The organism is Streptomyces sp. NPDC001393 (assembly GCF_053597455.1).
In genome coordinates this window covers 1-55,836 of sequence record NZ_JBSFIH010000006.1, presented here as the reverse complement: position 1 = coordinate 55,836, position 55,836 = coordinate 1, and the positions used below count along the sequence as shown (strand labels likewise).

Below are 55,836 nucleotides of genomic sequence, written 5' to 3'. Positions count from 1 at the left end.
CTGGAAGTCGGCCAGATGGATGTGCATGGGGTGGACGATGGGCGCGAGGTTGAGGAAGCTCCACTGCTCGTAGCCGCCCTCGGCGATGGTGAAGCCGAGGCCGTCGTTGAACGTCCGGGAGGTGCGCCGGTAGGTCTTCGTGGTGCCGTCGGGCCCGGTGACCTGCACGATGCCGTCGGCCGGGAGCGTGAGGCCGCTCGGATCCTCGACCTCGGTCAGCTCCCAGATCTCCGGGTGGCCGCCGGCCCCCTTGGTGGCGGGCGGGGTGAGCAGGATCAGGCGGTGGCCGTGCGGGAGGTCGTGGGTCAGTCGGCGGAAGGACCCGGAGAGCACCTCGGGCAGCTCGAAGGTGTCCTCCGCACACGTCTCGCGGACCCGGAACTCCAGGACGTGCGGGTAGCGCACGTTGCCGACCGGGTCCGGCACGCCCGCCGGCTGATCGGGGCCCTTGTTCACCAGCCGCAGGGTGCGGCCCGCCAGCGCACGGAAGTCGACGAGCAGGTCGAAGCGCTCGGCCGGCGCGGCGGTCAGCGTGGGCAGGTCACCGTCGAAGTCGATCGGCACCGGGCGCGGCAGCAGCCCGCCGTCGCTGCCGATCTGGTGCACGACGCCCGGCACCGGGTTGCCGTCCTCGTCGATCAGCACGAGCTCGAAGATGCGCGCGTTCGAGGCGTTGACCAGTCGGAAGCGGTACCAGGCCGCATCCACCTCGGCGTACGGCCAGATACGGCCGTTGACCGTGGTGTACGCGCCGGTGAACGGGATGGAGACCGGCTTTCCGGTCTCCGGGTTGCTCTGCTGGACGATCACCGTCTTGTGCAGCAGCCGGCCGTTGAGGCGGCCGTCCTCGTCGGTGTCGAGGTTCCGGTCGGCGAGGAGCAGCGGTATCTCCCGCTCCCCGGACGGCAGACGCAGGGCGTCCTCCTCCTCGTCCCGGACGAGGTAGGTGCCGTACAGGCCCGTCATCACGTTCCACCGCGTGATGTTCATCGCGTGGTCGTGGTACCACCACTGCACCGCCTGGTGGTCGTTGGGGTACTCCGACAGCTGGGCGTCGCCGTACCCGACGGCGTTGTCCGCCCAGCCGTCGTTGCCGCCGCCGGTCTGGGCGCCGTGGAGATGCGTCACCGTCCAGGCGGGCAGCGCGGCGACGTCCTTGTCGGGCTCGACGCCCTCGCGGCCGGGATCGGTGCTGGGCGGCGGCGTGCCGGGTGCGCGGGCGGGCACCTCGACCGAGGTGACCGGGTACTCGCTGTCCTTCGGTATGCGGTTGGTCCAGGCGATGCGGACGCGCTGTCCGCGCCGCACCTCGATGGTCGGGCCCGGCACCTGCCCGTCGTACCCCCACATCAGGGTCGGTGGCAGCTGCGGGTGCAGGCGCACCCAGGCCGGGCGGATGGCGATCTCGGTCTCGCGCAGGACGTCCGCGGAGGCCGGGCGCAGGACGGGCGGGACGGGCAACGGCTCGACGTACGGCGTCAGTTCGGCGGTGACCGGCGTTTCGTCCGGCTCCTTCTCCGCCTGCTGCCCGGCCGCGCCGGTGGTCCGCTCGATGAGGTCGGTCAAGCTGAACACCCCCGTGTGTTCTGGTCTCGTTCCCTCACCCTGCAAGACTCCCGGCGGCTCACCGAAGTTCCCTGAATGTCCGCTTCCGCGCACGAAGGGCCGAAAAGCAGCGGGTGTCGGGGCGGGCGGAGCCGGGCGGGGCCGGGCGGGGCCGGACGGCGTTGTCAGTGGCGGCTGTTACGTTCTGTGACATGACCGATCACGCCCTGCAGCTGCTGCGGCAGCACCGGCACCTTGCCGAACTGGCAGCTTTTCCCTTCGAGTTCGACCTGGACCGGGCCGACCACGGCCACGTCGAACCGGTCCGCCTGGGCTCGGGCGGCCCGCTGGAGGTGATAGCGGGCGACGACTCCGGCGGCACGTACTTCCTGTGCGCGGACGGCTCGATGCTGTACGCCGACTCGGAGGGCGGGGCCGGGATCATCGGGGCGAGCGCGGACGAGGCGCTGGAGATCATGATCGGCCTGCCCGGCTGGCGGGACTACGTCGACCTGTCTCCGGCGGACGGCGAGGAGGCGATCCTCGCGTACGTGACCGAGACGGAGGACGAGATCCGCGAGTGCTACGGCTTCGACGCCGAGCGCGTCGAACTGCGCGCCGCGCTCGGTCTGCCGGAGCGTTCCCCGGTGGAGCTGATCGGCATGCTGCACGCGGCCCTGCTGCGCACCGAACCGGACCATGTGCTGCTCAACGCCGAGGAGGGGATGGCCTATCGGCTGCTGGACAGCCATCCCCGCCCGCCGCTGTGGGAGCGGGTGCTGGCCGAGGGCCGCGCCGGGCTCGCCCGGCTGCGCGCCGGGGACACAGCCGTGGCCGACGACCCGCTACGGCGCCGGCTGGTGCTGCGGGCCGCGCAGTTCGACCGCGCGGACAGTGACCTGCCCATGCTGCGGCTGCTGCTGCGCCGGGAGGCGGAGTCCTCGATGAGCGACGAACTGCGGCTCGCGGCCGTTCTGGTGGGCCTGCACGGGGATCCCGCGGACCTGCCGCTGCTGCACGAGGTGCGCGAGAGGGACTACGACACCTGGTGCGGCCTCGGCGGCATACCGGACCCGGACGCCGACGCGACCGAACTACGCCGATGGGCCGAGGGCCTGGACGACTCCCTGTTCGGCACCGACCCGTCCGACGAGCCGGAGTCGACCTGGACCGACCTGGCCGCGGCGCAGGGGCTCACCGAGCTGGCCCGGGTGACCCTGATCCGGCAGCTGGACGCAGTCGTCATGAACCAGAGCCTGCTGCGGCGGCCCGGCGCCCCCGCCGCCATCGACCCCTCCGCGCTCGGTTCCCTGGCCTACGACTTCGAGGACCTGGGCGACCTGGAACAGGCGCTACGGGCCCGGCGGCTGTACGCCGCGCTGCGGGAGTCCGCCTGGGACCGGGTGTCGGCGCTGCGGGACCAGGCGCGGCTGGAGCGCGAGACGGGCAGGCTGGTCCCAGCCGCGCGGACCCTGGCCAGGGTCCGGGACATCGTCATCTCCCCGGGCGACGACTCGCTCGGACACTGGCGGGAGGTGAACCTCGGCCGGCACCTCGCCCAGGAGCACTACGCCCTGGCCCGCGCCCTGGCCGAGGCGGACCTCCTTCAGGAGGCCCGCGCGGTCCTGGCGGGTGGCGAGGCGATACGCGGCGAGCTGGGCGGAGCGGCCGGCGCGGGACTGGACGCGGCCGCGGCGGAGGTGGCGGAGCGGGTGGGCGAGGTCAGCTGACGAGCTGGACGGGCGGCGCGGGGGCACGGTCGGGCAGGAAGCCGTGTGCGCGGCGGTCCAGCCACGCGGCCTTGTAGCGGTCCACGTTCCGGTGCCAGTTCAGGATCCCGGCGAGCCAGTTCTGCAGGTCGAGGACATAGCCGTCCATCGCGGCCCGCCCCGCCTCCGAGAGCTCGAAGTCGTCGTACAGCACGGGCAGTTCGTGCGCGATGACGTGCTCGAACTGCTGCATGCGCTGGGTCGTCAGGTCGTGGACGACACCGAGGGCGGCCGGATGGTCCACGCCGAAGAAGTTCTGTACGACGAGGACGGCGTTGTGGATCTCGCCCTCGTACTCGATCTCCTTCTGGTAGGAGAAGATGTCGTTGAGCAGACAGGCGTAGTCGATGGCGGCGTTCTCCAGCGAGCGCACCGGGCCGCTGCGGTACACCTGAGGTGGGACGGCGGGGCCGTGGCCCATCCGGCACAGGCTCAGGGTGAGGTCGGAGCCGAAGGTGGCGCGCCGCATCTCCAGGTAGTCGACCGGGTCGGGGATGCGGTTCTGCAGCTGGTTGGACAGCTCCCACACCCAGCTCTCGGTCATCGTGTTCACGGCGGCCTTCAGGGTGCGCCGCTGGTCGGCGGTCATGCCGGCCGTCGTCCGCGCCCACAGGTCGACGAGCCCCCGCTCCAGCGCGTTGGCAGGGACGAGGGCCGGCTCGCCGTCGACGGGCATGCACTGCGACAGCCGGGCCGTGGTCAGCCGGGCGGCGGCGAGGTCCCGACGGCGGCCGTGGACCAGCGGGTAGTAGTCGTCGCCGTACGTCCCCCAGGCGAGCCACTGGGCGCTGAGGTCGAGGGCCTCGGGGGTGGCATCGGGGTCCAGGCCCGCGGCGCACAGTGCGAGGTCGGCGGCGGCGAGCCTGTCCTCGTCCCAGACGCCCTCCTCCAGGATGCCCATGCGGTGCGACCAGCCGACGAGGCCCAGGCGTGCGTCGTCGAGATGGGGGCTCAGTTCGAGCCGGTACGGCATGTGGAACTCGGGCAGGACGGACGGGCCGACCTTCTGGTACGGCAGGTGGGTGTAGGCGCGCAGGCGTTCCTGCGCGGCCGAGGCGAGGAGCGCGCCGACGTCGGCGGCGGAGATGCCGGAGCCGCTGGGGAGCTGCCAGGGCGAGCCGGGTTGCGCTCCCTTGTTCATGTAGCGGCTGGAGCGCATGTGCCATTCGTGGCCGCCGGACTGCCAGTCCTGCAGTCCCTTGGTGTAGGCGGCGACCGCGGCGACCTGGTCCGGGGTGAGGCCCTTCTCCAGGGCCACGGCGGGGACTTCGGTGAGCGCGGTGTGCTCGAACTGGTGCAGGCGTGAGGTGAGGATGTCGTTGACGGTCTCGGCGGCCTCCTGGGTCGTACAGCCGAAGAAGGTCTCCAGCACGAGCACGCCGTTGCTGTTCTCGCCCTCGTCCTCGACCTCGCGCTGGTAGGAGAACAGGTCGTTGCGCAGGTGGACGGCGTCGGAGAACGTCTCCATCAGGACCCGCAGCGGCCGGGTACCGGCGACGGCGGCGGGCACCTCGGCGGTCGCGTACTCCACGAGCCCGGCCGACCAGGGGGCGCCGCCCACCTTGCGGCGCATCTCGATGTACTCGACCGGGTTGGCGATGCGCCCCTCGTTGATGTTCGACAGCTCCCACATCGACTCGTTGAGCAGGTGCTCGGTGGCCACGGAGAAGCGGCGGCGCCAGTCCACCGACATGGACGGCACCGTGCGCGCCCACAGGTCCTTCAAGCCCGCCTCGACGGGATTCTCCGGCTCCGGCACGGGGGTTGCCGGATCGAGCGGCATGAACAGGGGCAGGCGGTCCAGGTGGGCCTTGCCGGCGGCGCGATCCTGGGTGCGCTTGTACATGTCGAGGAAGTGGTCGTCGAAGAAGAACACCCACACGTACCAGTCGGTGATCAACGAGAGAGCGGGTCCGTCGCAGTCGGGGTGGGTGTAGGAGCACAGGAGCCCGTAGTCGTGCGCCTCCAGGTCGGCCTGGTCCCAGATCCCGGAGCCTTCCAGCATGCCCATCTCGCGTGCCCATTCGGTCGAGTGGGCACGCGCCTCGTCGAGGTGCGGGTTGAGCCGCGCGGGATACGGCATGTAGAAGTGCGGGAGTTCGAACGGCTGCGTCATGGCCGGGCCCTACCCGCGGCCCGCAACACCCATCCGTCGCACGGGACATGATCACACCATCGCGTGAACCGCCCCCGAACCGGGCACCTTCCGGTATGCCCCGTCCGTGCCCTTGCCGTGCCCCCGCCGGCGGGCCACGGTAGGCGCATGACCTCCTTCGTGCTGCCCCATGAGGTGCACGGCGACGGCGCCCACAAGGTGTTCGCCGTGCACGGCTGGTTCGCCGACCGGTCCGCCTACGCCGCCGTCCTGCCGGACCTCGACCGCACCTCCTTCAGCTACGCGCTCGTCGACCTGCGCGGCTACGGCGAGGCCCGGGACGCGGCGGGCTTGTACACGACGGCCGAGGCGGCCGGGGATCTGGTGGAGCTGGCCGACCGGCTGGGCTGGGACCGGTTCTCGGTGATCGGGCACTCGATGGGCGGCGCGGTGGCCCAGCGGTTGGCGGCGCTCGTCCCGCACCGGCTGCGCCGGATGGTCGGTGTCTCCCCGGTGCCGGCCTCGGGAGTGCCGCTGGCCGGCGAGCAGGGCGCGCTGTTCACCGACGCCGCGCACAAGCCGGAGAACCGGCGCGCGATCATCGACTTCACCACCGGGGGCCGGCGTCCGGCCGCCTGGCTGGACCGGATGGTCGCCCGTTCGCTGGAGTGCAGTGACGCCAAGGCGTTCCGGGCCTGGCTGGACTCGTGGGCGGGCGAGGACTTCCACGCCGACGTCGAGGGGAGCCAGGTGCCCGCGCTGGCCGTGGCCGGGGAGCTGGACCCGGCCCTGCCGCCCGAGGTCATGCGGCAGACCTGGATGTGCTGGTATCCGCGTGCCCAGCTCGTGGAGCTGCCGTTCGCCGGCCACTATGCCATGGACGAGTCCCCGCTGGACCTGATCCGCGCGGTCGAGGACTTCCTGCGAGCGGACACCGAAGACCCTGCGGACACCGAAGACGTTGCGGGCACCGAAGACCCTGCGGACGCGGAAAGCCCTGCGGACACAGAGAACCCTGCGAGCGCCGAGAACACCGCGGCTGCCGGGGCCGCTGCCGGCGAGAGCGAGCCGGTGTGAGCGTGCCCGAGGCCCGGCCGGTGCCCGACGTGTTCGACCCGCGCCGGTACGCCGTCGGTGTGCCGTACGACGACTACCGCCTGCTGCGCGACCACCACCCGGTCGCCCGGCAGGAGGAGCCGGAGGTGCTGGGCTGGCCGGCCGGGCCGGGGTTCTGGGCGGTGACCCGGCACGCGGACGTCGTCCGGGTGCTGAAGGACGCCACGACGTACTCCTCCCACCTCGGCGCGACCCAGATCCGCGACCCCGATCCGGAGGATCTGCCCTTCATACGCCGCATGATGCTCAATCAGGACCCGCCGCTACACGGTCGGTTGCGGCGTCTCGTGAGCCGGGCGTTCACACCGGGCCGGATCGACCGGTTCACGGCCGTCGCCCGGGACCGGGCGCGCACCCTGCTCGCCGGGGCGCTGCAGCAGGCGCGGGACGGGGACGGCACGGCCGATCTGGTGGCCGGCGTCACCGACGAGTACGCCCTGCTGAACCTGGCGGACCTGCTGGGCGTGCCGGAGAGCGACCGGCGGCTGCTGCTGCACTGGACGCAGCGGGTCATCGGCTACCAGGACCCGGACGAGGCCGGTCCCCCGGTGCTGGACGCGACGGGCAAGCCGGTCAATCCGCGGTCCCCGGCGATGCTGAAGGACATGTTCGCGTACGCCGGGCAGTTGGCCGTGCACAAACGGCGGTATCCCGCCGACGACATCATGACGACCCTCGCCCATGACAGCGACCTCTCGGGCGCCGAGCTGGAGATGTTCTTCTTCCTGCTGACGATCGCGGGCAACGACACCGTCCGCAGCGCCGCCCCCGGCGGGCTGCTGGCCCTCGCGGAACACCCTGAGGCGTACGCGTCGTTGCGCGACGGCAAGGTGGGACTCACCAGCGCGGTCGAAGAGTTGCTGCGCTGGCACCCGCCCGTGCTGACCTTCCGGAGGACCGCCGCGCGGGACACCGAGCTGGCGGGGCGGCGGATCCGGGCCGGTGACAAGGTCGTGGTCTTCCACGCCTCGGCCAACCGGGACGAGCGGGTCTTCGCCGAACCGGACCGCCTCGCCCTGGCCCGCTCGCCCAACCCGCACGTGTCCTTCGGCGACGGCCCGCACGTGTGCCTGGGCGCCCACTTCGCGCGGCTGCAACTACGGCTGCTGCATGAAGAGGTGCTGCGGGTGCTCCCCGAACCGCGGCTCGCCGCACCGGCCGGACGTCTGGTGTCGAACTTCATCAACGGCATCAAGTCGCTGCGGATGCAGCTCACTTGACGTCGCGCCCGGAGACCTGGATCAGCGCGTGGGTGCCGCTGGTGCGCCAGCGCCCGTCCTCGGCCGCCACCAGCGCGGCCTCGGTCCGCGCGGACAGGCCGGTGATCACGTCGGACTTCAGGGTGCGCAGCGCGGCGACCGGGCCGGGGAAACAGGCGGTCGTCTCCTGGAACGGCGTGGTCGGCGGCCAGAGCCGGTCGCCCACCAGGCGCCGGTAGTTGAGGTCGCCCTTGAAGACGGTCAGCGTGGCCGCGGCGAACTCGGCGCGCAGGTCCTGAGGCATCTCCGCGTACGGCAGCGGGGCGCAGGAGAAGGGATGGGCGCGCACGGTGAGGCGGCCGTCGGCCAGGGCCGACCAGAGCACGCGCGCGTACTCGGCGGCCGCGCCGGAGGCGACGCGCAGCCGGTGCAGCGCGTCGACGACGTCGGCGGTGGTGGCGTCGGAGACGTAGTACGGGTACGGCTTGACGTGCAGCACCACCCGCGCGGCCCGGCCCTCGGCGAGGAGATGGGCGGTCAGCAGCAGGTCCGGGACGAGTTCACGGCCGGCGTTGTCCGCGACCAGGACGAGTGTGGCCGCTCCGCCGGGCGGCAGCAGCGACCACAGGGCCGCGCTGTCGTCGGCGACCAGCGCGGGGGCCGGTTCCGGTTCCCGGTCCTGGGCGCCCCCGGCGTCCTCGGCGGAGAGCCGGAAGCCGAGGTCGGCGCGGTTGCCCCAGAGCGAGCCGTGCAGCAGGGCCCGCGCCCGCTCCTCCTCCGGCAGGCCGGGCAGGACGTCCAGCGCAGTCAGTTCCTCGTCAGTCTCCGGCGCGTCGAGCTCGGCGCGCTTGAACGGGCCGAAGGGGTCGATGCCCTGCCAGGGGCCGGGTCCGAACCAGCCGACGGCGTCCAGCAGCCGACGGTAGAAGTAGCTCTCGGACCACAGCCACGGCACGTCGTACCAGGAGCGCCCGGCACAGCCGGGCAGGCCCCACTCCTGCCACCGGTCCCGGTCCGGGGCATCGGCGGGCAGCGGCTCCACCGCCCCCTCGGTACAGCTCTTGAGCAGCTCGTCCAGCGCCCGGTGCTGCGCGGGGCCGTAGGGGAAGGCGTCCCGTACCCGGCCGATGATCGCGGGGTGCCGCTCGGCCAGCACGCTGTGCGGGAAGGAGCCTGGTTCGTTGCCGAGGATCACGGGTGCGAACGGGGTGGGGGGCATGTCCGTCACCGTACCGCGCGCCTCAGACGGTTCTGGTCTCCCGCTCCAGCTGCGTGGCGAGTGTGACGTAGCGGGGGCGGCGGTGCACCGGGACCACGCTCCGGATCAGGAGGTGCCACATCTCGGCGACCCGGCGCGGAAGCCGACCGGCCGGTTCGAGCGAGCGGCCGGCGACCCGGGTGCCGACGAAGAAGGAGACCAGGGAGTGCGCGACCATGCCGACGTCGAGATCGCCGTGCACATCGGACTCCCTGACGGCTCCAGTGAACTTCCGGTTGGCGAATTCCAGCCACTCGGTGAACGGATGCCTCAGGGGCGGCCGTACGGCGACGTCGGCGGTGGCGAGACGCAGCGCGGCACGCGGCACCGGGTCCTCCACGGAGAGTCTGGCGATCCCGAACGTGGTGCGCATCAGGGCCTCCAGCGAGGAGCAGCCGCGGCTCTCGACCTCGGCGACGATTGATTTCGCGGCGCCTGCGCTGAGTTCGAGGATGGCGTGGGCGAGGTCCTCCTTGGCGGCGAAGTGAAAGTACAGCGCACCCTTGGTGACCTTTGCGTGTGCGACGATGTCACTCAGGCTCGTGGACTCGTAGCCTTGCCGGTCGAACAGATCGGCTGCGGCCGTGATGATCGTGGCCCGGGTCTGTTCGGCGCGTAACTGCCTCGCCATCCTGGGACCCCCTCCTCGCGACTCGTACGAACGGGACATGCGGTTTGTTCTTAACCCCCTGCATACGATAACTCACCGAGTGACAACGGGAGTCCGGGGGTGCGCGGTCGGTTTCCCGACCCGGCCGCACCGGCGGCTCCGGCGCCGGACGGAATCCGGGCGGTCCATGAACGACGAGACCAGGACGGTATCCCCCTTCCTTGCCGGGCTTCGCTCGGCAGCCGTGGGGCGGCGGGTGCCGGAACCATGATCGCCACGATACGAGGGCGACCGCCGGCTCCTCAACGGGGTCTTGAGTCAGGCGCGAAACAGCCGAACCGGTCGGTGCTTTCACGCCCCCCGGACCATCGATAAGCCGATCCGCACGCCAGTCCGGCTGAACACCCGGAACGCCACCGCCGTACTGGACCGCGCAGACCCCGTTCCCGCGCCCGCCGAGGAGACATCCCGGATGACCCGGATGACCGCCCGCCTGAGCGTCACGGCGGCCGCCACCGCGGCCCCGCTCCTGCTCCTGTCGTGGGCGGCGGGGTCTGCCCAGGCGCACGGGGCCCCCACGGATCCGGTCAGCCGGGTCTACGCCTGCTCCCCCGAGGGCGGCGACGCCGCCCGCTCGGCGGCCTGCCGGGCCGCTGTCACAGCGAACGGCGCGCCCTTCACCGCGTGGGACAACCTGCGCGTGGCAGGGGTGAACGGCCGTGACCGGCAGGTGATTCCGGACGGCAGACTGTGCAGCGGGAACCTTCCGGCGTACCGGGGCCTGGACCTGGCGCGGCGGGACTGGCCGGCGACCCGGCTCAGGCCGGGGGCCGCACTGACGATGACGTACGCCTCGACGATCGCGCACACGGGCACGTTCCGGCTGTATCTGACCAAGCCCGGCTACGACCCGGCAAAACCGCTCAGTTGGTCCGATCTGCCGGGGCGACCCTTCGCGCAGGTCACCGATCCACCGCTGCGCGACGGGGCGTACCACATCGCCGCGACACTTCCGCGGGACCGGACAGGGCGTCAGATTCTGTACACCGTCTGGCAGAACAGCAGCACGCCGGACACCTACTACTCGTGTTCCGACGTGGTCTTTCCGGAGCAGGGCGAGAAGAACGAGAAGGGGGCGGGGGGAGGATCGGGAGCAGGGGCGGCGAAGGCCGCGCAGGTGGCGACGGCGGCCCCGGCCCCCGCCGCGGGCGGTCGGGCCGCCGGGGACACGGGCCCATCGGCGCCCGTGCTTGCGGGCGGCGCCGCCACGGTGCTGGTGCTCACCGGGGGCGCCGCCCTAGCAGTGCGTCTACGACGACGCTGAACTCTGCGTCTCTGCTTGGCGGAAGGCCGCTCAGTTGACGTAGACCGGGGTGCCCCCGTCCGTCACGGGCGCGTACTTGGCGGTGAAGTAACCGTTGGCGAAGCACAGCGACGAACCGGAGGTCTTGGTGAACTGCTGGTTGGTGAAGCTGATGCTGTTGTCGGTGTTGTCGGCCTTCCCGGTCAGGGAGGCCGCCTGGTAGACGCAGGTGATGGAGCCCAGCAGGGTGCGCAGCTTGACCGTGGTCTGGATGGTGGAGCCGCTCGCCGGCGAGACGGTGAGGGTGCCGTCGGAGGCGATCGTCGCGGTGTAGGGCAGGTTGTCGACGGTGATGCTGCTGACCCCGAGGACGCCGACGACGTTGCTGGTGCAGGAGCTGGAGTCGAAGGTGTGCCCGGTGACGGACTCGGTGGCCGTGCCGGGAGCGGTCGGGTTGCCGGTGACCGTGGCGGTGAACTGCGAGGACGTGCAGGTGACGCCGCTGGTGCCGGTCGCGCTGGAGTAGAGCGTGGCGGAGGTGCCGGCGGCCAGCGGCGCGGTGAGGGTGTCGCCGGTCGCGACGGCGGTGCCGCCCGCGCTGCCGGTGGTGAGGACGGCGCCGCCGTCGGCGGAGGCGGGGGCGGCGACCGCGAGGGCGAGGGCGGTTGCGGTGCCGACGAGGGCGAGAAGGGATCGCGTACGCATGCGGGTTTCTCTTTCCTGGGTGGGGTCCGGATGAGGTGGGCGGGGGTTGGCATGTGGTCCGGTTGACAGTTGGTGGGGTGGCAGTTGCGCGGGGTTGCCGTTGGAGGGTGGCAGGTGCGCGGGGGCGCAGAGTGCCTGAGTGGCCGGCGAGTAATGCCGTATCGACGGGGTGCGGCGATGTGTGCGTGCCGCCGACGCAGGACCGTGCGCCTTCTCCGTACGCGACGGTCCGGCGACGGCGGCGGCCCGGACACCGGCCGAAGGCCCGGGGGTAGGCCTTCGGCCGGGCCGGCAGGGGGCGGCCGCGCACGGCCAGGGGGGAGTGGCCATGCGGGCCGCACCGATGTGAACGGTTTCTGCCGGCGGGGGTGAGCGGTCGGCGTGAGAGGCCGGGAAGCGCATGCGGTGCCGCTCGGCGGATCCGGCGCCACGGATCCGTGGAAGCAGGGGAAGTTGTAGACCTGATCAACCGTCAACGTCAAGTCTGGAAAAGGCAGTTGTGGACCGCCATCGCAGCTCGCGCACATCCGGCACGCTTTTTTCACATCCGCCTTGACCCCCAGAAGTAACCGGCGGTAACTTCCTCGCAGGCTACTGCCGCGTAACGAGAAAGCCCTTGCTCCGCCGGGGTGCGAGGAGGTGTACGCGACAGTCGTCGTCCGCGCCAGGACACCGCGCCGCTGAACCCCCCACCCCGCATCGATCCATGCCCATGGGAGCAGACAATGGCCTCGTCCCCGGACGTCCCGTCCGTCGGCAACACGCCCGAAAACCCGGAAAACGGTTCACCCTCCGAAGCGCACGCGGCCGGCACGGGCGGCGGAGAGAGACGGGGCCGGGTACGGGCCCGCCGGGCCGCGGTGATGGCGGTGCCCGCCACCCTCCTCGCCGCCGGTCTCGCGGTGCTCACCGCCCAGGGGGCCCTGGGCGTGCAGTTCGCGATCTCCGGCATGCCGTTCACGGTCACCGCGACGGAACTGAACGGAACCGGTTTCGAGCAGTTCGGCGGCCTCGACACCATGGCGGACGGCAGCCCGAACGCCGGGAACACCGGCGGCCAGGAGCTCGTGGTGACCTCCGCCATCAAGAACGCCACGCTCGACCATCTGTGCCAGAGTGTCGACCTCGGCGGCACCAACCTGCTGATCACCGCGGGCGGTGGCGCGGACAAGGTACAGGCGAGCGATCTGACCACGGACTCCACGGAGCTGTCCGGCAACGCCGCGTTCAACAACATCGAGATCGGCAACGACGCCAGCACGCTGACCAAGGCGGGCGTGAAGGGCCCGATCGGCGTGTTCAGCCAGCAGGCCGACACCGTGCACATCGCCAACCTGCGGCAGACCAACTACGCAACGACGGCCGGTGTGTTCAAGCTTCCCAGTCTCAAGCTCCGCTTCAGCGGCTCGGGTTGCTGATCGCGGTGAGCGACCGTCCACGTCAGGGTGCACGGGCCGCCTTCCGCAGGTGGCGGGCCCGCCGGCCGTTCTGGGGCGGGCTGCTGCTCGCCCTGGCCGGCGGCGAGATCCTGCTCACCGAGAAGGCCTCGCTGAAGGTCGTGATGCACATCGGCATGCAGGGGGCGGCCGGCTATCTGCTGCCGACCCTGATGGCGCTGCTGGGCCTGCTGATCCTCTTCAACCCGGCGCAGCGGCTCTTCTACTCCATCACCGGCGTCCTGCTCTCCCTGGGCACCTGGGTCACGTCCAACCTGGGCGGCTTCTTCATCGGCCTCCTGCTGGGCGTGACCGGCAGCTGCCTCGCCTTCGGCTGGCTCCCCGACCAGGAACCCCGCATCAGCCGCCGCACCCGCCGGAAGCAGCAGAAGGCGGCGGGCACGCGGGCCGAGGGTGCCAACGGCGCGGAGGGCCTGACGGCCTGACGGCCCCACGACGACGTACGAAACGCGATGTACGGCCGGGCCCCGCGCGTGGCCGGTCGTCGCCACGGTGAGCGCCGTTCACCGGGCCCGTCGGGGCCTCACAGGCCACGGAGGCGGCGGGCCGGGGCGGCTGTGGCCCGTTCGGCGAGCCGGTCGACGATGAGGCGTACGACGTCGACGACGGCGCCCTGCCCGGCGGCGTCCACGAAGTACACCTGACGGCGGCCCTCGCGACGGGAGCGGACCAGCCCGGCGAGCTTCAGCTTGGTCAGGTGCTGGCTGACGGCGGGCAGGGCGCCGCCGACCCGCTCGGCGAGCCCGGTGACGTCGCTCTCCCCCTGGATCAGCGCCCACACGAGGTGCAGCCGGGCGGGCGAGGCGAGCAGTCCGAAGGCGGCGGCCGCCTCGGTGAGCACCTCGGCGGAGGGGTCCTGGTAGCCGGTGCCGGGCGCTGTCGCCACTGTCGCCTTCCCTCCGCGTCCTGTGCCGCGTCTGTTCGGTCCGTGTGCGGGGGTTCAGTGTAGGTCGGCTGGAACTTCCCGGCGGTCCCGGGAGTTTCCACGGTGCTGTAGAGGTGCGGCGACCGATATGAGGAGTTCACATGGCCCTGTGGGACCGCGTCAAGGAGTCGGCGTCGCAGATACAGACCCAGTTGGTGGCGAAGAAGAACGACCTGAAGAGCGGCGCGTTCCGCGACGCGAGCATGGCGATGTGCGCGCTCGTGGCCGCGGCGGACGGGACGGTGGACCCCTCGGAGCGCCAGCGGGTGGCCCAGCTCATCGCCACGAACGAGGTGTTGCAGAACTTCGCTGCGGACGACCTCAGGCGCCGTTTCGAGGAGAACCTGGGCAAGCTGACGGCCGACTTCGCCTTCGGCAAGGTGAGCGTGCTGCAGGAGGTCGCCAAGGCGAAGAAGAAGCCGGCCGAGGCTCGGGCCGTGATCCAGATCGGCATCGTGATCGGCGGCGCGGACGGCGACTTCGACAAGACGGAGCAGGCCGTGGTGCGCGAGGCGTGCTACACGTTGGACCTGCCGCCGCACGAGTTCGACCTCTGAGCCCGCAAGGACGCGCGAGGACGGTGGCATGCTCGACGATCTCGACCGTGCCCTCATTCACGCCCTCCACCTGGACGGCCGGGCGCCGTTCAGCAGGATCGGCGAGGTGCTCCGCGTCTCGGCACAGACCGTGGCCCGCCGCTACCGCCGGCTGCGCCACGAGGCCGGGCTGCGGGTGGTGGGCCTCGCCGACCCGGACCGCGCGGGCCGCGCCCAGTGGTTGGTGCGGCTGACGGCGACGGCGCGCTCGGCCCAGGACATCGCCGGGGCTCTGGTACGGCGGCCGGACACGTCCTGGGTGAAGCTGACTTCGGGGGGCACCGAGATCACCGCGGTGATCCACGCCCCGGCCGAGGACTCCTCCCCCGGCTCCCTGCTGCTGCACGACGTCCCGCGCACCGGCGGCATCACGGCCGTCTCCGCGCACTGCCTGCTGCACACCTACCTGGGCGGCCCCGCCAACTGGCGGCGCAGCGCCCAGGCCCTCGACGAGCGGCAGCGGGCGGCACTGGAGTACCGGCTAAGCGCCGAGGGGGTACGGCAACCGGGCCCGGACGACGCCGAGCTGCTGGCCGCACTGGAGCGGGACGGGCGGGCCGGGCAGGGGGAGCTGGCCCGGGTGACCGGCTGGTCGCCCACGACCGTGGCCCGACGGCTGGCCGAACTGCGCGCGTCAGGCGCCCTGTTCTTCGACGTCGAGGTGGACGCCGGGCTCTTCGGGGTCCGCACCCGGGCCCTGCTGTGGCTGTCGGTGCGGCCGGCGAACCTGGAGCAGGTCGCGCTCGCCCTGGCCGGCCATGACGAGCTGGCCTTCGTCGCCGCGACCACCGGCCGCACGAACCTGGTCGCCCAGGCGCTGTGCCGTGACCCGGCCGACCTGCACCGTTACCTCACCGGGCGGCTCGGTGCGCTTCGGGAGATCGACGCGCTGGAGAGCAGTCCTGTGCTGCGGACGTTGAAGGCGGCGAGTCCGGTGCTGACGGATCTGGCGAGGGTGCGGCGGGGACAGCCGGGCACGGCGCCTGCCGTGCGGGGCGGTTGAGACCCCTTACCGGGCCCTCCGGGCGCCTAAGAAGCTGCCTCCGCCGCCCCGACCGGCCTGCTCGCCGCCCAGGCCACGACCAGCAGCCCCACCGCCACCCAGCACGCCGCCTGCGGTGCGCCCGGGCCCGTCCCCGCGAGGTAGGTGCTGCCGAGGACCGCCACTCCCAGGGTGGCCCCCAACTGCTGTACCGCGTTGAGCAGTCCGGCGGCCGAGCCGACCTCCTGCGGACGCAGGGGGTGCAGGGCGAGGGTGAAGAAGGCGGGCGTGAACAGGCCGGCGCCGAGGCCGACGAGGGCGAGGGCCGGCAGCAGCGCGCCCGGGTAGTGCCCCGGCGCGGTCGTGCGGTACGCGGCCACGGCGGCGAGCAGTCCGGCCAGCAACAGCCCGATCCCGTACGGCATGACCCGCCGCCCGTGCCGCCGTACCAGCCGCGAGCCCGCCCACCAGGAGGCGAGGGCCAGACCGGCGGACCACGGCAGCAGGCTCAGTCCGGACGCCAGCACGCCTGTTCCGGCGTCGAGTTGGAGCTGGAGGACGACCACGACGGTCAGCCCGTTGGTCACCGCGAAGAAGGCGGTGGAGGTGACGAGAGCGGCCGGGAAGCCGCGGTGGGTGAACAGGCTGGGCTCCAGCAGCGGACGGGCCGTGCGCCGCTGGTGCCGGGCGAAGCCGGCGAGCACGAGCAGTCCGGTGCCGAGCAACAGCCACTCGCGGGCGTGCAGTTGGCGCAGGTTGCCGCCGATCAGCGGGTACACCAGGAGTCCGGTGCCGAGGGCGGCCAGTGCGGTGCCGGGCCAGTCGAGGGCCGGGCGGTGCGGGGCGCGGTTCTCCGGCAGGTTGCGGGCGAGGGCCAGCACCGCCGCGGCCACCGGCACGTTCACCAGGAACGCGGACCGCCAGGACGAGCCGAACAGGTCGGCGTGGGTCAGCACTCCGCCGACGACGGGTCCGCAGACGGCGGCGAGCCCCATCACCGGTCCGATGCTGCCCAGCGCCTTCGCCGTCTCCGCGCCCGAGAACATCGCCTTGATCAGCCCGATGGTCTGCGGAATGATCAGCGCCGCCGCGGCGCCCTGCACGGCCCGGAAGGCGATGAGCAGGCCAGGGGACGGGGCCAGTGCACAGGCCACGGACGCCGCCGTGAACAGCGTGACGCCGAGGACGAACATACGGCGCCGGCCCGCGATGTCCCCGAGCCGCCCGCCGGTGATGAGCAGCACCGCGAACGGCAGGGTGTAGGCGGCGCCGAACCACTGGACGTCCGAGACCGGTCCGCCCAGGTCGGCGTGGACGGCGGGCGCGGCCACCTGTACGACGGTCGCGTCCAGCAGGTTCATCGCCTCGCCGAGCAGCAGGGCGGTCAGGCCCGCCCACCGCCTGCGGCAGTCAGTGGCTACGGCCATGTGTGCTGTGGTCATGGGAGTTCCGCTGTTCCTCTCGCGCTCGCCGAGGGGGCCGGGACCGGCCCTGGGGCAGCATGGGAGAGCGAGGAGGACGGGCTCCATCGGGAGCGGCGTGTATGCGGATTTCTTCCATCGACCGCGCTGTGCCTGAAGAAAACTCACAGGGGGAAAGCGCGACGCGGGTGCTCCCGGTACCGGGAGCACCCGCGTCGGCGTGTGCGGGGTCGTATCGAGGGGTCGGGCGTCAGGCGAGGCCGGCGGACTTCAGCCAGGCCTGGGCCACGTCCAGCGGGTCCTTGCCCTGGCCCTGCACCTGGGTGTCCAGCTCCAGCAGGGTCGCGGTGTCGAGCTTGGCCGAGACCGCGTCGAGCGCGTCGGCGCCCTTCTGGGGCAGGGCACCCTTGCGGACGAGCGGCTGGACGTTCTCGAACCCGAAGAGGTTCTTCGGGTCCTGCAGGACGACGAACTTCTCCTTGGAGATGGTCGGGTCCGTGGTGAAGATGTCCGCGGCCTGTACGGCGTTCTTCTGCAGCGCGGCCTGGGTGAGCGCGCCGCCCGCGTCGAGCGCCTTGAACGACTTGAACTGCAGGCCGTAGACCGACTTCAGGCCCACCAGCCCCTGCTGCCGGGTCTGGAACTCCGGCGAGGCGCCGATGACCAGGTCTTTCGCGACGTCCTTCAGGTCGGCGATGGTCGACTTCTCGGTGAGGTGGTACTTCTGCGCGGTGGCCGCGTTGAGCGTGACCGAGTCCTTGGACTGCGCCGCCGCCGGCTTGAGCAGGGTGAGGCTGGACTCCAGCTTGGCCTCGATGGCCGTCGTGGTGGCCTCGGCCGTCGTCGGCTTGGCCTTCGGGTCGAGGTAGGCCAGCAGTGCGCCGTTGTACTCCGGCAGCAGCTTGATGGAACCGTTCTTGATCAGGCCGTAGGTGGTCTCGCGGCTGCCGATGTTCGGCTTGTAACTGACCTTGATTCCCTTGGCCTTGAGGGCTTCGCCGTAGATGTCGGCGAGCAGGGTGCTCTCGGGGAAGTTGTTGGATCCGACGACCACGGTGTCGCCGCTCGCCTTGCTGTCCGTCAGCGGATTGCCGCCGGAGTCCTTGGAGGAACAGCCCGCCAGCAGAGCCGTCGCCGCCGCGAGGGCGACCACCGCCGCGCCTCGGTTCCTCCGGATGGACCTGCTGATGCGGTTGATGGAAGTCACCCACCGATCCAATCCAGCCGGTTCTCGGTCAGTCAAGGGCGGCGGATCACCGATTGGCCTCGATCTGCGGTCGCTTGTGCGCCCGGGGGCAGTCGCTGGTGCAGAGAGCAGCCGCCCGCAGGCGTCAGCTGCTCCGCCGTACCCCCGGTGAGACCGTGAGCCGGGAGGCCGCCCAGAACACCACGAGGGTGGCCAGGGCGAGTCCGGCGACCAGGGTGGCGCCCCCGACCACCTTCTCGTAGTTCCTCTGGTAGAGACCGTCGATGATGTAGCGGCCGAGTCCGCCGAGACTGACGTAGGCGGCGATGGTGGCGGTGGAGACGATCTGGATGGCCGCGGTGCGCAGGCCGCTCAGGATGAGGGGGAGCGCGACCGGCAGCTCGACCTGGAAGAGCACCCTGGCCTCGGGCATGCCCATGCCGCGGGCGGCGTCCACGGGCGAGGGGTCGACGGAGCGGACCGCCTCGTAGGTGGTGACCAGGATGGGCGGTACGGCGAGCACGACCAGCGGGATCATCACCGGCAGCAGACCGAGTCCGATCCAGATGAACATCAGGACCAGCAGACCGAAGCTGGGCAGGGCCCGGCCTGCCGTGGCGATCAGGGCCAGGGCGTTGCCGCCACGGCCGTAGTGGCCGGTGACCAGGCCGACGGGCAGTCCGATCAGGGCGGCGAACAGCAGTGCTTCCAGGGAGTACGTGACGTGTTCGGCGAGCCGGACGGGGATGCCGTCGTAGCCGTGCCAGTGGGCGCTGTCGCTGAAGAAGGCGTGCGCGAAGTTCAGGACGTTCACCGGGTGGCACCCTTCCTCGGCATCCAAGGGGTGAGGAGGCGGCGGACGAGGACCAGCAGGGCGTCGGCGAGGATGCCCAGCAGCGCTGTCGTCAGGACCGAGTTCACGGCCAGGGCGGGCCGGTGGTAGGTGGTGGCGTCGTTGAGCATGTTACCGAGCGCGCCCTGGTTGCCGATGAGCATGCCGACGCTGACCAGGGAGAAGCTGGAGACGACCGCGACCCTGAGGCCCGCGATGATCGCGGGTGCGGCGATGGGCAACTGGACCTGGAGATATCGGCGTACGGCGCCGAAGCCCATGGCCTGTGCGGCGGCCAGGGTCTCCTGCGGCACCGAGCGGACGCCGTCCACGATCCCCGGCACCAGCACCACCAGGCTGTAGACCGCGAGCGGGATCATCACCGTGGTCTCGCTCTGCCCGAAGTAGTCGATGAGCACGACGAAGAAGGCCAGCGAGGGGATGGAGTAGAGCACGGTGGTGATGCCGAGGACGGGCGGGTAGACCCAGCGGAAGCGGACGCAGAGCTGGGCCACGGGCAGCGCGACGAGCAGCGCGGCCAGCACCGGCAGCAGACCCTCGCGCACATGCAGGCCGACGAGCCCGAGGTAGCTGTGCTGGAGGTCGCTCGGCAGGTCGAAGAAGCCGTTCACTGCGCGGCCTCGAGGTCGGCACCGTCCGCGGTCCGGCCGTGCTCGGCGTCGGTGCCGTCCGCGGTCCGGTCGCGCTCGGCGGCGGCGCGGTCCGCTGCCCGGCCGTGCGCGGCGCGGATGGCCTCGCCGATGACCTGCTGGGAGACGACACCGACGGCGCGCCCCTCGCCGTCCACCGCGACGGCCCAGCCGGTCGGTGAGAGCACCGCCCCGTCGAGCGCGGTGCGCAGCGAGTCCGTTCCGGGCACGAACGGCCGCCCGTGATCGAGGAGTTGGTCCCGGGCGACGGCCCCGGCGGTGAGCCGGTCCGGCTCGCTCCAGCCGAGCGGCCTGCCGTCGGGGTCGGTGACGAGGAGGTAGGGGGCCTCGGCGCGGGAGGCGATCTCGTCGGCGCCGGCGCCGTCGGCCACGATCGGCGCGGTCTGCAGCTCCAGTCCGGCGGACGGGAAGAAGGACAGCCGGCGGATGCCGCGGTCGGCCCCGAGGAAGTCCTCCACGAAGGGGTCGGCGGGCGCGCTGAGCAGTTCGGCGGGCGGGGCGAACTGGGCGAGCCGACCGCCGGTGCGCAGCACGGCGACCATGGTGCCGAGCTTGATCGCCTCATCGATGTCGTGCGTGACGAAGACGATGGTCTTGCCCAACTCGTCCTGGATACGCAGCAGTTCGTCCTGAAGCCCCTTGCGCACCACGGGGTCGACGGCGGAGAACGGCTCGTCCATCAGCAGCACCGGCGGGTCGGCGGCGAGGGCCCGGGCCACGCCGACGCGCTGCTGCTGGCCACCGGAGAGCTGGTACGGGTACCGCTTGGCGAGGGAGGCGTCGAGGCCGACCCGTTCCATCAGCTCGGCGGCTCGCGCGCGGGCCTTCTGCTTGCTCCAGCCGAGCAGCCGGGGCACGGTGGCGATGTTGTCGAGGATGGTGCGGTGCTGGAAGAGTCCGGCGTTCTGGATGACGTAACCCATCGACCGGCGCAGGGTGTTGACGGGCTGCTGCCGGATGTCCGTGCCGTCGAGGAGGATGCTGCCCTCGGTGGGCTCCACCATCCGGTTGATCATCCGCAGGGTCGTCGTCTTGCCGCAGCCGGAGGGCCCGACGAGGACGGTGATCGCGCGGTCCGGTATCTCCAGCGAGAGCCGGTCGACCGCGACCGTGCCGTCCGGATACCGCTTGGTGACTGACTCTATCCGTATCAAAACGCCGAATGCCCTTCGGGTCTGGCGGATTTCCGCCCGCTTTCGGCCACGGTCGTCGCTGCGCAGCCCGTTGCGGGGAGAGTCTAGACCGCGAGTGTTTCAGCATTCTGTCGGACGAGCGCCGGGGGGAGCTGCCATACGCCGGGAGCGGAGGCGGTTGCCGGTCAGCCGGCTGCCGACGGCGGCCCAAGCCGGCCCGTCGGCCCCCAGCGCGAAGGCGGCCGTGGCGGTGGCGCCCGCTGCCGGGAGCGTCCAGACCGCGAGTGTCAAAGCGTTCTGCCGGACCAGCGTCGGGGGGGAGCCCGTACGCCGGGAGCAGGGCGGATGCCGGTCAGCCGGCTGCCACCGGCAGGCCCGGGCTGCGGAGCACGCGCCGTGCGGTGTCCACCGCGAACACCTCGCAGCCCGGGCGGGCGGCGGCCCAGGCCGGTCCGTCGGCGCCCAGCGCGAAGGCGGCCGTGGCGGTGGCGTCCGCCTCGGTCAGGGTCGGGGCGACCACGGTGAGGCTGAGCAGGCCCGTGGCGGGGCGTCCGGTGCGGCCGTCGAGGATGTGCTCCCCGCGCTCGTACCGCCCGGAGGTGGCCACGGCCGCGTCGGTGACCGCCAGCACGGCACAGACCCGGTCGGCCTGTTCCGGGTGCCGGATCCCGACCCGCCACGGCCCGCCGGAGACGACCACGTCACCGCCGGCGTTGAGGCAGAACCGCCGCGCCCCGGCCGCCGCCAGCAGCCGGGCCGCCCGCTGCACCGACCAGCCCTTGACCACCGCGCAGGGATCGAGGCCCCGGCCGGGCAGCCGCGCGTCGAAGGCACCGCCGGTCTCGGCCCGGTACCGCTCGCACAGGCCGAGCACCTCCTTCAGGTCCGCGCTCAGCTTGTCGTCCGCCAACTCCCCGCGCCCGTACCGGGACACCTCGCTCCCGGGCTTGAACGGACTGAAACGGGCGTCCACTTGGCGCAGCCAGGCAAAGACCAGGTCCGCGGCCGCGCCGAGCTCGCCCTCGTCGTCGATCCGCAGCGAGACGGGGAACCCCATGACGTGCTCGACACGCCGCACCTCACGCTCCCCTGGCGTCGATCGCGGCCTGGAGCGACTCCCGGTATCCCTGGCTCGTGATCGTGGCTCCGGACACCGAGTCGATGTGGGCGCTCTGCGCCTTGAGCGTCTCCGCGACCAGCTCCGGTACGGCCCACCGGGTCTGCGGATGGTGGGGCGCCTGGAGCATCCGCACGGAGGCGATCCGGTCGCCGCGGAAGGTCACCTCCACCTGGAAGACGCCCTTCGTGGTGCTCACCGCGGTGCCCGGGACGACCTTCTCGGCCGGCGAGGAGGGCGAACGGGACGAGGCGGACGAGGCGGCGGACGGCACGGGGGTGGGCGGCGCCGCGGGCTGCGCGGTCTCGACGGTCCCGGCCGAGGGGTGGTATCGCCACACCGGTATCAGGCCGGCGACGGTGAGGACGAAGACGGGAATGGCTCGCTTCACGGTCGGACGTCCTCTCTCAGCCCGCGAGGCTGAAACGCTCGAAGTGGATCTGCCGCTTGGGCACGCCCAGGTCGGCCAGGCTGCGCAGCACGGCGGTCATCATGCCGGGCGGCCCGCACAGGAAGACGTCCCGTTGCCCGATGTCGGGGACGAGCCGCGCCAGTTCGCCCGGGGCGAGCTTGTCGGGGGCGACCGGTCCGGTCACCAGGTGCAGCTCGGCGCCCTTGGTGAGGGCGAGGTCGCACAGCTCGTCGTAGAGGACGGCGTCGCGGTCGGTGGACACCCGGTAGATGACCACGGCGTGGCCCTGAAGTTCCTCCAGCAGCGCCCGGATGGGCGTCACACCGACGCCGCCGGCGATCAGCACGGACTCCGGGCGGGTGCGGTGCAGCGTGGTGAAGGCGCCGTAGGGGCCCTCGGCGAAGACGCGGGTGCCGGGCTTGAGGTGCCGCAGGGCGGCGCTGCCGTCGCCGACCGCCTTGGCGGTCAGGCGCAGGGTACGGCCGTCGGGGGCGGCGGACAGGGAGAACGGGTGGGCCTGCCACCAGCGGTCCCGGGTGAGGAACCGCCAGAGGAAGAACTGGCCGGCCCGGGCGGGCAGCCGGTCCAGGTCGCGGCCGGTGACATAGACGGAGACGACGTCGTCGGACTCGGGCACGACCGCCGACACCCGCAGCCGGTGCCGCAGGTTCCGCCACAGCGGCAGCACCAGCCGGCCCAGGAGGACCGAGCCGAGGGCGAAGCTCCACAGCGCGGTCCAGTACGTCCTCGCGGCGGGCGAGGAGGTGAAGGTCGTACCGGCCGCGACCTGGTGGGTGAAGGCGAGGACCACGGCGGCGTAGGTGTACAGGTGGATGAAGTGCCAGGTCTCGTAGGCGAGTCGGCGGCGTGCCCAGCGGGCGGAGACGGCGCCGACCACGACGATCAGGGCGAGCGCGACGACGGCGCGCAGCACGCCCTCGACGGTTTCGGCGAGGTTCACGAGCTGGTTCACCGGGTCCATCGAGGACGCCTGGGCGTAGCCGAAGGTGATGAACACCGCGTGCGTGAGCAGGGTCCACAGGATGCCGAAGCCGGTAAGGCGGTGCCATGAGGTCAGCCGGTCCATACCGATCCGGCGGTCCAGCCAGGGCAGCCGGGCCACCAGCAGCAGCTGGAAGGCCATCAGGAGGGCGCCGCACAGGCCGGCGAGGCGGCCCAGCACGATCAGCGGGTTCGAGGCGAATCCGGCCTGGACGAAGAACCGGGCCACAACGGCCGCGTTGACGGCCAGCAGGGCGTACAGCCCGGTGCGGGCCACGGCCCGGGGGCGGATCGTGGTGGGGGGCGCGGGGCGGGTCTGGAGGGTCGTCACGGACGCGGCTCCTTGATTCGGGTCCTGGATGACGAACTTCGCCCGGCAACGCTGTCGTTCTTCTGTCGGACGACTTCCCCTCGAGTATTGATGTGGCCGACGGGGACCGGCAGCCCGAACGGAGCCGGACGGGTGGCGCCCCTACGGCGAGACCGCGCCGGCCGACGGCCCCGGCCGGCTGTGCGGCCGGCAGGCGAGCGCGGCGACGTCGTCCTCCGCATGCCGCGCGTCCAGCCGCCCGAGGATGGTGTCCAGCACGTCCTCCAGCCCGCCCCCGCCGGAGAAGCGCACCGCGGACAGCCGCTGAAGCGACCGGTCGATGTCCTCCCCCCGCCGCTCCACCAGCCCGTCGGTGAACAGCACCAGCGTCTCCCCCGCGCCCAGCGGGTGCGTGGCCGACTCATAGCCGCCCAGCCCGGTGCCCAGCGGCGGTCCGACGGGGACGGGCATGATCGATGTCTCACCGCCGGAGCTGATGCGTGCGGGCGGCAGATGCCCCGCGCTGGCCAGCGTGACCTGGCGGCGCCCCGGGTCGACGCGGGCGAGCAGACAGGTGGCGGGCCTGAGGTCCGCCTCCCGGGAGGCGATGTCGTCCATCTGCCGCAGCACCCGGTGCGGGGGCAGGTCGGCGGAGGCGATGTAGCGCAGCGAGGAGCGGTAGACGCTCATGTCGACGGCGGCCTCCAGGCCGTGTCCCATGACGTCGCCGACGACCAGGAGGGTCCGCCCGAAGTGCAGCCGTACGGTCTCGCACCAGTCGCCGCCGACCAGGACGCCGCCGCCGGCCGGCAGATAGCGGATGGCGATGTCGAGGTTGGGGTGCGGGCGGCCGGGCTCGGAGAGCAGGGCGCGCTGCAGGTCGCCGGCGGTGCGGTTGACGCTCGCGTAGGCGCGCGCGTGCCGGATGTGAGAGGCGGCGTGCTCGGCGAGCAGGCTGAGCAGCTCGGCCTCCGCGCGGCGCAGCGGTGGCCCGGAGCGGGCCCAGACCAGGACGCCGTACCCGTCCCCGCCGCTGGTCAGCGGCGCGCACAGCGCGATCCGGGTCCGGGAGGGTGCCGCGTACTCCAGCCAGGGCTCCGGCCGTGCGCCGAGCGCCGGTGTCCCCGCGTCGCGGGCCGCCGCGGTGGCCCACCGGGCGTCGGGCAGCGCGTCGGCGTCCCCGGTGATCGCCTCGTACCCGGATATGGTCTGGCCGGTCCGGCGCATCACGGCGGCCGTGCCACCGGCCAGCCGTACGGCGAGCCGGGTCAGCTCCGTGCAGGTCGTGCCCTCGTCGAGGGTCGTGCCTATCCCGGCCAGCGCCTCCCGCAGCGCGCCCAGCAGCGTGTCGGCCGCCATGGCATCGGCGGCCGGCACGCTCCCCGCCCCCTCCGCCGAGCCCGCGACGACCGCGGAATCCCCGGCCCGCGCGGACGTCGCCGTCGCCTCGTTCCCGCCCTCGTCCTCGCGGTGGCGGCCGCTGTCAGCGGGTACGGGCCTGCGACGGGACTGTATCCAGCGCGCCACACCCAACACCCTCACAGAATCTCAAACCGGAGCGAATGCGGCACTAACCTCATCCGTCCCACTGCCCTCGGCAGCCCAGGGCAGCCCTTGAGCCGCGCTCCGGTATCCGAATGAGGTTCATCTTCGACCGGGCGGGCCATCTCGGGGATCTCTTTTGCCAGATTCCCAGATTCGGACCGCCGAAGAGTGGATCGAAAGTGGATCGGGGGCGGCCTCGGCATCGGCTCCACCGCCGTCCGGGCCCACCGGCACGCATTGTGCCGACCGGCACGCATTGTCAAGTCCGCGGGCTTCCGGTGCGGGATGGCCGGTAGGGTGCCCACAGACCCGACCAGGTGCTTTCCAGGACAGGTGATTCCCATCAGCGGCTCTCGCGGTTCGGCGCTGACGGCCTGGCTGCGCTCCCTCGGCGGTGAGCGGCTGCGGCGCGTACTCGACGCCCGACCCGATTCCGTGCGGCCACCGGAGCCGTGCACCCTCGGCGAGCTCGCCGACCGTCTCCAGCGGCCCGGGTCGGTGGCGCAGGCGCTGCAGCGTTTGCCACTCCCCTGCCTGCAGGCGGCCGAGGCGCTCGCCGCGCTGGGAACCCCGGTCTCCCCAGGGGAGCTGGCGGAGCTGCTCGGCACGGACGCGGGAGAGCTTCAACCGGCCCTGCGCACGCTCGCCGACCACGCCCTGGTGTGGCCGGGCGCGGCCGGTGAGCTGCACATGGCGGCGGCGCTGCGCAAGGCCTGGGTGTCGCCTCTCGGCCTGGGACCCGGCCTCGCGGAGCTGCTGTCCGCCAAGACCTCCGAGGAACTGCGCAAGATCGTGACGGCGCTGGGGCTCACGCCCGGGACCAGAAAACAACAGCGCCTCGACGCCGTGCTGGACCATCACGGCGACCCGGACCGGCTCCGGGAACTCCTCGACTCAGCTCCGCCACGCGCCCGGGAACTGCTGGAGCGGCACTCCGGGCCACAGCCGCCGCTCATCACGTACGGCCCGGTCGCGTCCGGCTCCGCCGAACGGTGGCTGCTGGAGCGGGCGTTGCTGGTCGGGCGCGAGTGGTCGTACGAGCCCGCCCAGATGCCCGCGGAGGTCACCCGCGCGCTGCGGGCCCCGACTGGCACGCCCCGTTCGACCCGGTCCCGCCCGCACTGGATCTGGTGCCTCGCACGGCCACCGAGGTGGAACGCGAGGCCTCTGCCGCGGCCACCGCCTTCACCGGGCAGGCCACCGCGCTCCTCGCCGCATGCGCGACGCGCCCGGTGACCGCACTCAAGTCGGGCGGCATCGGCGCGCGCGAACTGGCCCGCATCGGCAAGGCGGTTCAGTGCGAGGAGCCAGTGGTACGGCTGGTTCTGGACAGTGCGTACGAGGCCGGGCTGCTGGCCTACGAGCAAGACGCGCTACGGGCGACCGCGGCCTACGACGACTGGGCGCAGGAGGAGCCGGGCGACCGGTTCGCGGCCCTGCTCCAGGCCTGGTGGCTGCTCGGGCGCACCCCGTCCGCCGCCCGCGACGACGAGGGCAAGGTCCTGCCCGCGGCGGCCCGGACGCCGCCCTGCTCCGGCTGTCTGGCCGCCCGTCACGGACTGCTGACCGCCGCTGCGGGTCTGCCCGCCTCCTGTGGCGCACGGAATCCGGCCGACCTGGGTTCCCTGGTGGCCTGGCACCGGCCGTTCGCCGACGAACTCCCGCAGGACACATCGCCGTTCGCCTCGGTGATCCGGGAGGCCGAACTGCTGGGTGTGCTCGCCCGCGGCGCCCTGTCCCCGCTCGGCGCGGCCCTGCTGCACGACGATCCGGCCGCGTTGCACGACCGCGTCGAGCGGCTGCTGCCGGGCGCCACCGGGAAGGCCCGTATCGGCGCGGATCTCACCGCCGTGGTGACCGGTACGCCCACCGCCGGCCTCGCGGCGCTCCTGGACTCGCTCGCCGACCGGGAAGCCCGCGGCACCGCCTCCGTCTGGCGGTTCAGCCCGGCGTCGCTGCGCCGCGCCCTGGACGCGGGCAGCACCCCGGAAGAGATCGAGTCCGAGCTTTCCGGAGTCGTGGAAGGCCCGCTGCCCCAGCCCCTCACCTACCTGATCAGCGACACGGCCCGCCGGCACGGCCGGATCCGCCTCGCCGCCGCGGCCTGCGTGATCCACAGCGACGACGCGGCACTGCTCGCCGAGATCTCCGCACACCGCCGGCTGTCCCGACTGGGCCTGCGCAGGGTCGCCCCGACCGTCGTGCTCTGCCGCACCACGCTGCCCAAGGCCCTGGACGCCCTGCGCGCCGAAGGGTACGCGCCGGTGGCCGAGACGGAGGACGGAGCGGTGCGCATCGAGCGACCCGAGCAACCCCGCGCCGCCCACGTCCTGCCCCGCCCGCGCCGCCCCCGGACGTCCCCCGGTCCGGCGGCCCTCGCGCCGACGCCGGAACTGGCGGTCCGCCTGCTGTCCGCCCCCGACCGCGCGCCGCGCCCCGATCCCGAGCGCGGCATTCCGTTCGCGTCCGACACCGAAGAGATCCTCGCCGGCTACGCGAAGGCGCTGACGCTGACCGACATCCGCCAACTCGCCCACGCCATCCACCAGGGCGAGCCCATCACCATCGAGTACGTCGCGGCGTCCGGCAACCACACCATCCGCACGGTGAGCGAGCTCGAATTCGACCCGCCCTATCTGTACGCCTACTGCCACCTGCGGGAGGACCAGCGAGTCTTCACCCTCTCCCGGATCCAGGCGGTCCTGCCCGCGTGACGGCGCGGACCTCAGTCCTCGGCCGGCTGCAGCCGCAACGAGATCGAGTTGATGCAGTACCGCTGATCCGTGGGCGTCGGGTAACCCTCACCCTCGAACACGTGCCCGAGATGGGAGCCGCACCGCGCGCACCGCACCTCGGTGCGGACCATGCCGTGGGAGCGGTCCTCGACCAGTTCCACCGCGTCGGTGTCCTTCGGGTCGTAGAAGGACGGCCAGCCGCAGTGCGACGCGAACTTCGTGTCCGAGGTGAACAGGTCGGCGCCGCAGGCCCGGCAGGAGTAGACGCCCTCGGTCTTGGTGTCGGTGTACTCACCGGTGAAGGCGGGCTCGGTGCCGGCCTGCCGCAGCACGGCGTACTCGGCCGGCGTCAGCTCCGCGCGCCACTGCTCGTCCGGCTTCTCGACCTCGTACGACATGAGCGTCAGCCCCTTCACTGCGACAGGCGGTCCAGGATCAGCGGGCCCAGGTCGGTCACGTCGCCCGCGCCCATGGTGAGAACGAGATCGCCGGGCTTGGCCATTCCCGCGATCACCGCCGGGATCTCCGCCTTGTCGTGCACGGCGGTGACGTCGGCGCCGGCGGTTCGTGCGGCCTCGATGATGAGGTCGCTGGTCACGCCGGGGATCGGGTCCTCGCGGGCCGGGTAGATGTCCAGGACCACCGAGGCGTCGGCGAGGGCGAGGGCCCCGCCCATCTCCTTGCCCAGTTCCTGGGTGCGGGAGAACAGGTGCGGCTGGAAGACGACGAGGATGCGGGAGTCGCCGGCGGCGGCGCGCATGGCCTCCAGGTCGGCGGTCATCTCGGTGGGGTGGTGGGCGTAGGAGTCGATGACCTGCACCCCGGCGGCCTCGCCCTTGAGCTGCAGGCGCCGCTTGACGCCGGTGTAGGCGGCGAGCGCGGGCGCGAGCCGGGCGGCCGGGACGCCGAGGGCGGCACCGGCGGTGAGCGCGGCGACGGCGTTGAGGGCGTAGTGACGGCCGGGCACGGAGACGGCGAAGGTCAGCTCCTGCCCGTCCAGGACCGCGGTTACCTGGCTCTTCAGGCCCTGCGGGACGATCGACAGCACCCGTACGTCGGCGTCCTCGGCCTCGCCGTACGTCACCGTCCGCACGGTCCCCGCCAGCCGCCGGGTGAGCTCCCGGGCGCCCTCGTGGTCGGCGGAGATCACCAGGGTGCCGCCGGGGACGATCTTCCCGGCGAAGGTCTCGAAGGACTCGTAGATCTCGTCCATCGAGGCGTAGTTGGCGTGGTGGTCCAGCTCGACGTTGAGGACGATGGCGACCTCGGGGGCGTACTTGTGGAAGCTGCGGTCCGATTCGTCGGCCTCGGCGACGAAGATGTCGCCCTCGCCGTGCAGCGCGTTGGAGCCGGGCGCGTCCAGGTCGCCGCCGATGGCGTACGACGGCTCCAGGCCCAGTTCGGTGAGGGAGACGGCCAGCATCGAGGTGGTCGTCGTCTTTCCGTGGGTACCGGCCACGGCGATCGGGCGCAGCCCCTCCATCAGCGCGGCGAGCGCGTCGGAGCGGTGCACCACCGGGATGCCCAGCTCGGCCGCGCGGGCCAGCTCGGGGTTGTCCTTGCGGATCGCCGAGGAGACGACGACACAGCTCGCGTCGTCGGCGAGGTGCTCGGCGGCGTGCCCGATGTGCACGGTCACGCCGAGCGCCCGCAGCGCCTCGACGGTCGCCGACTCCTTGGCGTCGCTGCCGGCCACCTTGGCCCCGCGCTGCGCGAGGATCTTGGCGATCCCCGACATCCCGGCGCCGCCGATGCCGATGAAGTGCGGTCGGTCCATGGCGGTAGGAAGGCCGGGTGCCATGTGGTTCTCCCCAAGATTCCGGTACGACGCTGAGCGGGCCCTAGCCTATGCCGATCTCCTGACCATCTTTGACAGCCGAGGTCACTGCACCTTGCTGTGCGAGAACAGCTTCAGCACCGGCACCCCCACCCTGTGCCGCGCCCGGGAGGCCCAGTCCCGGTGGAAGAACTCCTCCACGTAGTGCGGATCGGTGAGCACGATCACCTCGTCGGCGCCCACCTCGGCGACCAGGGACTTCAGCGCGTCCAGCGGATGGTCCTCCACCATCTGCCCCTCCGCCCGGCTCCCGGCCGCCCGCAGCGCCTGCACCGAGACGTCCAGAGCCTGCTGCCCGACGCTCCTGGCGTCCTCCCCTTCGGGCGTCTCGTGTTCGCGGACCGCCTCGTCGAGCTCGCCGAGCGCGATGTCGTCGATGGCCCGCAGCAGGCGGTCGGCCTGGTCGCCGCGCGGCTGGAGGAGCACGTGGAACGCGACCGGCTCGTCCCCGTGCAAGGTGGTGACGAACTCCACGTCGGCGGCCGTCAAAGCCTTCTCGATCATCAGAACGCTGGTGAACACCGAACGCCTCTTCTCCTCCGTGGGCCCGGACAAGGCCCCTGCGGAAACCATCCTGCCCCGTGATCGCACGAGTTCTGCCGGTACCTAAGTCTGCCCTCCGCAGGCTAAACGGAACGGCACATTCCGCTGATTTCAGGACCGTCGATCGATTTCAGGACCGCCGGTAGCGGCCGAACAGAAATCCGGCGTCCTCCAGGAGGGACGCGAGTTCGAACCGGTGCGGCACGGCGACCGCCGGCCCCCCGGCGATGCGCTGGGCGTCGCCCGCGGTGAGCATGGGCGAGAGGGTCAGGCACAGCTCGTCCAGCACCTCCGCGGCCACCAGCTGACCGAGCAGCCGGGGACCGCCCTCGGTGAGCAGCCGGGTGTGGCCGAGGGCGGCCAGGGCAGCCACCGCCGCCGCGGGGTCGATGCCGCTGCCCTCACCGGCGACCACCACCGTGGCGCCGGCCTTCTCGGCGGCGGCGACGCGGTCGGGGGCGGCCGCGGATCCGGTCAGGACCAGCGTGGGCACCAGGGGCGAGGTGAACAGCGGGAGCGAGAAGTCCAGGTCCAGGCTCGCGGTGACGACCGCGATCGCCGGGGCCGGGCCCTGTCCGGCGGCCTGACGGGCCTCGGCGAACTCGGCACGCGCGCGTGCGGGGCGGTACCCCTCCTGGCGTACCGTTTCCGCACCCACCACGATCACGTCCGCGAGCGCCCGCAGCGTGCCGAAGATCCGCATGTCGGCGGCGCTGGAGATGGGCTGGGAGCGCCCCTCGTGCTGGGCGGCGCCGTCGAGTGTGGAGACCATGTTGGCCCGCAGCCAGGGCCGCGGGGGGCCCGGCGGCTCCGGGTAGGCGTAGGCGGCGGCCAGCTCGGCGAGACTCCACTCCCGGTCGACGTGGGCGTCATGGTCGGCGTGGGCGCCGGCACCACCGGGCGCATGCGCCACCAGCGCCCCGGCAGCCCCCCTCATCCCCCCTCTCTCGGCCGTCCCGCCGGAGGCCTGGGCTGCTGTTTCGTCGGTCACAGGGAACAGGCGTCGCATGTCGTGCAGTGTGGCACGGCGCTTAGCATGGACAACCGTGTCGTCCTCCACCACCTCCCCCGGATCCAGCCCTCTGACCGACGCGGGCCCCCTGTCCCTGTGCACCCGCGAGCCGCACGTCCCCGCGGACCGGCTGGTCGCCGAGATGGTCCCGCCCCCACGCTTCGACTCGGTCCGCTTCTCGACGTACATACCGGACCCGAACCAGCCCAGCCAGAGCGAGGCCGTGCAGGTCCTCGAGGGCTTCGCGGGCGGCCTCGGCGGGGCGCACGCCTCGGGCGCCGGCCGGCGCGGCCTCTTCGGCTTCGGCAGGGCCAGGGCGCCCAAGGCCCCGGCCGGCCCGCGCGGGGTCTATCTGGACGGCGGCTACGGCGTCGGCAAGACCCACCTGCTCGCCTCCCTGTGGCACGCCACCCCCGCCGAGCCCGCGCTCAAGGCCTTCGGCACCTTCGTGGAGCTGACGAACCTGGTCGGCGCCCTCGGCTTCCAGCAGACCGTGCAGACCCTCTCCGGCCACCGTCTGCTGTGCATCGACGAGTTCGAACTGGACGACCCGGGCGACACGGTCCTGGTGTCGACCCTGCTCGGCAAGCTGGTCGAGGCGGGCGTGGCGCTCGCCGCCACCTCCAACACACTGCCGGGCAAGCTGGGCGAGGGCCGGTTCGCCGCCGCCGACTTCCTGCGCGAGATCCAGGGCCTGTCGGCCCACTTCCGCACCCTGCGCATCGACGGCGAGGACTACCGCCACCGCGGTCTGCCCGAGGCGCCGACGCCCTTCACCGACGAAGAGGTGACGAAGGCGGCGTACGCCACCGAGGGCGCCTCGCTGGACGACTTCCCGCATCTGCTGGAGCACCTGGCCAAGGTGCACCCGAGCCGTTACGGCGCGCTGACCGACGGGGTGAAGGCGGTGTGCCTCACCGATGTGGCACCGGTGCCGGACCAGTCGACGGCGCTGCGGCTCGTGGTGCTCGCGGACCGGCTCTACGACCGCGAGGTCCCGGTCCTGGCCTCGGGGCTGCCGTTCGACAGGCTGTTCAGCGAGGAGATGCTGAACGGCGGCTACCGCAAGAAGTACTTCCGCGCGATATCCCGGCTGACCGCGCTCGCCCGCGACGCGAAGGGACTCGTCGGCTCCTAGTCAAGGGTCGGCTCCTGGCCAAGGGTCGACTCCTGGTCAAGGGCGAAATCGCGCCACCGACCGGCACTTTTCACGCTCTCTTGCGCTCGTAACGCGCAGTTAACCCTGCAAAGGACTTTGCAGGGTTAATGTGTTTCTTGACCAAGCATTGACCAATGCTTGGCGCGCGCGAGGGCCGTGGACTTCCGGAAGGGGGGCGCATGTTCCGAGGTACGACGACCAGGACCGTGCTCGTCGCCCTGACGGTCGCCCTGCTCGCCCTGCTGTCCCCGGCACCCACGGAAACCTTCGCACCTGCGCACACTCTCGGTGAAGCAACGGCCAAGGCCGAGGCCGGAACCGCGTCGTCCGAACTCCCGGCGGGTGACGAGGCGGACGCGGTCCGCGGTCCCGCCTCCCGCTGCGTGCGGCACCACCCGCTGATAACCGGCCGGGTAGCCGGTGCCGGCCCCTCACACACGCCCGGCACCGCGCACGGCCCGGCCCCCGCAGCCTCCAGAGCCCACGCCCCGGCAGCCCTTCAGGTCTTCCGCTGCTGACAGGTGCTCAGCCTTTCCCCCCACAACCCGTCGTTCAAGTCCGACGTGCCGCTCAGGCACGCCAGGAGGAACCACATACATGCAGCCCCTCATCGACAACGCCCGTACCTTCGGACAGCGCCCTGAGGAGTTCGCCAGGCTCGCCGAAGGCCAGTCCCCGCAGGTGCTGTTCATCACCTGCTCCGACTCCCGGGTCGTCCCGGCCCTGATCACGGGCGCCCGCCCCGGCCAGCTCTTCGAGCTGCGCACCGCGGGCAACATCGTCCCGCCCCACACCTCGCAGCACCCCACCAGCGAGGCCGCCACCATCGAGTACGCCGTGGAGGTGCTCGGCGTCCGCGACATCGTGGTCTGCGGTCACTCGCACTGCGGCGCCGTCGGCGCGATGGTGCGCGGCGACGACCTGACCGCCGTACCCGCCGTGCGCGACTGGCTCGCGCACGCCACCCCGCGCCCGGCCGGCCAGGCCGAGGACCCGGAGGTCGCCGCGGGCGTGCAGGCCCACGTCCTGACCCAGCTGCTGCGGCTGCGCTCGTACCCGTGCGTCGAGCGGCGGCTGACGGAGGGTCGGCTCGGCCTGCACGCCTGGTACTACGAGGTGCACACCGGCGCCGTACGGGCGCACCGCCCGCAGACCGACACCTTCGAGTCCCTGTGAGCGCGCCGATGACCAGCAAGGACACCCTCATATCCCGTTTCCCGCACCTGCGGCAGGACTTCGCCGCCTCGCTCGTCGTCTTCCTGGTCGCGCTGCCGCTGTGCGTGGGCGTGGCCGTCGCCTCCGGGGTCCCGGCCGAACTCGGCCTGGTCACCGGCATCGTGGGCGGCCTCGTCACCGGGCTGATGCGCGGCAGCAGCCTGCAGGTGTCGGGTCCGGCGGCCGGCCTGACCGTGCTCGTCTTCGAGGCGGTCACGGAGTTCGGGCTGCCGGCGCTCGGCGTGATCGTGCTCGCCTCCGGACTCCTGCAGGTGGCGATGGGCCTGCTGAGGCTGGGTCGCTGGTTCCGCGCCATCTCGGTCTCCGTCGTCGAGGGCATGCTGGCCGGAATCGGACTGGTGCTCGTCGCCGGGCAGTTGTATCCGGCGCTGGCCGCCAAGGCCCCCGACTCCGGCCTGGGCAAGATCGCCGGGCTGCCCGGGGCATTCCTGGACGCCCTGGGCGATGGAGCGGCACTGGCCTCGTTCGCGGTGTGCGCGGGCACGATCGCGGTGCTGCTGCTGTGGCAGCGCGTCCCGGCGAAGGCGCGGACACTGCCCGGCCCGCTGGCCGCGGTCGGACTCGCCACGGTGGCCGCGTTCGCGCTGGACCTGCCGGTGGCCACGGTCGAGGTGCGGGGCCTGCTGGGCGCGGTCCAGCCGCCGCCGCTGAGCGCCTTCGGCGAGCTGGCGGGCATCGGGCTGCTCGGCACGGTCGTCGCCTTCACGCTGATCGCGTCCGCCGAGTCGCTGTTCAGCGCGGCGGCCGTGGACCGGCTGCACTCCGGGCCGCGCACCGAGTACGACAAGGAGCTCCTCGCCCAGGGCGCGGGCAACACCATCTGCGGGCTGCTGGGCGCGCTGCCGATGACCGCGGTGATCGTGCGCAGCGCGGCCAACGTCCAGGCGGGCGCCCGTACCAAGGCCTCCCGCGTCCTGCACGGCGTGTGGCTGCTGCTGTTCGCCGCGCTGCTGCCGGGTGTGCTCGCGTACCTCCCGATCCCGGCCCTCGCGGGCATCCTGATCCACTCGGGCGCCAAGCTGGTCCCGGTCCGGGCGCTGGCCCTGCTGTGGCGCGAGCACCGGGGCGAGGCGCTGATCCTCACGGTGACCGCGGTCTCGATCGTGGCGGTCAGCATGTTCGAGGGCGTGCTGATCGGCCTGGCGATGGCGGTGGTGAAGACGGCCTGGCAGGCCTCGCACGTCACGCTGGAGGTCGTCGACAAGGGCGCGGGCCCGGTCGAGGCCCACCTGACGGGCAACGCGACCTTCCTGCGGCTGCCGAAGATCCTGGACAGCCTGGAGTCGCTGCCCAAGGACCGACCGGTCCGCCTGGACCTGTCCGGCCTGCACCACCTGGACCACGCCTGCCGTACGGCCCTGGAGAACTGGGCCGAGCGGCACAGCGCGGTGGGGACGGAGCCGGTGAGACTGACGGTGCCGGTGGGCTGAGGACGGGCGAGGCGGCGGACCCCGTCCCGGCTCGGTCGGCCGGGAAGTGGCATATCGTTACAGCAGCGGACAAACAACAGACCTCTCGGTGAGGAGGTCACCATGGTCCAGGAGCTGCTGGGAGCGATCGCCGGGGCGGGGTGCGCCGGACTGGTGTATCTGGCGATGGCGGCCCGGGTGGTCAAGCAGTACGAACGGGGCGTGCTCTTCCGCCTCGGGCGCGTCGCGGGTGACGTACGGGCCCCGGGGTTCAACCTGATCATCCCCGTCGTGGACCGGCTGCAGAAGGTCAACATGCAGATCGTGACGCTGCCGGTCCCCGCCCAGGAGGGCATCACCCGCGACAACGTCACCGTCCGCGTGGACGCGGTCGTCTACTTCAAGGTGGTCGACGCGGTGAGCGCGCTGGTGAAGGTCGAGGACTACAAGTTCGCGGTGTCGCAGATGGCCCAGACGTCCCTCAGGTCGATCATCGGCAAGAGCGACCTGGACGATCTGCTCTCCAACCGCGAGAAGCTCAACCAGGGTCTGGAGCTGATGATCGACAGCCCGGCCGTCGGCTGGGGCGTCCAGGTCGACCGGGTGGAGATCAAGGACGTCTCGCTGCCGGACACGATGAAGCGGTCCATGGCCCGCCAGGCCGAGGCCGACCGGGAGCGCAGGGCCCGGATCATCAACGCCGACGCCGAGTACCAGGCCTCCAAGAAGCTGGCCGAGGCCGCCCAGCAGATGGCCGACACCCCCGCCGCCCTCCAGCTGCGGCTGCTGCAGACGGTGATGGCGGTGTCCGCCGAGAAGAACTCCACGCTGGTCCTGCCCATCCCGGTGGAGCTGCTGCGTTTCCTGGAGCGGGGCAGCCAACCGGCCGCGCCGAACGGTGACGGGGAGCTCCGCTCGGGCTAGCGTGCCGGACATGCACAGGAGCTGGGTGATCACCGTGGCCGCGATGGCCGCCGTGACGGCGGTGGCAGGCTGCGAGGGAGGCGGCAGCGGCGGATCAGCCGCCGCGCCCTCCCTCACCGCCATCGGCCGGCTGACCGTCATCAGCAGCGCCTACGCCGAGGGCGGCACGATCCCGCGACGGCACACGTGCGACGGCGCCGACGTCTCGCCCCCGCTCGCCCTGGGCGCCGCACCCGCGCACACGGCCTCCCTGGCCCTCGTCCTGCGGGATGCCGATGCGGCGCACGGCACGTTCGCACACTGGCTGGTGTGGGACATCGCTCCGCACACCCGGCAGCTGTCCGCCGGGGAGCATCCGCGGGGCGCGAGCGAGGGCCGCAACGACTTCGGGAGGACCGGGTACGGCGGTCCCTGTCCGCCGCGCGGCGACCGGCCGCACCGCTATGTCCTCACGGTGTACGCCGTGGACCGGCGGGTGCCGCTCGCCGCGGGAGCCTCGCGGGCGGATCTGCTGCGGGCGCTTTCCGGGCACACGGTTGCCGTGGGCACGTTGACGGGCCGGTACGGCCGCAGCTAGCGCGCCCGGGGGACCGGCGGCGGCGAGACCGGCGTCTTCGATCGCTCGCTGTGGCCCGCCTGCCAGGAGACGAAGGACGCCTGAAACCCGGCGCGTCGTTGCCCAGTATGCGATATTTTCACACTAATCTCCATGACTGTAAGCGGTCGAACCATTACGCACCGCATCCACACTCACACCCATGGAGATGACATGCGCAGACTTCGCAAGGCCGCCGTTCTGCTCGCGGCGCTCGGCAGCGTGAGCCTCCTGCCCGCCGGCACCGCCTACGCCGGCGGAGGACACGACGACGAGGGCAAGGTCCTGCAGAGCTCCAACTGCAAGGACCACGACCTGAATCTCGACGTCCTGGGCGAGGTCGGCATCCTCAACGGCCTGCTGGGCAACGCGCTCAACGGCGAGGGCGACCCGGGTGCCCAGGGCACCCACATCGGCTCGACCATGGGCTGCAACAACAGCGCCGGCAGGTAACAGGCCGGTTCGGACCCCATGACGGCGGCAGCGGTGGCAGGCCGGTCTTCCGGTGGACCGGTCTGTGCACCCGCCGCCGGCATGGAAGGCGTGGCGGCCTCACGCGCGCACGGGCATGCACCCTGGCGAAACCGCATGCGCGCGTGAGGCCGCCGCGCCCGTGCACCCCCCGGCGCCACGACTGGACGTGGAGGTGGCCGTCGTCGGCGCGGGCATCGCCCGGCTGAGCACCGCGCACGAACTGGCCCGGGCCGGGCTGGGGGTGGCGGTGCTGGAGGCCGGGCGGGTGGCGGCGGGGGTCACCGGTTGCACCACGGCCAAGCGCCTGTTCGCAGTCGGAGGCGATCGAGCACGCGGCGGGGCTGCCGGCCGCGTTCACGACGGAGACGGCGCTGCCGTTCCCGGTGGCGGGCGCGGTCCGGGTGGCCGGGCAGGCGCAGTTCCACTCGGTCAGGTACCTGCGGGCGATCACCGACGATCTCGTGGCGCACGGCGGTCGGGTCCACGAGCACACGCGGGTCGTCGGGCTGCAGGAGGGCGGAGAGCCCTGCCGCCTGACGACCGAGGGGGGCCACACGGTCACCGCCCGGGACGTCGTGATCGCCACCCATTACCCGGCGTTCGACCGGGCGCTGCTCTTCGCCCGGCTCTCCCCGCGCCGCGAGCTCGTCGTCGCGGGCCCGCTGGGCGAGGGCCCCGATCCGGAGGGCATGTACATCACGCCGGAGGACTGTAGTGGTTGTCATGCACTGCGCCCGCAGCGCCGCCCCGACCACCGAGCGGGTCGTCCGCGCGGTCGTACCGGCACTGCAGGGACGGGGCCACGCGTTCGTGAAGGTCTCCGAGCTGATCGGCGAGACGGCCGGCCATCGGTGAGCCGTCCTGCGCCGGCGGCATGAGTGGGGGAGGCTGGAGGCCGGCGGAGCGCCTGCTCAGGGTGAGCGGCGGGCGGTGAGCCGGGCGGCCGCGGCGAAGGCGGCGGCCGTGAGCAGGGTCGCCCCGGCCAGCGGGAGCAGCGGCAGTGGCGCCCGGCCGGTCTGCGAACCGGTGACCAGGCCACTGACCGCGGCCTGCGCCGGGGAGCCGGTGAGCACCACCGCCAGCAGCGCGCCCAGCAGCATCGCGGGCACCGCACGGCCGGTGGAGCGCATGAGTGGCCGGTTGGTGAGCGCGCCCACGGCCGCACCGAGCAGCGCGCAGGTGAGCGTGGCCGGCAGCCCGGCCGCGCCCGCCCGCGGCAGGGGTATGCGGACCTGGTGCCCGTTGCTCGCCGGATCGCTGATCAGCGTCACCACCACGGTCGCCACCACCCCGAGCGCCACCGACGCCAGCAGCGCCGTCAGGAGAGCTGCGAGGTGCGCCCGGGCGGGGCCGCGGGCGGCGGCGACACAGGCGCGGGCCGCATCCGGCTCGCCGGTGACGCAGATCCGCACCAGCCAGGCGGCCACCGGGAGCAGACCGGCGGCCGTGTAACCGAGCGAGTCGAGGACGGGCTGACCGCTCTGCACACCGATCCCGAGGAACGCGGCGTACAGGATCACCGGCGGCAGCCAGCGCTGGGAGCGCACCAGCAGGTCGGCCTGGTAGCGCAGGAGTGCGGTCATGGGCGGCTTCCGGGGTTCGGTGCGGGATCGTCCGGGGGCGGCGTGACGCTCACGACGTGCCAGGGCGGGCGGGCCGTGAGCAGGGTGCGCAGGACGACGTCGGAGTGGGAGGCGGGGACGGCGAGGCGGTAGCGGCCGGGAGCGGTCTCCTCGGCAAAGGCGGCGGTGCGGTCCGCGTCGGGCGGCAGTGGTGCGCCGGCCGGTCCGCGCACGGTGACCACGGTGAGCGGTCCGGCCGGTGAACTCCCGCTGTCCGTACGGCGCTTGAGGCCACCGTCGAGCACCGTGTACGTCGCGTCGGGTGCCCCGGCCAGCCGGCGCGGGTCGTGGTCCACGAAGACCACGGCGCCCCCGGCGGCGGTCCGCTCGGCCACCGCCCGTTCCAGCTCGGCCCGCGCGGCCGCATCCAGGCCGGTCCAGGCCTCGTCCAGCACCAGCAGCTCCGGCTCGCCGAGCAGGGCCTGCGCGACGGCCACCTTCTGGCTGCTGCCCTTCGACAGCTGGGCCATGGGCGTACCGGCGTACGCCCCGGCGCCGAAGCGCTCCAGCCAGGTGCCCGCGACGCGTTGTGCCGTCCGGCGGCTCAGGCCGTGCACCGTGCCGAGGTGGGTGAGGTAGCCCAGAGCGGTGAAGGGGAGGGCGGAGGGGAAGCGTTCGGGGACGTACGCGGTGCGGGGGCGGCCGGTGACACGGCCCTCGCTGGGGGCGTCGAGCCTGGCGAGGAGGCGGAGCAGGGTGGACTTTCCGGTGCCGTTCGCTCCCTCGATGCGCACGAGGGTGCCCGGCGGGACGGTGAGGTCGACGCCTCGTAACACCCAGGGCCCGCGGAAGCCGTACCGGCGGCCCACGCCTGCCAGCCGTAGATCACGTTGCATGGGGTCATTGTGGCTGGTCGCCCGCACGCGGCGGAGCCCCGGACGGGCACGGCCCCGCGCCCCTTAGGGTTGGCTGCGTGAGCCATGTTCCAGCCTCCCCCTCAGACAGTCCCTTCCACACCGAGCGCACCCCGCGTGACGAGGCGCCCCAGTTCGTGCTGCCCCTCGTCGCGCGGATCGAGAAGAGCGCGCCGCCCGCGCGTACCGACGCGCTGGAGACGGCCGCCCGGGCGGTGCTGGAGCTGCTCGGGGACGAACGGGCGCACGGGGACGGCGAGTGGGCCGAGGCGGTGCGGAGCTGGGAGGACGCGCGGATCCGCAAGGTCGTCCGGCGGGCCCGGGGCGCCGAGTGGCGGCGGGCCGAGGCGCTGCCGGGGATCACGGTGACCGGCAAGTCCGCCGAGGTGCGGGTCTTTCCGCCGATCCCGCTCGACGGCTGGCCCAAGGACCTGGCCAAGCTCCAGGTCTCCGGCACCGAGCTGGACGACCCGGAGCCGCCCGCCGCCGCCGACCCGGCCCAGCCGGTGCTGTGGCTGAACCCCGAGCTGGAGATGTCGGCCGGGAAGGCGATGGCGCAGGCCGGGCACGGTGCCCAGCTGGCCTGGTGGGCGTTGTCCGACGCGGAGCGCGGCGCCTGGCGGGACGCGGGCTACGCGCTTGCCGTGCGCAGGGCCGGCCCCGCCGACTGGGCACGGCTGACCGGCAGCGGACTGCCGGTCGTCCGGGACGCCGGCTTCACGGAGATCGCGCCGGGCAGCTGCACGGTCGTCGCCGACCACCCGGCGCTGCGCTAGGAGGGCCGATGACACGGGTCGACGGGCGGGTGGAGCGGGGCAACCGCACCCGCCGGCTGGTGCTGCGCCGCACGGTGGACATCGCCTCGGTCGAGGGCCTGGAGGCGCTCACCGTCGGCCGGCTCGCCGCCGAGCTGGAGCTGAGCAAGAGCGGGGTGTTCGCGCTGTTCGGCTCCAAGCAGGAACTGCAGCTGGCCACCGTGCGGGAGGCGGCGCGGATCTACACCGAGCGGGTGCTGCGGCCCGCGGCCGACACCCCGCCCGGCGTGGGCCGGGTGTGGCGGCTGTGCGAGCTGTTCCTGGAGTACTCGCGCAGCCGGGTCTTCCCGGGCGGCTGCTTCTTCTACGGCGCCATGGCCGAGTTCGACGCGCGGACGGGGCCCGTGCACGACGCCGTGGTCCGTGCGCAGCGCGACTGGTCGGCCCATGTCGAGCGCACCGTCGAGGAGGCCCGTGCGGCGGGCGAGCTGCACCCCGGCACCGATGGTGCGCAACTCGCCTTCGAGCTGGTGGCGTTGCTGGAGACGGCGAACGCCCTGTCGGTGCTGCACGACGAGGAGACCGCGTACCGCAGGGCACGGGTGGCCATCGCGCAACGGCTGCGCGGTGCGGCGGTGGAGGGGGTCCCGCTGCCCCAATTCCCCTGACACGGGGCCTGGTTGGAGACAGGTCACACCGTCACGCTTGCGAAAAAATAAGCACGTCCGTTCGCTTTGTTTTATGCTCGGGCCATGACTGGGACCGGAGCGGACTTCGTCGAACTCGACCGGATCGCCGTCCAGGAGGTCGTGCGCGTGGTGGACCTGGCCACGGCCGCGGACTGGACACGGGACACCCCCTGCGCGGGCTGGACCCTGCGGCGGCTCGTCGCCCACATGACCGCACAGCACCTCGGATTCGCCGCCGCGGCGCGCGGCGCGGGGCGGGAGCCGGAGCACTGGCGGGAGCCGGAGGACATGAGCGATCCCGGCCGGCTCCACCGGTCGGCCGCAGCCTCGGTCCTGTCGGCCTTTTCCGAACCCGGCGTACTGGCACGGGAGTTCACGCTGCCGGAGCTGGGCGGCGACTTCCCGGGCGACCGGGCGGTCAGCTTCCACTTCGTCGACCACGTCGTCCACGCCTGGGACGTGGCCGTCACCCTCGGCACCGGGGTGGAACTCCCCGAGCACGTCCTCGTCGCCGCCCTCGCCGTGGCCCGACGGGTGCCGACCGACCCCGCCCGGCGCGGCCCCGGCTTCGCCTTCGCCCCGGCGCTGGAGGTACCCGAGGGCTCCGGCCCGCTTCAGGAGGCACTGCGCCTGCTGGGCCGCAGCCCCGAGCGGTGGCCGGCCCGGACCTGAAGCTCAAATATTGCTCTGAACACGCCAGGGAGGCGGTTCGGGTCCGGCCGCCGGGGCCATACCCCCTCCATTCGAACGAGGGGAGGGGCCATGCGGCGACTGGGCACGGGAATCGGCTGGCGACCCGAGATCGCGGATGCCGTGGAGCGCATGCCGGGCATCGACTGGGTGGAGGTCGTGGCGGAGAACGTCTGCCCCGGCCACCTTCCCGCGTCACTGCTGCGGCTGCGCGAGCGCGGCGTGACCGTGATCCCGCACGGCGTCTCCCTCGGCCTCGGCGGCGCCGACCGCCCCGACGAGACCCGGCTGACGGCGCTGGCGGAACGCGCGGAGGCCCTCGGCTCCCCCCTGGTCACCGAGCACATCGCGTTCGTGCGCGCGGGCGGAGCGCTCACCGCCTCCCCCCGCCTGGAGGCCGGGCACCTGCTGCCGGTGCCGCGCACCAGGGACGCCCTGGACGTGCTCTGCGAGAACGTGCGCATCGCACAGGACGCCCTGCCCGTGCCGCTGGCTCTGGAGAACATCGCCGCGCTGTTCTCCTGGCCGGGCGAGGAGCTGACCGAGGGGCAGTTCCTGTCCGAGCTGGTCGAGCGCACCGGCGTACGGCTGCTGATCGACGTGGCCAACCTGCACACCAACCACGTCAACCGGGGCGAGGACCCGGCCGAGGCGCTGGCCGCGCTGCCCGTGGAGGCGATCGCCTACGTCCATGTCGCGGGCGGCTTCGAGCGGGACGGCGTGTGGCACGACAGCCACGCCCACCCCGTGCCGCGCCCGGTGCTCGACATCCTGACCGACCTCGCCGCCCGCACCGCGCCGCCCGGCGTCCTCCTGGAACGCGACGAGAACTTCCCCGAACCAGCCGAGCTGGAGCGGGAGTTGACGATGATCCGGGACGCGGTGACGGCCGGGCGCACACGGGCCGACGGGGGTATGGGGACCGGGGCCGGCGGTGGCCCGGCAGGCGGGGGTGTCGCCGTCCTGGCCCGGCCGGCGGTCCGGGCGCGGGAGCGGCTCGCCGTCGCCCAGGCCGCAGCACTGTCCTCACTGGTGGCCGGGACGCCGGTGCCCGAGGGGTTCGACCGGGTGCGGATGGCGGTGCAGGCACGGGCCCTCGCCTCGAAGCGGGCGGACGTGGTGGCGAAGGTCGCACCCGAGCTGCCGGCCATCCTCGGCGCCGGGTACCGGACGGCGTTCCTGGACTACGCCCGGGTGCGGCCGATGAGCGGGGGCTACCGCCGGGACGCCCTGGACTTCGCCGCGCACCTGCTCGGGTCCGGGCGGCCGCAGGACGCGGATGCCCGGCGACGGCTCCGGGAGTGGTGGCTGGACCGGGCGGGCCCTGCACCCAGGCCGGGTGGGCGGGTGGCTCGGTTGGCACGGAGGGTACTGCGGGCGGCGTGAGGGGTGCCCGGCGCGACGGCTGGGGGGCGGGGGCGGAGGCGGGGGCCGCTTACCGGCGCTGACAGGGGCCGCTGCGCCCACCCGTGCCGCCCCTGGCGGCACGACTGCCCGCAGCCACGGCGCGTGTGCTCAGGCGGGCGGCTGACCACGACACACCCGCAGCCGTCAACGCATCGTCACCACCCCACGGCTCTGCGCACCCGGCCGGACTCCTGAACACAGCCGAGTAATATGCCGCCCGCACCCCACCACCCTGCACACTCGCGTGCGGTGCGCTACAGGAGGCGTCATGCGACCCCGACCCCCGGTCAAGGGCCGAGGCATATTCAGCGGCACGGGCCTTGTCATCGCGGCCCTCGCGGCGACCGCGGCGGCGCTGCTCTGCCCGCTCTGGTTCTACGCCGACCGCCCGGGCCCGGCGGCGGGTGCCACCGTCCTGAGCGCCCAGACCGTGACGACCCCGTACGGCCCGCTGTCCGCACAGGACCGGGACCTCATCGCCAAGGTCCGGCTGGCGGGGCTCTGGGAGCTGCCCGCCGGCGAACTGGCGGAGCAGAAGGGGACCACGGCCGCCGTACGCACGGCGGGCCAGCACCTGGTCGACGGGTACACCTCGCTGGACGCCCATCTCCGCACCGTCGCCACCCAGCTCGGCGTACCCCTGCCCAACGAGCCGGACGCACAGCAGCAGGGGTGGCTCGACACCCTGAAGTCGGCGCAGGGTCAGGACTTCGACCGCCAGTTCGCCGGCCTCGTCCGGCTCGCCCACGGCCGGGTGTTCACGCTGGTCGCCGAGGTCCGGGCCGACACCCAGAACTCCCTGGTCCGCGATCTCGCCGACGACGCGACCGCGACCGTCCTCGATCACATCAAGGCGCTTGAGGCCACGGGATACGTCGACTTCGCCGCCCTCGCACAGCAACTGGCGGCCTCCCCCACGCCCGTGCCGACCCCGCCCGCGGTCGAGCCCACCGCGGCCGTGCCGGTCACCCCGTCACCGGCCGAGTCGTACTCCCTGCCGCCCGCCACCACCAGCCCGCCGCCGGCGACGAGCGGCTCCTGACACGCTGACCTGGGCGCGAAACGGAACGTCACAGACTGCTAACACTGTGTCCGGATGATGAACAGGGCATGGCGTTCACCCAGGCCTCTGGCATAGAAACACGTCATGTTCTGGGTCCTTCTCCTGCTTCTGGCCTGGGCTTTCGCCGGTACGGCGTGCACCCGGCTGTGCCTGGCGGCCGTCCGCGCGGCAGCCCTGGACGCGGATGCCGCGACGGTGGGCCGGGAGCACGATCTGACGCTGTACGAGGCGGCCTTCCTCTCCGGCGGCCCCGCCCGGGTCGCCGATGTGACGATGGTCTCCATGGCCCGCCAGCGGCGCCTGCTGCTCGCGCACACCGGCTGGGCCACCGTCGTGGACCCCGAGGGGCGCGACGAGATGGAGCAGTCCGTCATAGGGGCCATAGGTCCGGAGGGCCAGTCGCGCATCGCACCGGCGCGGGCCCGGGCCGCCGGCGCCGAGGCGGTACGGCGGCTCGCCGACCGGCTGGTGCGCGCCGGTCTCGCCGTCCCGGACGGCGCCGGGGCGACCGTGGGCGCCGCCGTCCGCCAGGTGCGAGCCGCCGCCCTGGCCGTCGCGGCGCTCGGGGTGACCGCGCTGCTGCTGCCCATCCAGACCGGGACGCCCCGGCTGCTGGTCGGACTGTGGTTCGCCCTGCCCCTCGCCCTGTCCCTGAGCTGCCTCGCCATCGCCCGCTTCGAGGTGCATCCGTACTCGCGCTGGGCCTCCCCGGCCGGGCAGCGGCTGCTGGGCACGCTGGTGCGCAGGCCCGCCGGCGACGAGCGGTCGTTCCTGACCTCGGTCGCCGTACGCGGGATCCGCGCGATCGGCGAGCCGCAGCTGCGCGCCGCCTTCACCCACCGCGACCAGCCCTGGCGGGAGTGAGGGCACCCGACGGGGCCTCCGCAGGGTCGTCGAGGGGCGCATAGGGGGCATTGGCGCCGACACCGGCCGGATGGTGCTTGCCTTCATCGAGAGCCGAACGAAATATCCCTTTTGTTGTCGCCGGGGCGGGGCAGCCGTGCCATCGCCGCCGCATCGAAGGGATACGCGATGAGAGCTGCCGCCCTGTACTCGGCCGCCGGGACCCTGCTGCTGACCACCCTGGCCGCCGCCCCGGCCGGTGGTGCGGCCGGGGCGCCCGGTGCCCCCGGCACGGCCGAGCTGCGCGGCACCGAGGTGGCCGTGGCCCGCGCCCGGGCGGCGGGCATCGACTTCGGCGCGTGCTCCCCGGCCGACCTGCCGAAGGCACCGCCCACCGTGCGGTGCGGCACGGTGACCGTCCCGCTCGACTACGCCCACCCGGACGGCGCCCAGATCAAACTCACCGTCAGCCGGACCCCGGCGACCCAGAAGGACCCGCGCAACAGCAAGCGGAAGGTCCCCCGGCAGGGCGCCCTCGTCTACAACCCCGGCGGCCCCGGCGCGTCCAGCATGTACTTCGCGCTGCTCGGCGCGGTCCCGGTGTGGCAGCGGATCGCCGCCGCCTACGACCTGGTCGGCTACGCCCCGCGCGGTGTGGGCCGTTCCGCGCCACTGTCCTGCGAGGATCCGAAGAGGTTCGTCAGGTCGCCCACCGCCTCGCCGACACACCCCTCGGAGGCGTACAAGCGGCAGCGCATCGGCCAGGCCAAGGCGTACGCCCGCGGCTGCGCCCGACGCTCCGGGAGCAAGCTGCGCTTCTACACCTCGCTGAACAACGCCCGGGACCTGGACGTGCTGCGGGCCGCGCTGGGCGAGGACCGGCTGACGTTCATGGGAGCCTCGTACGGCACCTACTTCGGCGCGCTCTACGCGGCGATGTTCCCCTCGCACGTGCGGCGCATGGTGCTGGACTCGGCGGTGGATCCCGCCCCGGACAAGATCTGGTACCGGAACAACCTCGACCAGTCGGCGGCGTTCGAGGAGCGCTGGGCGGACTTCCGGGACTGGATCGCGCGCCACGACGACGTCTACCAGCTCGGCGACACCCCCGAGAAGGTGCAGCGCAGCTACGACACCGCCCGCGAGCGGCTGGCCGGGAAGGCGGCCGGAGGGAAGGTCGGTCCCGGCCAGCTGCAGAGCGCGTTCCTGTCGGCCGGGTACAACGACAGCTACTGGCCGAGCCAGGCCGGGGCGCTGTCGGCCTATCTGCACGGTGACGCCAAGCCGCTGGTCCGGCTGGCCGCGCCGAGCGCGGCGTCGGCCGCGGAGGCGGAGAACCTCAACGCGGTCTACACGACCGTGGAGTGCAACGACGCGCCCTGGCCGACGGACTGGAAGGTCTGGGACCGGGACAACACCCGGCTCGCCCGGGTGGCACCGTTCGAGACCTGGGACAACGCGTGGATGAACCTGCCCTGCGCCTTCTGGCCGGCGCCCCGGCAGCAGCCCCTGGACGTGCGGACGGGGCAGGGCGAACTGCCGCCGGTACTGATCCTGGCGGCCGAGCGGGACGCGGCGACGCCGTACCCGGGCCAGCTGGAGATGAACCGGCGGCTGGCCGGTTCGGTGCTGGTGACCGAGCGGGACGCGGGGACGCACGGGATCGGGGGCGGGCCGAACAAGTGCGTCAACGGCCACGTCGACGCGTACTTGCTGGAGGGCCGGGTGCCTGGGCGGCGCGCGTCGTGCGCGCCGCACCAGTTGCCTGCGGCGGCTCGGCCGACAAAAGAGTCCCAGCGGGGCTCTCTTCGGAGTGGGCGGCGATAAGGGGCCTACTGGGGTGCCACGACATGCCGTCGGGCGACTGCCGGCTCGCCGTGGCTGGTCGCGCCCACGCGGCGGAGCCGCATATCGACACAGCCCCGCGCCCCTCACGGGGCGCTGCCTCAGGGAGTTTGTCAGGCCAGCCCCGCCACCAGATCCCCGATGTCCTTGCGGCGGCCCGTGAAGAACGGGATTTCCTCGCGGACGTGCATGCGGGCCTCGGAGCCGCGGAGGTGGCGCATGAGGTCGACGATGCGGTGGAGCTCGTCGGCCTCGAAGGCCAGGATCCACTCGTAGTCGCCGAGGGAGAACGAGGCGACCGTGTTGGCGCGCACGTCCGGGTAGCCGCGGGCCATCTTGCCGTGGTCGGCGAGCATGCGGCGGCGGTCCTCGTCGGGCAGCAGGTACCAGTCGTAGGAGCGCACGAACGGGTAGACGCTGACGTAGTTGCGGGGCGTCTCGTCGGCGAGGAACGCCGGGATGTGCGAGCGGTTGAACTCGGCCGGGCGGTGCAGCGCCATGTTGGACCACACGGGCTCGAGCGCGCGGCCGAGACTGGTGCGGCGGAAGAGGTTGTACGCCTCCTGCAGCTGGTCGCTGGTCTCGGCGTGCCACCAGATCATGAGATCGGCGTCGGCGCGCAGGCCGGAGAGGTCGTAGGTGCCGCGGATCGTCACGTCCTTGGCGGCGAGCTGGTCGAACAGCTCCTGGACCTCGTCGGCGTAACCCGCGCGGTCCTCCGGCAGTACGTCCCTGAGCTTGAAGACCGACCAGAGGGTGTAGCGGATGACCTCGTTGAGGTCCTTGGCCAGCTTGCCCTTGTTCGGGATCCTGCCGGACTCGGTGGTGGGGGCGTCGTCACTCATGGTTCCTATTCTCCCGCTCCGCCGTGGAGGCTCTGCACCGGGTTGGCCGTGAGCTCCCGGATTCCGTTCATGTCGCCCGCCAGCTGGTCGACGGCCGCGTACGCACTCGCGATGCACGCCGGGATGCCGACGCCGTCGTACTGCGCGCCGCACACCGCGAGGCCCGGCAGCTTGGCGACCTGCTCGCGGATGCGGGCCACGCGCGCGTGGTGCCCGACGGGGTACTGCGGCAGGCCGTCGGTCCAGCGGGTGACCCGGGTCTCCAGCGGTACGGCGTCCAGGCCGGTGGCCTCGCGCAGGTCGTGCCGGGACACCTCGACGAGGGCGGCGTCGTCCCGCTGGAGGATCTCCGTCTCGCCGTGGCGGCCCACGGAGGTGCGCAGCACGACCACGTCCGGGTCCTCCTCGGCGATCCAGCCCCATTTGGCGGAGGCGAACGTGGACGCCTTGATGGTGCGGCCGTCGACGGGCGGGACCAGGAAGCCGCTGCCCTCGGGGAGGTTCAGGCCCGAGCGGCGGTAGGCGAGGGTGACCAGCGCCATCGAGGCGTACTCGACGGCGGCCAGCTCGGCGGCGGCCTCCGGGGACTCGCCGCGCAGCAGTCGCGCGGCGGCCGGGGCGGGCACGGCGACGATCACGGCGTCGGCGCGCAGGGCCCGCTCCCCGGCGACCACCCGCCAGCCGCCGTCGGCCTCCCGCCGCAGCTCGCTCACCGGTGTCCCGGTCAGGATCTCGCCGCCGCGGGCCCGGACGGAGCCGGCGACCGCGAGCGGCAGGGTGCCCACGCCGCCCTCGATGCCCATGAAGACCGGGCCGGTCTGCTGGTTCGCCGCCGCCCTGGCCTGGATCTCGCGGACTCCCTCGGTGAGGGAGGTGTGGGTGCGGGCGGCCTGGAAGAGCTGGGGGACGGCCGAGCGCATCGAGATGCGGTACGCATCGCCCGCGTACACCCCGCCGAGCAGGGGCTCGACCAGGCGGTCGACGACCTCGCGGCCGAGCCGGGCGGCCACGTACTCCCCCACGGCCACGTCGTCGCCGACCTCGGTGCGCGGCAGGTCGGCGTCGCGCCCGATGCGGGCCAGGCCCTCCTCGGAGAGCACGCCGGAGAGCGCGGCGGCGGTGCCGGGCACGCCCATCACATGGCCCTTGGGCATGGGGCGCAGGGCGCCGCGGGTCCAGATCGAGGCGGTCGCGGTGGCCGGCGGCTGGAGGCGCTCGGCCAGGCCCACCTCGCGGGCGAGGGCCACGGCCTCGGGGCGGCGGGCGAGCATCGACTCGGCGCCCAGGTCGACCCGCACGCCCGCGATCTCGCCGGGCAGCAGCTTGCCGCCGACCCGGTCCGCGGCCTCGAGCACGGTCACGCGGGTGCCGCGCCCGAGCAGCCGGTGGGCGGCGGCCAGACCGGCGACACCGGCTCCGATGACGACGACATGCCCCGTACGTGAACCCGTTGTGCTCATGCCCTCCACTCTCTCAGACCCCACTGACACTCCCGCCAGGGCCGTAGGTCCTGCGTGACGCCGTAGGTCCTGCGGGGACGGGGCCGCCGTCCGAACGTTCCGGCGCGTCCGGCCGTCGTAGGACCGTCGCAGCCACCGTCCTCGGGGGGATCTCCCAATGCCCGCACCGCGTTCCGCACACTCCGCCCGTGCTCTCGCCGGGATCCTGCTCGCCGCCTGCCTCGCCCTCGCCGGATGCGGCGGTGCGGGCGGCTCGGGCGGCGGCGCCCCGGCGAAGTCCGCGGCGCACAGCGCCGACGCGGCCGCTGGACCCGGCACGGCCGACCACACGAAGCCGGCCCCGAAGACACCCCGGCTCACCCAGAACGCGATCATCCGCACGGCCTCCCTCACCCTCCAGGTGAAGGACGTGCCCACGGCCCTGGACCAGGCCCGGACCGCTGCGGAGGACGCGGGCGGTTACGTCGGCGCGGAGAGCACGAGCCGGGACGCCGACGGCCGTGAGCACACCCGGGTGGTGCTGCGCGTGCCGAGCGCGGCGTACGACATGGTGCTGGCCGGCCTGCAGAGCACGGGCAGGCTGATCGACCGCACGGCCAAGGCCGAGGACGTCACCGATCAGGTCGTCGACGTGGACAGCCGCGTCAAGTCGCAGCGGGCCAGCGTCGACCGGATCCGCGCGCTGATGGACCGGGCGACCAAGCTGAGCGATGTGGTCGCGCTGGAGAGCGAGTTGAGCACCCGTCAGGCCGACCTGGAGTCGCTGCTGGCCCAGCAGGCGTCCCTGAAGGACCGCACGAGCCTCGCCACCATCACGCTGTCGCTGTCCGAGAAGCCGGTGCGGAAGGCGGCCGGTGACCACTCCCCCGGCGTCGTGGACGCCCTGTCCGGCGGCTGGCACGTGTTCGTGACCCTGCTGCGCTGGATCGTCCTCGCGCTCGGCGCCGCCCTGCCGTTCGCGGCGTGCGCCGCTGCGGTGGCGCTGCTGTGGCTGCGAGTGGTACGGCCCCGGCTGCCGCGCCGGCCGGAGCCCGCGCCCGCGATGACCGCGCTGGGCCCGCTGCCGTCGGCCCGCCCGGCGCCGGAATCCGCCGAGGAGCGGCCGGACCGGGACTGACCTGCCCGCACCCCGTAGCGTGGCCCCATGAGCATGCGCGGCGGGCGGGGCGGAACGGAACGACTGGTCGTGATCGGCGGCGACGCCGCGGGCATGTCCGCGGCGTCGCAGGCGCGCCGGCTGAAGGGGCCGGGCGAGCTGGAGATCGTGGCCTTCGAGCGCGGCCATTTCACCTCCTTCTCGGCGTGCGGCATCCCGTACTGGGTGGGCGGCGACGTCCCCGAACGCGACGACCTGATCGCCCGCACCCCCGAGGAGCACCGGGCGCGCGGGATCGATCTGCGGCTGCGCACCGAGGTGACGGAGATCGACACGGCCGGACAGCGGGTACGCGCGCGTGACGTCGATTCCGGCGCCGAGTCCTGGACGTCGTACGACAAGCTCGTCATCGCCACCGGCGCCCGCCCGGTCCGCCCCGACCTGCCCGGCGCGGACGCCCCCGGGGTGCACGGTGTGCAGACCCTGGACGATGGCCAGGCCCTGCTGGAAACCCTGGCACGCACGCGTGGCCGCAAGGCGGTCGTCGTCGGCGCCGGTTACATCGGCGTGGAGATGGCGGAGGCGCTGATCAACCGGGGCTTCGAGGTGACGGTGGTCAACCGCGGCAAGGAGCCCATGTCGACGCTCGATCCGGACATGGGCCGCCTGGTGCACCGGGCCATGGAGGGCCTCGGCATCACGATGGTGAACGACGCCGAGGTCACCAAGATCCTCACCGGGGAGGACGGGCGGGCCCGCGCGGTGGCCACGGAGGATGCCGAGTACCCCGCGGACGTGGTGGTCCTCGGCATCGGTGTCCGCCCGGAAACCACTCTCGCCAAGGCCGCGGGCCTGCCCCTCGGCGCCCATGGCGGCCTGCTCACCGACCTCGCGATGCGGGTGCGCGGCCACGGCGGCATCTGGGCGGGCGGCGACTGCGTGGAGGTGCTGAACCTGGTCTCCGGCCAGGACCAGTACGTCCCGCTGGGCACCCATGCCAACAAGCACGGGCAGGTCATCGGTACCAACGCCGGCGGCGGTTACGCCACCTTCCCGGGTGTGGTCGGCACGGCGGTCAGCAAGGTCTGCGACCTGGAGATCGCCCGCACCGGTCTGCGCGAGAAGGACGCCGACCGGGCGGGCCTGCAGTACGAGACCGTCACCATCGAGTCCACCAGCCGCGCCGGCTACTACCCCGGCGCATCCCCGATGACGGTCAAGATGCTCGCCGAGCGCCGCACGGGCCGGCTGCTCGGCGTCCAGATCGTCGGCCGGGAGGGCGCGGCGAAACGGGTCGACGTCGCCGCGGTGGCGCTGACCGCGCGGATGACGGTGGACCAGATGACCGCCCTCGACCTGGGCTACGCCCCGCCTTTCTCACCGGTGTGGGACCCGGTCCTGGTGGCCGCGAGAAAGGCGACGGCGAAGGTACGCCTCGCCTAGGCCGTTCCGCTGATGCGTGGCAGGGCGGATACGGCTGCCGGCGGCTGCTCGCCGGCGGGTTTCGCATGCGTGGCCGTAGGCCGGGTGGACCTCAGCCGGTAGCTGACTGCCTCGTCCAGGGTCACGGGCCGCTGCATCTGCGAGGCGAGCCGCCCCGCTTCCTGGCCGAGGCGTGCGACGTCCTCCCAGGGGAGCCGTACGACCAGAGAGATCTCCGCCTCACCGTCGGGCAGAGCGTGCATCGCAGGAGCAACTCGCTCGTTCATCGCCTGATCCTCACGTCGGTTGACAGGAGATACGCACACCCGCCCCGTGCCGTTCACCGATTCGCCTGTCTCATCCCGGGCACTACTTCTGTGTGGTCATACCCGTCCATGACGTGAACCCGGTGCGCCGCACCCCCTGGGTGACGTACGCCCTCATCGCCGCGAACGTCCTGGTGTTCATCAACACCCCCGGCATAGCCGGTTCCGTGGCCGGTGGCAGCGATCTGGCGCAGCTGTGCCATCTGCAGGCCTTCATGGACCACTACGCGGCGGTGCCGCGGGAGCTGATCCACGATCAGACGCCGCGACTGGTGCCGACCGGCCAGGTGGGCATCGGCACGCACGGCCCGGGCTGTGTCGTGGCACCGCCGAGCTACGACAAGTCGCCGCCCCTGTCGGTCTTCACGGCGATGTTCCTGCACGGCAGCTGGCTGCATCTGCTCGGGAACATGCTGTTCCTGCTGATCTTCGGCAACAACGTCGAGGACCGGATGGGCCACATCCGCTTCTTCCTCTTCTACGTCGTCTGCGGTTACGCGGCCGGCTACGGCTTCGCGCTGCTCAACGACACCTCGGGCGACCCGCTGATCGGGGCGTCCGGAGCGATCGCGGGGGTGCTCGGCGCCTACATCGTGCTGTGGCCGAGGGCGCGGGTGTGGGTCCTCGTGCCGTTCCTGGTCTTCCTGCCGCTGAGGCTGCCCGCCTGGCTGGTGCTGGGCTTCTGGTTCGTGCTGCAGGCGGTCTACTCGTCCGGGCACGGAGTGTCCGGGGCGGGCACGGTGGCGTACGCGGCGCACGTGGTCGGCTTCCTTGCGGGCATGCTGCTGGCCTTGCCGCTGGGGCCCGGCACGCCGCCCCCGCCGGAGCCGCGCGGCCTGCTGTTCGGCAGGCGGGCGCGGCCCCGTCACACCTGGTGAGTCAGCGCGCGGTCGTGGTGTGGACGTACTCCACGAGCCGGGTCAGCGCGTCCGGGTCGGTGTTCGGCAGCACTCCGTGGCCGAGGTTGAAGACATGGCCCTCCAGGCCGGCGGCCGCGTCCAGCACCTCGCGGGCCCTGGCCTCGACGGTGTCCTTGTCGGTGAACAGGACCGTCGGGTCGAGGTTGCCCTGCAGCGCCTTGCCGGGGCCGACGCGGCGCGCCGCTTCGTCCAGCGGGACGCGATAGTCGACGCCGACGACGTCCGCGCCGGCCTCGCCCATGAGCTTCAGCAGCTCACCGGTGCCGACACCGAAGTGGATGCGCGGGACGCCGTAGCCCGCGACGGCGTCCAAGACCTTCGCGGAGGCCGGCATGACCGAGCGCCGGTAGTCGGCCGGGGCGAGGGCACCGACCCAGGAGTCGAACAGCTGGACCGCGCTCGCGCCGGCCTCGATCTGCACCTTGAGGAAGGCGGCCGTGATGTCGGCGAGGCGGTCCAGCAGGTCGGCCCAGAGCTCGGGGTCGCCGTACATCATCGCCTTGGCGTTCTCGTACGTGCGAGAGGGACCGCCCTCGACGAGGTAGCTCGCGAGGGTGAAAGGCGCGCCCGCGAAACCGATCAGCGGGGTGGCGCCCAGCTCCTTGGTGAGCAGGCCGATCGCCTCGGTGACGTAGGAGACGTCCTCGGGCGTGAGGTCGCGCAGCCGGGCCAGGTCGGCGCGGGTGCGGATGGGCTCCTCGACGACCGGGCCGATGCCGGGCCTGATGTCGAGGCCGAGGCCGATGGCCTTCAGCGGGACGACGATGTCGCTGAAGTAGATCGCCGCGTCCACGCCGTGCCGGCGCACCGGCTGGAGCGTGATCTCGGTGATCAGCTCGGGCCGCGTGCACGACTCGAGCATGGGGATGCCCTCGCGCACCTTGCGGTACTCGGGCAGGGAGCGGCCGGCCTGGCGCATGAACCACACCGGGGTGTGCGGCACGGGTTCGCGCCTGCACGCCCTGAGGAAGGCACTGTCGTACGTCGCTGTCGGCTGCATGCTGGTGTTGGCGGTCACGGGGCAAGTTTCGCATGCCACCAGATCGTGCCCCGCCCGGTGTCCCGGGGCACGACTGCCCGCGGCCACCTGCTGTGTCTTGCCCTGCACAATGCCGCGCTTCCCCTTACTCTTCCCGGCATGGCTGCGGCTCACGGACGAATGTCGGACAGCGCTGACGGAATGGACGACGTGAAGGACACCGAGGAGGCGGACCGGCGCTCCGGTACTGAGGACCCGCCGGCTTTCCGGGCCGCGGTCGACGCCCTGCGCAGCACCCGGCTGCGGCCGCAGGTCGAGGTGGAGCCCACGCCCGCCCCGCAGCGGCTCGCCCCGTACGCGTACGCGCTGGAGGCCGTGGTCGTGGACGGCGAGCAGGAGCTGGCGGACGGACGGCTGGTGCTGCTCCACGACCCCGCGGGCCACGACGCCTGGCGCGGGACCTTCCGGCTGGTGACGCTGGTGCGCGCGGAGCTGGAGGCGGAGATGGCCGCCGATCCGCTGCTGCCCGAGGTGTGCTGGTCGTGGCTGACGGGGGCGCTGCAGGCGCGCGGGCTCGGCTACGGCGAGCCGAGCGGGACGGTCACGCGCGCGAGTTCGCACTACTTCGGCGGGCTGGCCGAGCGGCCGGCGGCCTCGCAGATCGAGATCCGGGCGTCCTGGACGCCCCGTGAGGGCCTGGGCGGGGTGCCGGACACGGGCTCTCACCTGGCTTCCTGGTGCGATCTGCTGGCCCAGGTCGCGGGGCTGCCGCCGGCCGGTCCGGGCGATGCGTCGGTGGTGACGCTGCCGCAGCGCAGGGGCCCGCAGTCACGGTGAGCGAAGCGGTCGGCCCGCGGCTTCATCCGCATGGGCGGCTTATTGACCATGTCTTTGTCGATACGGCCACTTTCCGACCCTGAATCGCATCGGCTCGAACCGACTCGATCTTCGGATGATCGATCGCGTGTCCGAATTGCACAGATTGTTACTCACTAGATCGTGATCATTCTCTAAAGGCGGACGAGTTTGCTGCCGAAGACGACTGTGACCTTGAAAGCACGGTTCGTCCCGGCTTCATCCCCACAAGCCGGCCCCGTCCCCCCACCCAGGAGGCCTGGTGTCCGTTCTCCTCGAGCAGCCCGCAAGCCTGGTCGCCTACCGCCCGAACAAGCCGACCGCCATGGTGGTCGTGGCCGACCCGCGCGTCCGTTCCACCGTCACCCGCCATCTGTGGGCGCTCGGCGTGCGCGATGTCATCGAGGCCTCGTCCATCGCGGAGGCTCGTCCCCGCATCGGCAACCCGCGCGACATCTGCGTCGCCGACGTCCACCTGCCCGACGGCTCCGGCCTGACCCTGCTGTCCGAGACCCGTGCCGCGGGCTGGCCCAACGGGCTGGCGCTGTCCGCCGCCGACGACATCGGCGCGGTGCGCAACGCCCTGGCGGGCGGGGTCAAGGGGTACGTCGTCACCGGCACCCGCACCAACCTCGGCCTGCCCGCCCGGCCCGGCGCCGCCCCCCTCGGCGCCGCCCGGATGCACCGCCGCCCCCCGGGTGCCCCGAGCCACCCGGGCGGCTACCGCGAGCTGTCCGGCCGCGAGGTCGAGGTGCTGCGGCTGGTCGCGGAGGGCCAGTCGAACAAGGCGATCGGCGTCTCCATGGGCCTGTCCGCCCTGACCGTCAAGAGCCACCTCGCCCGCATCGCCCGCAAGCTGGGCACGGGCGACCGGGCCGGCATGGTGGCCGTGGCCCTGCGCACGGGGATCATCCACTGACCCGCCGACCGGTCCGTTCGCAGCACCAGCCGGTTCACTCACATGAACCGCGTCTTTCACCGGCCTGACTGGTTTACGACCCTCCGGCGCCCGTCGACGGAACATTACGACCACGGGCGCCGGCGACAAACGG

At 72.7% G+C, this 55,836-nt stretch carries 54 protein-coding genes and 1 pseudogene (1 of these 55 only partly in view); 30 read left to right on the top strand and 25 right to left on the bottom strand.

What is annotated here, in order from left to right:
* Positions 1–1,566 carry the 5' portion of an O-aminophenol oxidase PhsA gene (gene phsA / locus ACWC2T_RS09825; RefSeq protein ID WP_450669857.1) on the bottom strand. 327 nt of this gene lie to the left of the window's left edge, so the window shows 1,566 of its 1,893 coding nt (coding positions 1–1,566); it begins with the start codon at positions 1,564–1,566; its stop codon lies off the left edge, out of view.
* A gap of 191 nt (positions 1,567–1,757) precedes the next feature.
* On the opposite strand from phsA, the gene ACWC2T_RS09820 reads away from it, so the two are divergent.
* Positions 1,758–3,275, top strand: coding sequence for a hypothetical protein (locus tag ACWC2T_RS09820; protein ID WP_450669856.1), 1,518 nt, complete (start codon positions 1,758–1,760; stop codon positions 3,273–3,275).
* Here ACWC2T_RS09820 and cyc2 read toward each other — a convergent pair.
* A complete protein-coding gene (cyc2, locus tag ACWC2T_RS09815; RefSeq protein WP_450669855.1) occupies positions 3,268–5,430 on the bottom strand; it encodes a germacradienol/geosmin synthase Cyc2 in 2,163 nt (720 codons plus the stop codon). The two genes, ACWC2T_RS09820 and cyc2, sit on opposite strands and share 8 nt — an antisense overlap.
* A 147-nt stretch (positions 5,431–5,577) precedes the next feature.
* Here cyc2 and ACWC2T_RS09810 point away from each other — a divergent pair, with 147 nt between their 5' ends.
* Positions 5,578–6,486, top strand: a complete 909-nt coding sequence (locus ACWC2T_RS09810; protein WP_450669854.1) for an alpha/beta fold hydrolase — start codon at positions 5,578–5,580, stop codon at positions 6,484–6,486.
* Positions 6,483–7,745 carry a cytochrome P450 gene (locus ACWC2T_RS09805; RefSeq protein ID WP_450669853.1) on the top strand — a complete coding sequence of 421 codons (1,263 nt, stop codon included), beginning with the start codon at positions 6,483–6,485 and terminating at the stop codon, positions 7,743–7,745. The genes ACWC2T_RS09810 and ACWC2T_RS09805 overlap by 4 nt, the downstream gene beginning before the upstream one ends.
* On the opposite strand, the gene ACWC2T_RS09800 is transcribed toward ACWC2T_RS09805, so the two are convergent.
* Positions 7,738–8,943: a damage-control phosphatase ARMT1 family protein gene (locus ACWC2T_RS09800; protein ID WP_450669852.1), complete on the bottom strand. Its 1,206-nt coding sequence runs from the start codon at positions 8,941–8,943 to the stop codon at positions 7,738–7,740. The genes ACWC2T_RS09805 and ACWC2T_RS09800 overlap by 8 nt on opposite strands.
* A 22-nt stretch (positions 8,944–8,965) precedes the next feature.
* Positions 8,966–9,613, bottom strand: a complete 648-nt coding sequence (locus ACWC2T_RS09795; RefSeq protein WP_450669851.1) for a ScbR family autoregulator-binding transcription factor — start codon at positions 9,611–9,613, stop codon at positions 8,966–8,968.
* A gap of 451 nt (positions 9,614–10,064) precedes the next feature.
* On the opposite strand from ACWC2T_RS09795, the gene ACWC2T_RS09790 reads away from it, so the two are divergent.
* Positions 10,065–10,916: a lytic polysaccharide monooxygenase gene (locus ACWC2T_RS09790; RefSeq protein WP_450669850.1), complete on the top strand. Its 852-nt coding sequence runs from the start codon at positions 10,065–10,067 to the stop codon at positions 10,914–10,916.
* A gap of 30 nt (positions 10,917–10,946) precedes the next feature.
* Here ACWC2T_RS09790 and ACWC2T_RS09785 read toward each other — a convergent pair whose 3' ends face one another.
* Positions 10,947–11,600: a Tat pathway signal sequence domain protein gene (locus tag ACWC2T_RS09785; RefSeq protein WP_450669849.1), complete on the bottom strand. Its 654-nt coding sequence runs from the start codon at positions 11,598–11,600 to the stop codon at positions 10,947–10,949.
* A gap of 725 nt (positions 11,601–12,325) precedes the next feature.
* Here ACWC2T_RS09785 and ACWC2T_RS09780 point away from each other — a divergent pair.
* Together ACWC2T_RS09780 and ACWC2T_RS09775 are read left to right on the top strand one after the other, a co-directional pair.
* Positions 12,326–13,018, top strand: a complete 693-nt coding sequence (locus ACWC2T_RS09780; protein ID WP_450669848.1) for a DUF6230 family protein — start codon at positions 12,326–12,328, stop codon at positions 13,016–13,018.
* Positions 13,019–13,023: 5 nt separating this feature from the next.
* A complete protein-coding gene (locus ACWC2T_RS09775) occupies positions 13,024–13,482 on the top strand; it encodes a DUF6114 domain-containing protein (RefSeq protein ID WP_450669847.1) in 459 nt (152 codons plus the stop codon).
* Positions 13,483–13,580: 98 nt separating this feature from the next.
* Here ACWC2T_RS09775 and ACWC2T_RS09770 read toward each other — a convergent pair whose 3' ends face one another.
* Positions 13,581–13,943: an ArsR/SmtB family transcription factor gene (locus ACWC2T_RS09770; protein ID WP_450669846.1), complete on the bottom strand. Its 363-nt coding sequence runs from the start codon at positions 13,941–13,943 to the stop codon at positions 13,581–13,583.
* Between the two features lie 140 nt (positions 13,944–14,083).
* Between ACWC2T_RS09770 and ACWC2T_RS09765 the strand changes: the two genes are divergently transcribed.
* Together ACWC2T_RS09765 and ACWC2T_RS09760 are read left to right on the top strand one after the other, a co-directional pair.
* Positions 14,084–14,539, top strand: a complete 456-nt coding sequence (locus ACWC2T_RS09765) for a tellurite resistance TerB family protein (protein ID WP_450669845.1) — start codon at positions 14,084–14,086, stop codon at positions 14,537–14,539.
* A 28-nt stretch (positions 14,540–14,567) separates the two neighbouring features.
* Complete coding sequence (locus ACWC2T_RS09760; protein WP_450669844.1) at positions 14,568–15,581, top strand: Lrp/AsnC family transcriptional regulator; 1,014 nt, start codon at positions 14,568–14,570, stop codon at positions 15,579–15,581.
* 26 nt (positions 15,582–15,607) lie between these two features.
* Here ACWC2T_RS09760 and ACWC2T_RS09755 read toward each other — a convergent pair whose 3' ends face one another.
* From ACWC2T_RS09755 to ACWC2T_RS09715, 9 genes are all read right to left on the bottom strand, one after another.
* On the bottom strand, positions 15,608–17,002 hold the full coding sequence (locus tag ACWC2T_RS09755) for an MFS transporter (protein ID WP_450669843.1): 1,395 nt from the start codon (positions 17,000–17,002) through the stop codon (positions 15,608–15,610).
* A 229-nt stretch (positions 17,003–17,231) separates the two neighbouring features.
* Positions 17,232–18,188, bottom strand: coding sequence for an ABC transporter substrate-binding protein (locus tag ACWC2T_RS09750; protein WP_450669842.1), 957 nt, complete (start codon positions 18,186–18,188; stop codon positions 17,232–17,234).
* Between the two features lie 124 nt (positions 18,189–18,312).
* On the bottom strand, positions 18,313–18,981 hold the full coding sequence (locus ACWC2T_RS09745; RefSeq protein ID WP_450669841.1) for an ABC transporter permease: 669 nt from the start codon (positions 18,979–18,981) through the stop codon (positions 18,313–18,315).
* Complete coding sequence (locus tag ACWC2T_RS09740) at positions 18,978–19,631, bottom strand: ABC transporter permease (protein WP_351211185.1); 654 nt, start codon at positions 19,629–19,631, stop codon at positions 18,978–18,980. The genes ACWC2T_RS09745 and ACWC2T_RS09740 overlap by 4 nt, the downstream gene beginning before the upstream one ends.
* Positions 19,628–20,824, bottom strand: coding sequence for an ABC transporter ATP-binding protein (locus ACWC2T_RS09735; protein ID WP_450669840.1), 1,197 nt, complete (start codon positions 20,822–20,824; stop codon positions 19,628–19,630). The genes ACWC2T_RS09740 and ACWC2T_RS09735 overlap by 4 nt, the downstream gene beginning before the upstream one ends.
* A 331-nt stretch (positions 20,825–21,155) precedes the next feature.
* The gene (locus ACWC2T_RS09730) at positions 21,156–21,881 is read right to left on the bottom strand and encodes an FAD:protein FMN transferase (RefSeq protein ID WP_450669839.1); all 726 of its coding nucleotides are present in this window, start codon (positions 21,879–21,881) and stop codon (positions 21,156–21,158) included.
* A 1-nt stretch (position 21,882) separates the two neighbouring features.
* Positions 21,883–22,311, bottom strand: a complete 429-nt coding sequence (locus ACWC2T_RS09725; RefSeq protein WP_450669838.1) for an FMN-binding protein — start codon at positions 22,309–22,311, stop codon at positions 21,883–21,885.
* A gap of 16 nt (positions 22,312–22,327) precedes the next feature.
* Positions 22,328–23,665, bottom strand: coding sequence for a ferredoxin reductase family protein (locus ACWC2T_RS09720; protein ID WP_450669837.1), 1,338 nt, complete (start codon positions 23,663–23,665; stop codon positions 22,328–22,330).
* Positions 23,666–23,806: 141 nt separating this feature from the next.
* A complete protein-coding gene (locus tag ACWC2T_RS09715; protein WP_450669836.1) occupies positions 23,807–25,171 on the bottom strand; it encodes a PP2C family protein-serine/threonine phosphatase in 1,365 nt (454 codons plus the stop codon).
* A 351-nt stretch (positions 25,172–25,522) separates the two neighbouring features.
* Between ACWC2T_RS09715 and ACWC2T_RS09710 the strand changes: the two genes are divergently transcribed.
* Both ACWC2T_RS09710 and ACWC2T_RS09705 read left to right on the top strand, forming a co-directional pair.
* Positions 25,523–26,425 (top strand): hypothetical protein, encoded by a 903-nt coding sequence (locus tag ACWC2T_RS09710; RefSeq protein ID WP_450669835.1) that lies wholly within the window; start codon positions 25,523–25,525, stop codon positions 26,423–26,425.
* A complete protein-coding gene (locus ACWC2T_RS09705; RefSeq protein ID WP_450669834.1) occupies positions 26,320–27,903 on the top strand; it encodes a helicase C-terminal domain-containing protein in 1,584 nt (527 codons plus the stop codon). The genes ACWC2T_RS09710 and ACWC2T_RS09705 overlap by 106 nt, the downstream gene beginning before the upstream one ends.
* Before the next feature lie 11 nt (positions 27,904–27,914).
* Here the strand turns inward: ACWC2T_RS09705 and msrB are convergent, their stop codons facing one another.
* From msrB to ACWC2T_RS09685, 4 genes are all read right to left on the bottom strand, one after another.
* Positions 27,915–28,322: a peptide-methionine (R)-S-oxide reductase MsrB gene (gene msrB, locus ACWC2T_RS09700; protein ID WP_450669833.1), complete on the bottom strand. Its 408-nt coding sequence runs from the start codon at positions 28,320–28,322 to the stop codon at positions 27,915–27,917.
* A gap of 14 nt (positions 28,323–28,336) precedes the next feature.
* Complete coding sequence (murC, locus tag ACWC2T_RS09695) at positions 28,337–29,725, bottom strand: UDP-N-acetylmuramate--L-alanine ligase (RefSeq protein ID WP_450669832.1); 1,389 nt, start codon at positions 29,723–29,725, stop codon at positions 28,337–28,339.
* A gap of 81 nt (positions 29,726–29,806) precedes the next feature.
* Positions 29,807–30,283 carry an indole-3-glycerol phosphate synthase gene (locus ACWC2T_RS09690; protein ID WP_450669831.1) on the bottom strand — a complete coding sequence of 159 codons (477 nt, stop codon included), beginning with the start codon at positions 30,281–30,283 and terminating at the stop codon, positions 29,807–29,809.
* Between the two features lie 151 nt (positions 30,284–30,434).
* Positions 30,435–31,313, bottom strand: coding sequence for a pyrimidine reductase family protein (locus tag ACWC2T_RS09685; RefSeq protein ID WP_450669830.1), 879 nt, complete (start codon positions 31,311–31,313; stop codon positions 30,435–30,437).
* A 37-nt stretch (positions 31,314–31,350) separates the two neighbouring features.
* Between ACWC2T_RS09685 and zapE the strand changes: the two genes are divergently transcribed.
* The 8 genes and pseudogenes from zapE to ACWC2T_RS09645 form a co-directional block, all read left to right on the top strand.
* Complete coding sequence (gene zapE / locus ACWC2T_RS09680) at positions 31,351–32,454, top strand: cell division protein ZapE (protein WP_450669829.1); 1,104 nt, start codon at positions 31,351–31,353, stop codon at positions 32,452–32,454.
* Between the two features lie 200 nt (positions 32,455–32,654).
* Positions 32,655–32,993: a hypothetical protein gene (locus ACWC2T_RS09675; protein WP_450669828.1), complete on the top strand. Its 339-nt coding sequence runs from the start codon at positions 32,655–32,657 to the stop codon at positions 32,991–32,993.
* A gap of 79 nt (positions 32,994–33,072) precedes the next feature.
* Entirely contained in the window at positions 33,073–33,651 is a 579-nt protein-coding gene (locus ACWC2T_RS09670) for a carbonic anhydrase (RefSeq protein ID WP_450669827.1), read from the top strand.
* 8 nt (positions 33,652–33,659) lie between these two features.
* Entirely contained in the window at positions 33,660–35,141 is a 1,482-nt protein-coding gene (locus ACWC2T_RS09665; RefSeq protein ID WP_450669826.1) for a SulP family inorganic anion transporter, read from the top strand.
* A gap of 102 nt (positions 35,142–35,243) precedes the next feature.
* Positions 35,244–36,044, top strand: a complete 801-nt coding sequence (locus tag ACWC2T_RS09660) for a slipin family protein (RefSeq protein WP_450669825.1) — start codon at positions 35,244–35,246, stop codon at positions 36,042–36,044.
* Positions 36,045–36,054: 10 nt separating this feature from the next.
* Positions 36,055–36,621, top strand: coding sequence for a YbhB/YbcL family Raf kinase inhibitor-like protein (locus ACWC2T_RS09655; protein ID WP_450669824.1), 567 nt, complete (start codon positions 36,055–36,057; stop codon positions 36,619–36,621).
* A gap of 192 nt (positions 36,622–36,813) precedes the next feature.
* The gene (locus tag ACWC2T_RS09650) at positions 36,814–37,092 is read left to right on the top strand and encodes a hypothetical protein (protein WP_450669823.1); all 279 of its coding nucleotides are present in this window, start codon (positions 36,814–36,816) and stop codon (positions 37,090–37,092) included.
* Between the two features lie 115 nt (positions 37,093–37,207).
* A pseudogene (locus ACWC2T_RS09645) lies at positions 37,208–37,913 on the top strand (NAD(P)/FAD-dependent oxidoreductase); the annotation flags it as partial.
* A gap of 111 nt (positions 37,914–38,024) precedes the next feature.
* Here ACWC2T_RS09645 and ACWC2T_RS09640 read toward each other — a convergent pair.
* On the bottom strand, positions 38,025–38,696 hold the full coding sequence (locus ACWC2T_RS09640; RefSeq protein WP_450669822.1) for an ABC transporter: 672 nt from the start codon (positions 38,694–38,696) through the stop codon (positions 38,025–38,027).
* Complete coding sequence (locus ACWC2T_RS09635; protein ID WP_450669821.1) at positions 38,693–39,571, bottom strand: ABC transporter ATP-binding protein; 879 nt, start codon at positions 39,569–39,571, stop codon at positions 38,693–38,695. The genes ACWC2T_RS09640 and ACWC2T_RS09635 overlap by 4 nt, the downstream gene beginning before the upstream one ends.
* 77 nt (positions 39,572–39,648) lie before the next feature.
* Between ACWC2T_RS09635 and ACWC2T_RS09630 the strand changes: the two genes are divergently transcribed.
* The 7 genes from ACWC2T_RS09630 to ACWC2T_RS09600 all read left to right on the top strand — a co-directional run bounded on the left by ACWC2T_RS09630 (position 39,649) and on the right by ACWC2T_RS09600 (position 46,863).
* Entirely contained in the window at positions 39,649–40,365 is a 717-nt protein-coding gene (locus ACWC2T_RS09630) for a peptidyl-tRNA hydrolase (protein ID WP_450669820.1), read from the top strand.
* Positions 40,366–40,373: 8 nt separating this feature from the next.
* Positions 40,374–41,012, top strand: a complete 639-nt coding sequence (locus ACWC2T_RS09625) for a TetR/AcrR family transcriptional regulator (protein ID WP_450669819.1) — start codon at positions 40,374–40,376, stop codon at positions 41,010–41,012.
* Positions 41,013–41,096: 84 nt separating this feature from the next.
* Positions 41,097–41,705 (top strand): TIGR03086 family metal-binding protein, encoded by a 609-nt coding sequence (locus ACWC2T_RS09620; protein ID WP_450669818.1) that lies wholly within the window; start codon positions 41,097–41,099, stop codon positions 41,703–41,705.
* Between the two features lie 90 nt (positions 41,706–41,795).
* Positions 41,796–43,109, top strand: a complete 1,314-nt coding sequence (locus tag ACWC2T_RS09615) for a DUF692 domain-containing protein (protein ID WP_450669817.1) — start codon at positions 41,796–41,798, stop codon at positions 43,107–43,109.
* A gap of 289 nt (positions 43,110–43,398) precedes the next feature.
* Entirely contained in the window at positions 43,399–44,172 is a 774-nt protein-coding gene (locus tag ACWC2T_RS09610) for a DUF4142 domain-containing protein (RefSeq protein WP_450669816.1), read from the top strand.
* A gap of 105 nt (positions 44,173–44,277) precedes the next feature.
* The gene (locus tag ACWC2T_RS09605) at positions 44,278–45,057 is read left to right on the top strand and encodes a TIGR04222 domain-containing membrane protein (RefSeq protein ID WP_450669815.1); all 780 of its coding nucleotides are present in this window, start codon (positions 44,278–44,280) and stop codon (positions 45,055–45,057) included.
* A 168-nt stretch (positions 45,058–45,225) separates the two neighbouring features.
* On the top strand, positions 45,226–46,863 hold the full coding sequence (locus ACWC2T_RS09600; RefSeq protein ID WP_450669814.1) for an alpha/beta hydrolase: 1,638 nt from the start codon (positions 45,226–45,228) through the stop codon (positions 46,861–46,863).
* Positions 46,864–46,994: 131 nt separating this feature from the next.
* Here ACWC2T_RS09600 and hemQ read toward each other — a convergent pair whose 3' ends face one another.
* Entirely contained in the window at positions 46,995–47,726 is a 732-nt protein-coding gene (gene hemQ / locus ACWC2T_RS09595; RefSeq protein WP_450669813.1) for a hydrogen peroxide-dependent heme synthase, read from the bottom strand.
* A 5-nt stretch (positions 47,727–47,731) separates the two neighbouring features.
* The gene (hemG, locus tag ACWC2T_RS09590) at positions 47,732–49,186 is read right to left on the bottom strand and encodes a protoporphyrinogen oxidase (RefSeq protein ID WP_450669812.1); all 1,455 of its coding nucleotides are present in this window, start codon (positions 49,184–49,186) and stop codon (positions 47,732–47,734) included.
* 157 nt (positions 49,187–49,343) lie between these two features.
* On the opposite strand from hemG, the gene ACWC2T_RS09585 reads away from it, so the two are divergent.
* On the top strand, positions 49,344–50,303 hold the full coding sequence (locus ACWC2T_RS09585) for a DUF4349 domain-containing protein (RefSeq protein WP_450669811.1): 960 nt from the start codon (positions 49,344–49,346) through the stop codon (positions 50,301–50,303).
* A gap of 27 nt (positions 50,304–50,330) precedes the next feature.
* The gene (locus ACWC2T_RS09580; RefSeq protein ID WP_450669810.1) at positions 50,331–51,725 is read left to right on the top strand and encodes an FAD-dependent oxidoreductase; all 1,395 of its coding nucleotides are present in this window, start codon (positions 50,331–50,333) and stop codon (positions 51,723–51,725) included.
* On the opposite strand, the gene ACWC2T_RS09575 is transcribed toward ACWC2T_RS09580, so the two are convergent.
* On the bottom strand, positions 51,722–51,991 hold the full coding sequence (locus ACWC2T_RS09575) for a hypothetical protein (RefSeq protein ID WP_450669809.1): 270 nt from the start codon (positions 51,989–51,991) through the stop codon (positions 51,722–51,724). The genes ACWC2T_RS09580 and ACWC2T_RS09575 overlap by 4 nt on opposite strands.
* A gap of 92 nt (positions 51,992–52,083) precedes the next feature.
* Between ACWC2T_RS09575 and ACWC2T_RS09570 the strand changes: the two genes are divergently transcribed.
* A complete protein-coding gene (locus ACWC2T_RS09570; protein ID WP_450669808.1) occupies positions 52,084–52,908 on the top strand; it encodes a rhomboid family intramembrane serine protease in 825 nt (274 codons plus the stop codon).
* A gap of 1 nt (position 52,909) precedes the next feature.
* Here ACWC2T_RS09570 and hemE read toward each other — a convergent pair whose 3' ends face one another.
* Entirely contained in the window at positions 52,910–53,950 is a 1,041-nt protein-coding gene (hemE, locus tag ACWC2T_RS09565) for a uroporphyrinogen decarboxylase (protein WP_450670010.1), read from the bottom strand.
* A gap of 138 nt (positions 53,951–54,088) precedes the next feature.
* On the opposite strand from hemE, the gene ACWC2T_RS09560 reads away from it, so the two are divergent.
* Entirely contained in the window at positions 54,089–54,766 is a 678-nt protein-coding gene (locus ACWC2T_RS09560) for a DUF3000 domain-containing protein (RefSeq protein ID WP_450669807.1), read from the top strand.
* Positions 54,767–55,046: 280 nt separating this feature from the next.
* Entirely contained in the window at positions 55,047–55,703 is a 657-nt protein-coding gene (locus ACWC2T_RS09555; protein ID WP_351211103.1) for a response regulator transcription factor, read from the top strand.
* Positions 55,704–55,836 lie beyond the last annotated feature (133 nt).

Excerpts from the sequence above, each read along its gene's own strand:
- ACWC2T_RS09820 (WP_450669856.1), top strand. The coding sequence starts at position 1,758 with ATGACCGATCACGCCCTGCAGCTGCTGCGGCAGCACCGGCACCTTGCC.
- cyc2 (WP_450669855.1), bottom strand. The coding sequence starts at position 5,430 with ATGACGCAGCCGTTCGAACTCCCGCACTTCTACATGCCGTATCCCGCG.
- ACWC2T_RS09810 (WP_450669854.1), top strand. The coding sequence starts at position 5,578 with ATGACCTCCTTCGTGCTGCCCCATGAGGTGCACGGCGACGGCGCCCAC.
- ACWC2T_RS09800 (WP_450669852.1), bottom strand. The coding sequence starts at position 8,943 with ATGCCCCCCACCCCGTTCGCACCCGTGATCCTCGGCAACGAACCAGGC.
- ACWC2T_RS09795 (WP_450669851.1), bottom strand. The coding sequence starts at position 9,613 with ATGGCGAGGCAGTTACGCGCCGAACAGACCCGGGCCACGATCATCACG.
- ACWC2T_RS09790 (WP_450669850.1), top strand. The coding sequence starts at position 10,065 with ATGACCCGGATGACCGCCCGCCTGAGCGTCACGGCGGCCGCCACCGCG.
- ACWC2T_RS09785 (WP_450669849.1), bottom strand. The coding sequence starts at position 11,600 with ATGCGTACGCGATCCCTTCTCGCCCTCGTCGGCACCGCAACCGCCCTC.
- ACWC2T_RS09780 (WP_450669848.1), top strand. The coding sequence starts at position 12,326 with ATGGCCTCGTCCCCGGACGTCCCGTCCGTCGGCAACACGCCCGAAAAC.
- ACWC2T_RS09765 (WP_450669845.1), top strand. The coding sequence starts at position 14,084 with ATGGCCCTGTGGGACCGCGTCAAGGAGTCGGCGTCGCAGATACAGACC.
- ACWC2T_RS09760 (WP_450669844.1), top strand. The coding sequence starts at position 14,568 with ATGCTCGACGATCTCGACCGTGCCCTCATTCACGCCCTCCACCTGGAC.
- ACWC2T_RS09755 (WP_450669843.1), bottom strand. The coding sequence starts at position 17,002 with ATGACCACAGCACACATGGCCGTAGCCACTGACTGCCGCAGGCGGTGG.
- msrB (WP_450669833.1), bottom strand. The coding sequence starts at position 28,322 with ATGTCGTACGAGGTCGAGAAGCCGGACGAGCAGTGGCGCGCGGAGCTG.
- murC (WP_450669832.1), bottom strand. The coding sequence starts at position 29,725 with ATGGCACCCGGCCTTCCTACCGCCATGGACCGACCGCACTTCATCGGC.
- ACWC2T_RS09685 (WP_450669830.1), bottom strand. The coding sequence starts at position 31,313 with ATGCGACGCCTGTTCCCTGTGACCGACGAAACAGCAGCCCAGGCCTCC.
- ACWC2T_RS09675 (WP_450669828.1), top strand. The coding sequence starts at position 32,655 with ATGTTCCGAGGTACGACGACCAGGACCGTGCTCGTCGCCCTGACGGTC.
- ACWC2T_RS09670 (WP_450669827.1), top strand. The coding sequence starts at position 33,073 with ATGCAGCCCCTCATCGACAACGCCCGTACCTTCGGACAGCGCCCTGAG.
- ACWC2T_RS09665 (WP_450669826.1), top strand. The coding sequence starts at position 33,660 with ATGACCAGCAAGGACACCCTCATATCCCGTTTCCCGCACCTGCGGCAG.
- ACWC2T_RS09660 (WP_450669825.1), top strand. The coding sequence starts at position 35,244 with ATGGTCCAGGAGCTGCTGGGAGCGATCGCCGGGGCGGGGTGCGCCGGA.
- ACWC2T_RS09655 (WP_450669824.1), top strand. The coding sequence starts at position 36,055 with ATGCACAGGAGCTGGGTGATCACCGTGGCCGCGATGGCCGCCGTGACG.
- ACWC2T_RS09650 (WP_450669823.1), top strand. The coding sequence starts at position 36,814 with ATGCGCAGACTTCGCAAGGCCGCCGTTCTGCTCGCGGCGCTCGGCAGC.
- ACWC2T_RS09640 (WP_450669822.1), bottom strand. The coding sequence starts at position 38,696 with ATGACCGCACTCCTGCGCTACCAGGCCGACCTGCTGGTGCGCTCCCAG.
- ACWC2T_RS09635 (WP_450669821.1), bottom strand. The coding sequence starts at position 39,571 with ATGCAACGTGATCTACGGCTGGCAGGCGTGGGCCGCCGGTACGGCTTC.
- ACWC2T_RS09625 (WP_450669819.1), top strand. The coding sequence starts at position 40,374 with ATGACACGGGTCGACGGGCGGGTGGAGCGGGGCAACCGCACCCGCCGG.
- ACWC2T_RS09620 (WP_450669818.1), top strand. The coding sequence starts at position 41,097 with ATGACTGGGACCGGAGCGGACTTCGTCGAACTCGACCGGATCGCCGTC.
- ACWC2T_RS09615 (WP_450669817.1), top strand. The coding sequence starts at position 41,796 with ATGCGGCGACTGGGCACGGGAATCGGCTGGCGACCCGAGATCGCGGAT.
- ACWC2T_RS09610 (WP_450669816.1), top strand. The coding sequence starts at position 43,399 with ATGCGACCCCGACCCCCGGTCAAGGGCCGAGGCATATTCAGCGGCACG.
- ACWC2T_RS09605 (WP_450669815.1), top strand. The coding sequence starts at position 44,278 with ATGTTCTGGGTCCTTCTCCTGCTTCTGGCCTGGGCTTTCGCCGGTACG.
- ACWC2T_RS09600 (WP_450669814.1), top strand. The coding sequence starts at position 45,226 with ATGAGAGCTGCCGCCCTGTACTCGGCCGCCGGGACCCTGCTGCTGACC.
- hemQ (WP_450669813.1), bottom strand. The coding sequence starts at position 47,726 with ATGAGTGACGACGCCCCCACCACCGAGTCCGGCAGGATCCCGAACAAG.
- hemG (WP_450669812.1), bottom strand. The coding sequence starts at position 49,186 with ATGAGCACAACGGGTTCACGTACGGGGCATGTCGTCGTCATCGGAGCC.
- ACWC2T_RS09585 (WP_450669811.1), top strand. The coding sequence starts at position 49,344 with ATGCCCGCACCGCGTTCCGCACACTCCGCCCGTGCTCTCGCCGGGATC.
- ACWC2T_RS09580 (WP_450669810.1), top strand. The coding sequence starts at position 50,331 with ATGAGCATGCGCGGCGGGCGGGGCGGAACGGAACGACTGGTCGTGATC.
- ACWC2T_RS09575 (WP_450669809.1), bottom strand. The coding sequence starts at position 51,991 with ATGAACGAGCGAGTTGCTCCTGCGATGCACGCTCTGCCCGACGGTGAG.
- hemE (WP_450670010.1), bottom strand. The coding sequence starts at position 53,950 with ATGCAGCCGACAGCGACGTACGACAGTGCCTTCCTCAGGGCGTGCAGG.
- ACWC2T_RS09560 (WP_450669807.1), top strand. The coding sequence starts at position 54,089 with ATGGCTGCGGCTCACGGACGAATGTCGGACAGCGCTGACGGAATGGAC.